This window comes from Propionispora vibrioides (assembly GCF_900110485.1).
GTDB lineage: Bacteria > Bacillota > Negativicutes > Propionisporales > Propionisporaceae > Propionispora > Propionispora vibrioides.
The window spans coordinates 57672-115342 of record NZ_FODY01000011.1 but is presented as its reverse complement, the minus strand read 5'-3'; the positions used below and the strand labels follow the sequence as shown (position 1 = coordinate 115342).

Below are 57671 nucleotides of genomic sequence, written 5' to 3'. Positions count from 1 at the left end.
TGCGGACGGCTGGGCTCCCGGCGGCGTGTGGAATTATGACGGAACGCCCGTTATAGTGCAGGATGCCAAGCTTGGCGAAGGGGCATTAAAGCTGAGTGTCGATTTTCACACGAAATTTAAGGATAGTTGGAGTGAAGTAAAGCTTCACAATAGCAGTGTGACCACCGGTTCGCCGCTTGTCTTGGACGGCTGCAACATGTTGACATTTGACTTTTATTTTAACCCTAAGAATATGACAAACGGTTCCTTTAAAACGAAAGTGTATATGAAATCTGACGCCAATGTGGAAGTGGTTAATGTCTGCCCGGATATTGAAACGGTGTCGGCCCGGCCGGTGGATGGAACGGATCTCAAAAAAGTGAAAGTCCGCGTTCCGTTTCAGGCAGTAACGGGAAATATCGTTTACTTTGATTTTAGTATTGTCGGCAGTTATACAAATTACAAAGGGGAAGTGTATGTAGATAATATTGCCTTGGAGAAAAGAGGCTGATTGCGGCGCAGCAAAGGAGGCGGCAGATAATATGAATGAGAAGATGCTTAGAAGAATGTTACCATTGACGTTATCGGCAAGTTTTTTGCTGAGTGGATTGCCAGAGAACTATTTGCCAGCGCCCCTGCAAGGTGTTTGTACTATGAGTCGTGCGACGGCAGCCGAAGCGCAAACCTGGGATTTTTCCGGCGGCCTTGGCCCGTGGCATTATGGCGGTGTTTGGGATTACAGCGGTACACCGGAGCTTACTTATGATGCTGCTGTTGGCGATGGCGCGGCAAAACTGACCGTGGATTTTACCAATAATGCCAAAAAGAGCTGGAGTGAAATCAAGCTGGAGAATGGTGCTTTGCCTTTGGCATTAGAGGGCTATAATGTAGTAACCTATGACTTTTACTTTAATCCGAAGTCAATGAGCAGCGGGACATTTAAGACCAAGTTGTATATGACATCGGATAAAAATCAGGAAGTAGTGAATACCTATCCGGATATTGATTTGGATTCTGCCGAACCGATTGCGGGGACCAGCCTTAAAAAGGTCAATGTACATATTCCTTTTGAGCCGGCCAATGCGAATGTAGCCTATTTTATGATCAGTATTGTTGGCAGCAATACTGACTATAAGGGTGAGCTTTATATCGATCAGATCACCCTGGGTCATGAAGTCGTAAAAGACATCTATGTGGATTATACGGCTACGTTGGCTAATAAGAGCAAAGTGGATATAAATATGTTGAAAATTCCGGCTGTAGTGAGTCCCGTGGATGCAAAAGCAGACAGTAATACGGTGAAGCTGTTGGCTTATTTAAAAGGTATAGCGGAATCGGGTAAAACTCTATATGGTCACCAGAATGATCTGCATAAGAAGGTTGGCCGTGGTGTAGGTCCTTCCGATACCTACGAACTGACCGGTGACTACCCGGCGGTAGTCGGCATGGATGGCTTGGCACTGACCGGCAGCGAGCTGGATTTGACGGATGCGGAAAGGGCTCAGGGGATGACTTTTGTTGATAAGGCGGCCAATGTTGGTATGGAAGCCAACCGGGTAGGCGCGATTGTAACCCTGTCCTGCCATATGCCTAATTTTGCCGAGGTAGCAGCGAAAGGCAAGAAAGATGGCAAATATGACTACTCCGGGTATACGCCGACCGTAACGAGTGGCGATGTGGTAGCCCGCATTTTGCCAGGAGGTGATTTGAATAGCGTGTATACCGGTTACCTTGACTTGGTGGCGGAATATGGACAAAAGCTGCAGGCTCAGGGGATTCCGGTATTGTTCCGTCCGTTCCATGAGAATAACGGGAGCTGGTTCTGGTGGGGCGCGGCTTTTTGTTCGCCGAGCCAATACAAGAATCTCTTCCGGTATACTGAAGAGTATTTACGCGACAAGAAGGGCTTGCACAATTTCTTGTATGCTTACTCTCCGGGAGGACCGTTTATCAGCGAGGAAGATTATTTAACCCGTTATCCAGGCGATGCCTTTGTTGATATTATCGGCTTTGATATGTATCACAAGGATCCGGCCGTGCAGGATACCTGGATGGATTCTTTTGGCTCGACGATGGAACTGGTTCAGCAATTTGCCCAGCAGCATAATAAGGTAGCTGCCGTTACCGAAACAGGGATTCTCGTTGGCAACAGCGCGATGGCGAAAGCGGGCAATAAGCGTCCCGATTGGTTTAAGGAGGCGTTGCAGGCGGTAGCGAAACACAAGATGGCCTATTTCATGACCTGGTCTAATTTTGATGAAACGAATTTTGATCAGCCCTATATGATTAGCGATAAGCGCGGTCATGAGATGATTAATCAATTTGTTGATTTTTATAATCAGCAGGATGTCGTCTTTGCCGGCCAAATGGCGGATTATAAGACATTAAATATAAAGCAACAGGCGGCCGCCGGCACGTATGGGTATCTTATCGCGCCCAATTCTAATGAGCGCATTTGCCAACCGGTCAGACTCAAGGCCAATGTAGCCGGCAAGGTTCAAAAGGTGCGCTTTATTGTTAAGAAGGCCGATGGCACAGCTGTTGCGGTTATGGATGCCAAAAAAAGTGGTGGAACCTATGCGGCCACTATGACCGAGGCGAGCTTGTCTGCTTTGGGTAAGACGGTGGGAACGGTGGACTTACAGTTGGATGGCAACACGGTGGATTCGGTAAAAGTCCTTTATAATATGCCACAGCCACCGCTTGATCCATCCTTGGTAGATGATTTTGAAAACTATTATGGGGATAACGGTATGCTGCAGTCGGCGTATTCGACCAATATCGGCGCAGGCTGTAATGTGACCGCCACGTTGACTGAAGACGTGGCAGAGCATAAAAGCGGTGATACGGGATTGAAGTTTCACTATAAAATTGGTAAGGGTGGTTATGCCGGGGTGATCAAGAGTTTAAAAGGGGTCGACTGGTCGGCATATAACGCTATTCAATTCTGGGTTAAGCCTGATGGGCAAGGGCAGCGGCTGATTATTCAGCTTAACAGCAACGGGGAGGATTTTGAGGTCGATCTTGCCGAAATGGCCAAAGAGAGCGGCCCGCGTCTGGTAACTATCCCGTTCAGTCAATTTAAAGGCAAGCAAAATGGCAAGTTCGATCAAGCACATGTACAGCATTTTGCGATCTATTGTAATACTATTGGAAATGAGATGGTTGATTCAAACCTGTATTTTGATGATATCAAAGCAGTTAAGCAATAGGAACAAAGCCACTAAGGCGAAGGAAAGCAGGGATATTATTGCCGTCTTAGGAAAAGGTGTGCAACAATGTCCCTGCTTTTTATTTATAATTTGAATTGTGTTAAAAGGAGTTGGGATACATGAAAAAAACAGTACTGAAGAAATTCATTCCCGTGATATTGTCAGCAGCTTTTTTGCTGTCCGGCTTTTTAACGGTTCCTGTAGCAGCGGCGACGGAACTGACAGTCTGGAATTTTGCTCAAGGTGCGGATGGCTGGGCTTCCGGCGGTGTATGGAATTATGATGGTGCGCCGACTATATCGTATGATGAAAAAATTGGTGATGGTTCGATAAAATTAGATGTTGATTTTCATAAGAAGGTAAAAGAGAGCTGGAGTGAGGTGAAGCTCCATAATAGTGCCATCGATAGTTCTCCACTGGCGTTGGATGGCTGTGATTTGTTAACTTTTGATTTCTATTTTAATCCTAGCAAGCTGACCAATGGCTCTTTTAAAGCTAAAATTTATATGAAATCAGATTCAAATGTCGAAGTAGTTAATGTATGCCCGGATATCAATGTTCTGGCAGCTAGTCCGGTTGAAGGAACAGAACTTAAAAAAGTGAAGGTCAGTGTGCCACTTCAAGCGGTAACAGCAAAGGTTGTTTACTTTGATTTTAGTGTTGTAGGTAGCTATACAAGCTATAAAGGTGAAATATATGTAGATAATATTGCGTTGGGAAAAAGAGGCTAATTATATCGCATTGAAATAGAGGAGACAAATCATAGGAATGAAAAGCTGCGGAATTGCAGGGTGTTTGTAGTATGAGCAGTCCGATGGCAGTTGGAACACACACCTGGGATTGAAAGGCGGGGAGGACCGCATGGAGGTAAGACATTGTTCAATATATTTCGAACGAGAAGGAGAACTATGTTATGAAAAGAAGAAGTTTTGTTTCTTTAATTATGTTGGCCTTATGTCTTTTTTCAATTATGACTTCAAAATCAGTTGCTTTAGCTAATGATAGTAATGAGCAAAATAGTAATTTTGTGACTCGCCAAGGCGATAAACTTATGTTAAATGGTAAAGAATTTAGATTTTCCGGTACAAATAATTATTACTTTCATTATCGTTCTAATGCAATGATTGATGATGTAATGGATAACGCCAGTAAAATGGGATTAAAGGTAATAAGATGCTGGGGTTTTATTGATGGGACAGGCGAAGCTAAAACAACAGTGCCCAAAATAGAAATGCAGCCTAGCATGGGGCAATATGGCGAAAGCGGTTTTGAGAGATTAGACTATGCTATCAAGAAAGCTAATGAAAAAGGTATAAAATTAGTTATAGTATTAGTAAATAACTGGGATGATTTTGGCGGTATGAACGCCTATGTCAATTGGGTAAAAGATCCGAAAAGACATGATGGCTTTTATACTAATGAAACAATAAAAAGTGCTTATAAAGCGTATGTCAAGCACATGTTGAACAGAGTGAACTCCTATACTGGTGTAAAGTATATGGATGATCCTACAATTATGACATGGGAATTAACTAACGAAGCTCGTTGTGAATCTGACCCATCCGGTAATACACTTTTTAACTGGACAAAAGAAATGAGTGAATACGTTAAGTCCATTGATAATAAGCATCTTGTAGCATTAGGTGAAGAAGGATTTATAAAAGATTCCAAAAGCACTATTTTAGAATATAATGGTTCAAAAGGTCTTGATTGGGGCAAAATGATTACATTACCAACGATTGACTATGGTACTGTACATTTATATCCTGATTATTGGGGTGATCCTTGGAAAGATGGTGTGAAATCGGGTTCTGCTTGGTTAAAAGCTCACGCTGATTTAGCGAAAGCTGCTAACAAACCTGTCGTTTTTGAAGAATATGGAGTATTAGATACAAGTGTTACCAATCGTGATTATGCATATCAGACTTGGAATGACTTAGCATATCAGCTTGGCTATAGTGGAAGTATGTTCTGGCTGTTAACAGGCATTGACGACTTAACTCCTGATGCTGAGGGACTTTATCCTAATAACGATAGTCTGAGAATTGTATATAATAAGAAAGAAAATGCATCTACCGTTAAAATTTTCGAAGAAAATGCAAAATTGATGAATGGTGAAACTGTAACAAGAACTCCCCATATTTATATAACTGCACCAAGTAAAAATGAAAGAACGAAAGATACTGCTTTTGTAGAAGTTAAGGTCATATCATATGGCAAAGAAATAAGTAAAGTAATGTTTTCAACACCTAAAAAGAAAAATATCATAATGAAAGAAGATGAAGGGTTATACACGTATGACCTAGATGTTTCCAAAGAAAAAAATGGTAAGATGCCTGTTTCGGCTACAGTTCAATTTAAAGATGGTACTTCAGCAACTACATCAGATATAATAAATGTTAAAAACAAAACAGGCAAATTGGTTACTGTCAAAACGTTTGACTTCAGCAATGGTTTAAATGGCTGGGATCAAAACGGCACATATCAATCAGATATTTATGCCGTAAAATATAATAAAGAAGTTGGTAATGGGTCCGTAGAACTAGATGTTAATTTCCCAGGTCGCTCTGATTGGGAAGAACTTAGGATAGCTAATAAATCTTTAGATTTAACTCCATATGAAGGCGTTAAATATGATATTTATATTCCTAAAGACGGATTAGCAGCTCATGTTCAATTAAGACCTTATGCGGTTGTTGCCCCAGGCTGGGTAAAATGTGGTGTAGATCAAAATAATGCATATATAGGTCAATTGCCTACTGTTACTTTCAATGGAAAAGAATATGTAAAGTTACAAGTTACTAATGTTTTTGAAGGACAATCTAAAAATAAGAGTGAACTTGATATTAATCTTGTTGCTAATATGTTCAAATATGAAGGTCCAATATACTTTGATAATATCGAATTGCTTCAAGAAGTAGAATAGTTATAGTAGTTAATAGCAAATAATTATTCCTTAATATGATGAAGCAAACTTGTATTTTGATGATATCAAAGCAGTGAAGCAATAAAGCGGGTAAGGTAAAAGGAACCAGGGACATGGTTGCCGCCTTGGCAAGAGGTGCAACCATGTCCCTGGTTTTTATTAATGTAGTATAAGTTTTGGAGAGTAGTCTGAATTATGACATGCATATTGGTGAAAGTTAGGATCGCAAAAGCTGCTTACTATGATATGCAGGTAGTGGGGCAGGATAAGTATAGAAGATAACGAAGATGAATATGGTGAAAGTAATTGGGATTAATGAAAATCCGGTATAGGTTATTAAAAGCAGTTTTATGATATAAAATGACTTTCTTACTTGAGAGAGGGGGCTTTTAGAATGAATGAGACAATTAAAACAATTTTAACCCGAAGAAGTACACGCTCTTACAAGGAGGATCAGCTTCCGGACTCGGACCTGGAACTGCTCATTAATGCGGCCATTCACGCTCCTACCGGTGGTAATTCGCAGAGCTGGAAGTTTACCGTTGTGCAAAGCAAGGAAAAGCTTTGGGAACTTAATCGTCTGGTAAGGGAATCGTTTGCCAATTTAATCGTCGATGAGAACACCTATCGCTCCAAACGAACCGGAAAAATCGCAGCGCAGCAAGAGGCATACAACTTTTATTATCATGCGCCTACACTAATCATTGTGTCTAATGATAGAGCATACTCGAATGCTATGGCCGATTGTTCGGTAGCCATGGAAAATATACTGTTGGCGGCGACATCGTTAGGGCTTGCTTCCTGCTGGATCAACCAGCTAACCTGGTTTTGCGATGACGTGAACATGAGGAAAGCGTTAACTGACTGTGGAATTCCTGAAAATTATATCGTCTGCGGTGCCGTTGCTCTGGGGTATAGTGCGTCCAACAATGACAGCCTGGTGCCCCGCAAGAAACCGGATGTGAATATCATACGGTGAGGCAATTGTGATAAAGTTCCCCCGGCGGTGCTTAGATAAGAGGTTGCTAAAAAAAGCGATATATCCCAGAGGGGGAGGAGCGGTATTGCTATGAAGATTGAACATATTGCTTTATATACCAGTCATTTGGAAGAACTGAAAGAGTTTTATATTACATATTTTAATGGCAAAGCAAACAATAAGTATGTAAATTCGCTAAAGGGCTTCGAGTCGTATTTTATTACCTTTGAATCAGGCGCCAGGCTGGAGCTTATGCGCCAACAGGGCATGGCGGAGCGCAGCGTCAATACGGCGATAGGATTGGTCCATCTTGCCTTTTCAGTGGGCAGCAAAGAGAAAGTCGATGAATTAACCCAAAGATTGGAACAAGACGGGTTCAAAAGAATCAGCGGTCCCCGTTTAACGGGAGATGGTTATTACGAAAGCTGTATTTTAGACCCTGATAGCAATCTGGTGGAAATAACAATATAGGAGAACGCTACTAAAAAGGAGGGTGTACGTGTTAGCTGATTACCATATTCATACACGATACTCCAATGATTCATTCTACCCCATGCAAGATATGATTGAACAGGCTATTCGTTTGGGCCTGAACGAGATTTGTATTACCGAGCATGCCGACTATCTTAGAAATGATCTTACCTACATAGTCAATTATGATGAATATCTGGCAGAATACCGTTGCCTTAAGGTAAAATATCAAGATAAAATCCGTATCCGGTTTGGCGTGGAATTCGGTGTGCAAGTGCATACGATCAAAGATTTTGAACGTGATTTTGCCGCTTATCCGTTCGACTTTGTTATTCTATCGAATCATCAGATTGATGATCAGGAATTTTGGACAGGTGAGTATCAACAGGGAAAAACACAGCGGGAATACAACCGGGGATACTATCAGGCCATATTAGACGTAATTTCCAATTTTAAAAGTTATAGTGTCTTAGGACACTTAGATATGATAAAACGTTATGACCGGGCAGGCATACTCGAGGACAAGATGAATGAAGAACTGATAAAAGACATTTTAAGATTGGCCATTGCCGACGGCAAGGGACTGGAGGTCAATACTTCCTGTTTTCGTTACGGACTGCCGGACCTTACCCCGTCGCGTACTATTTTAACCTGGTATTATGAACTGGGCGGTACCATCCTTACGATTGGCTCCGACTGTCATGAGGAAAGCCATTTGGGCAAGCAGCTTTTATATGCGAGAGAAGAATTGAGGAAAATAGGATTTAGGCAGTTTTGCACCTTCGATAGAATGAATCCTATATTCCATGATCTATAGAGAGGCTTTTAAAATAAGACTCTTGCTAAGATGTGTATTTGAACTGTTCCAAAACTAACGGACAATAATAACAAATCCAGTCGTAGTCTAGCTCCAAATTACGCAAACTGGCACCGTTTTTCGTACGGTGCCAGTTTTGCGTTTAACTGAATATGTTGATAATTATAAACATGGGTATACCTCAATGTGCTGCCTGGTTTCTGCTAAGTATGATGGATCAAGCAACGATATATGTCTTCATAAGGGTTGAAAATGAAAGTAAAAACTTATATAATGCAATAAAGTTGTTTGTTGGTTTTTTAATCATGCAGCTTTATAAAAAATTTAGAGCATCAGTAAGGGTCGGAAGCAGCCTGCTGTGTATCATATGGACTAGATGCATAAAGAGGGAGAGGACAATGATGCCGACGGAGCTACCAATTCCTGAGCATTTGTACCGGTTATTGCTGTACATTGCAAGCCATATATCTTTGTACAATCTGGCTATTGCCCTTGTTATATTTCTTGTTTTTTGGGGTTTTAAAAACTTATTTGCTAATTATATTTTTCATTTTTTCCTTAATCTTTTTTGCCGGGAGGGGGCCAAGCAGGATTCTTTTCTGCTTGTTTTACGAAATCCCGTTAAGAACGCCATTGTCCTTACCGGTGGATACTTGGCTTTGCAAAATTGTGTGCCGGGTACACTTGATTTTTGGTTGAATAATCTATTCAGGACAGGGAATATTATTTTGTTTTCTAATGCGGTATATGCCTTGATTGGTTATTATGCGGCAAATCATGAGGAAATTCAGAAGATTTTTAACCGGGAAGTGGATAAAATTTTAATACCTTTTCTGTCCAAGGTATTAAAATTCATTGTCTTGGCATTAGCTTTTGTTGCTATGGCCAGTACATGGGGATACGATGTAAATGGATTTATTGCAGGACTGGGACTGGGCGGATTGGCTTTTGCTTTGGCGGCAAAAGATCTTTTGGCTAATATTTTTTCCGGAATTGTTATTATAATAGATAAGCCGTTTAGTATTGGTGACTGGATAAAAACGAGCGAAATGGAAGGAACCATTGAAGATATAAATTTTAGGAGCACCAAAATACGGGCGTTTGATCAAGCTCTGGTTACAGTACCCAATGCTAATTTGGTAAATGCTCCTATTGTCAATTATACGAATCGGTCTATGCGCCGAATTACGTTTCAGATGAGAGTACGTTATGATACCCCCGGATACAAATTGAAAGTGTGTATTGATACAATTGAAAAATTTCTCCGGTCGCATCCGTATGTTGATCAGGATACAATATTTGTGAAGTTTGACTCCTTTGGAGATAGTGGTTTGGAGTTATTTCTATACTTTTTTACCACAACCACCGTGTGGGGGGAGTATCTTGCGATTAAGCAGGATATTAATTTTAAAATCATGGAAATTCTGGAGAAAGAGGGAGTTAGATTTGCCTTTCCCAGTACTAGTGTTTATGTCGAGAACCCTGGGTAAACGGTTATTAATTAAGTATAAAAAAATGGAGCATGTTAGCTCCATTTCTTTCTTATTTTTTAGATACCGCTTGGTGTTTGGCATATAGGTAAATCTGACTTTGACAAGCTATCTCAGCTGTCACGGGCAGTGGAAGTTAGCTTGTCTGTTCATTTTTTTACTTAATTATACAATAGGGTGTAGCGCAAGGCGCATCCAACAATGTTTTTAACTCTTCATCCAATTTTATCAATGTAATGGACATGCCCACCATGTCCATGGAAGTTGCATAGTTACCGACAAAGGATGCATGTACCGTTATTTCATGCTGGGCTAAAATTTGCGCAACCCGTCGATAGACAATATGTAGATCCATCAGAGGGAGCCCGCCCAAGCCATTTACCAGGACATTGACTTCATCCCCTTTCAGGAAGGGAAGGTCATTTACTATATAGGGCATAATTTTTTCAACGACCTTATCGGCCACTTCTAATTTACCACGCTCGACACCCGGTTCGCCATGGATACCCATACCGATCTCCATATCGCCATCTTCCATTTTGAAATTCGGGCCGCCGATTGCGGGCAAGGTGGCCGATGAAAGCGCTACCCCCATCGAACGGGTATGATTATTTGCATGGATTGCGGCAGCTTTTACTTCATCCAAGCTGGCCCCTGTATCAGCTTTTGCGGCAGCCGCCTTGAATACGAAAAAGTCACCGGCAACGCCCCGCCGGTTGGAAAATGTTTTGGATGAGAATACATCGTCTGTTACTAATACGGTTTCTACCCGGATACCATCGGCTGCTGCCATTTCCACGGCCATATCAAAATTCATAACATCACCGGCATAGTTTCCGTACAAGAACAGGCAGCCTTTTCCGGTATCAACAGCCTTAATAGAATTATAGCAAGGTTCCGGTGAGGGAGATGTATTGATGTTGCCAATGACTGCCGCATCAGCGAAGCCGGGGCCTACATAGCCTAAAAATAGGGGCTCATGACCGGAACCGCCGCCGATAATAACGCCGACTTTATCTTTTACGGGTGCCGTTTTACTGACCACAACCCGCCCGTCGTGATCCAGCAGTGTAACGTATTTGCTATGGGCTAAAACAAAACCTTCTAACATTTCTTCCACCACGTTGTAAGGATCATTTACCAATCTTCTCATAACAAAACCTCCATCAAACGTTATGTTTTAATGCCAGGAATAAGGTAAACCAGCCAAAGGGTTTGTTTCACCTCCCGCTACGTGAATTTACGTAAAACGTCAACTGGAAACAGTTGCGGCGTTTTATGCGAGCTTTTAACCGGAGACTTCACAAAGTGGTTGCTAATAGTGCCGATCAGACCGTTGATTATTGAAGAAGAGGTACGGAAATACGTAAGTGTTAACGATATGGTGGAATTTACCAATTATGCTTGTTATATTATATGGTAACTGATAATCCGGAAGAACCAGAATGAAAACTGCATAAAAAGACCTGGAAATCGAAACTTTTAAAAGGAAGAGAGAACCTCCGTGTAATGCTTGATAGCAAGTATTGCAGGGGGTTCTCCTTGAATAGTTGAAGGAAAGGCATAAAATCAAACAGATGCAAATTCCATTTATGAAAATATGTTGTTTAGAGACCTAGCTTGTACGTGGTATCGCTATTTGTGGCGGAGTACTTTTTCGATCTGTCCGAGATAAATCCTGTGAAAGGTTGTAGAATCTCTATAGTATTCTTTAAATAGCTGCTGTGAATCAAAATGATCCTTTTCTACATCAGTATGATACACTTTTTTGCAGACAAAAACTGTTTTTGCCTCTTCAAAAAGAACCGTGTTCTCGAATGGAATGGGATGCAGCCCCGATTCAGCCACTTTATCACATTCATTGCCATGCATTTTACCGCAAATCTGTAGGGCTGGATGCTGTGGAACATCGAAGAAAGATACCGTAAAGTAGTCATTGTTCGCTAAAAATTGATAGGAATACCTGTCGGGATGAACATATACCTGCATCATGGGCTTGAGAAAAAATTTCCCGCACATAACTCCGGTGATTGTCATCATGTTAAACCGTTCTTTTGTTCCGGCGGTTAAAAGCGCCCATTCCTCTACTTTCGTGAAAGGGTTAAAATCAAACTGTTTAAACGTTACTTCCTCGAAATTCATAAAATATCCTCCTTGTGATAAACATTTAGTCATAGTGGCTTGAAGTAAGCTGTGAACGACGAAAACAAAGGACAAGAGCATAGGCCATGAAGGTCTGATTGTTGTAATTCATTCCCAATGGTCAGCAATATAGAACGGTCAAGTATATATTTCAATGCATTGAATGTTTATATTATATAAGTATATACCTTCTGGAAAATCAATAGTATAATAGGTGCAAAATTTCAGTTCCTGTGTCATGCTTATACAGACTTTTGCTTTTTGCCGTCAGGCAGCATTTTCTATAAGGAGGCCCCTCATGTACCTACTGGCTGCAAACAGTAAAAAACCGCTCTATCATCAGCTTTACCAGCAAATGCGCGCCAAAATTTTAAACGGTGAACTCGACGCACAGGCCAAATTGCCCTCCAGCCGCCGCCTTGCGGCAGAGCTCCATATCAGCCGGAATACGGTGGATACTGCTTATCAGCAGCTCTTATCCGAAGGCTATATTGTGGGAAAAAGCCGTAGCGGCTATTATGTGGAAACACTTCGCAACACTAAATTGTCCGCCTTTGCGGAGGTGGCTCCGGACATGCTTTCCGGTCAGTCGCAGCCCGATGGAATCTTATACGATTTCCGGTATGGCAATTTAAGCCCGCAAGTCTTTCCTTTTGCCCAATGGCAGCGATTAACCAACCTCTGTCTGCGACAGGATAAAGATCAGTTTTTGAACTACAGTGACGTTAGGGGTGAACCCGGACTACGCCAGGAACTGGTAAAATATTTGCATGAATACCGGGATGTCCGTTGTACAGCCGATCAAATATGGATTACTTCCGGAACGATTCCCTGCCTGATGCTTATCGGTCAGCTCCTTCGAACGGAGGCAAGTGCCATTGCCATGGAAGATCCGGGCTTCGCCGCCGCCCATTCGGCCTTTACCAATTACGGCTTTCAGGTGCCGCTTATTCCGGTTAACAGCCACGGCCTCAATGTTAAAGCCCTGCGGACTGTAACCGCTCAGGCTGTGTATGTGACTCCTTCGCATCAATTTCCTACCGGCCGCATTATGTCCATCACCAGGCGGTTGCAGCTTATTGACTGGGCCTTTGACCAGGATGCGCTGATTATTGAAGATGACTATAACTGTCATTTGCGCTATGACGTAAAACCCGCCCCGGCGTTGCAGGGCTTAGCACCGGATAAGGTAATCTACATCGGCAGCTTTTCTAAAATCCTTTCGCCGTCCCTGCGGGTTGCATTTATGGTATTGCCGGAAAAGCTGTCGCTGCATCTACAGCAGAAAACCGAAAATTACGCCTGTTCAGTGCCATTGCTCATCCAAAAACCTTTGGAACGGTTCTTACAGGAAAATCTTTTTGAAGGTCATTTGCGGAAACTACTCCGTCAGTTTAAGAAACAGAGAGATAGTCTACTGCGGGCGCTGCAGGAGCATTTCGGGGACACCGTCACAGTATCCGGAGTAAATGCCGGCCTTCATATCCTGCTGCAGCTCAATCAGCCGGTGTCCTCACAGGAGCTGGTAGCCAGAGCGGCTAAGGCCGGTGTAGCTGTTAACGGCGATAATCTCTGGGTGGAATCCTCCCCGGGGCAAGCGGGCCGTATTCTTTTGGGTTTCGGTGCCATGGCAAACGAGGATATTGATCCGGCAGTCCGCTTGTTGCGTCAGGCCTGGCTTAACTGAGTCGGTCTAAGATCAGGCGTGACGCCGCATATTGGTACTACGGCAAGATGACAGGGTGGTTAACTTGGCCTATTAACAGTAAACAGGGCTATGGAATGTGTAATTTCCATAGCCCTGTTTATTTATGTTATTTCTTAAAACTATACCGGATGCTAGAAGGAGGATTCAATAGCCGCTACCGGGCACAGCTTGGCACACGGTCCGATACCGACACACCGTTCTGACTGAATCTCAAACTGTGTTTTGCCTTCGACAACCGCATGGAAAGGACAAAGCTTTGCGCACTTGCCGCATTTGATACATCTATCGGTAATTGTGCGATGGACAGGCAGTCCGGCCAGTTTTCTTTGCACGCTTTTCCAGGCGTCGCCGTATTCCAGTATTTCGCCGGCTTTAAAAAAGGCACTGCGTCCGGCTGTTTTATAGACGATGTGCATGGCGGCATCGTAGCCGGCTGTAACGCCGGCCGCCGTGATAATGCGGCCGGTGTCAACAAACCGGTCATTTTTTTTCAGCGTGATGGTGGGATCAATAGCTGATAAATCATCAAAAGTCAGATGATGTGTTGTCACTGACAGCCCGTTAAGGAGCCCTGCCTTAGCCAGTAATATAGCTCCGCTGCATACGGATAAGGTAATAGCTGCTTTATTGCTCTGCTTTTGCAGCCAGTTAATGACAGTGGTATTGGCTAACAGTTCTTCTGTGATCGTGCCGCCGGGAACAACTAAGATGTCGATCGCGGGGCAATCACTAAAGGTGTATTCTGCCTTAAAAAGCAGTTCTCCCGCCAGAGTCCGCAGATCTTTTTTAGTTTCACTGACAGTGAATACGTCATACATAGTATGTGAAGTTTGATATAGTGTAGTCCGCTTTTTAGACGAGGCAAAATCTACCGCGGAAAATACCTCATAGGGGCCAATAAAATCAGTTGCATCAGCACCATCGAACAAAAATATGCCTACTTTGAGTGGTAATTCATTATTATCCATTGCTCAGAACCTCCAACACTTATTCATCTGTGCACATGATAGCTATATTAAATCATGCAAACTGCCCCTGTAAAAGGGCCAGATTTTAAGAAGTGAAGGAGGCCAGTAGTTATGTGTACTTGGAGATTTAGGATTATTGGATTTAGATAAGTGAGAAGATTGACAGCGTGATATGGTGAAGAATATAATTAACGTGTTAATTATATTCTTCGTTCAAGAGGGTGAATATGATCGAATTTGATCTACTTGATATTCCAGCACGAAAAACCTTACAGGAACTTTCTCGAAAAAAACCGGAATTAGACGTACTTTCATTAGAAAGTATGCTTAAATTTTTACGAACAGCGTATGAAATGCATAATACAATATATGGGGTTTTAGAAAAGTACGGATTATCCAAAGGGAAATTTACCGCCTTGATTATTATGTATTCTGAGGGTCAAGCTGGAATGAATCCGTCCGAAATAGCTGAAAAGGCTGGTGTAAGCCGTGCTGCAATTACCGGATTACTAAGCAGGCTGGAACGGGATGGGCTGATTGAGCGACAAAACGATCTTCATGATGGAAGAATGACAACAGTCAGACTTAGTTCAAAAGGTGTAAAACTTATGGATAAAGTCTTACCTATACACTTTCTTCATTCGGCAGAAGTCATGAGCGAATTATCGGAACAAAACCATATACAGTTAGAAATTTTATTGCAGAAGATGAAAGAAGGTATTTTTCTTGCCAATGAAAAGGATTGGTAATCGGTTATGTCAGAAATAAATCATGCTATATAGTTAACGTATTAACTATTATAGACAATTCATTACAAAGGAGTATTCGTTTATGAAAACAATGGATTTACTACAGCTCGATATGAATAAAACAATTGGCAGGTTGCCTATTATGCTTTCGTTTCTTATCAGTGGTTTTATTGGAATGTTTAGTGAAACAGCATTAAATGTTGCGTTCAATGATCTAATGAATATTTTCAATATCACACCGGCAACAGCTCAATGGCTTACGACAGGCTACTTATTAACACTTGGCATTCTTGTTCCGATATCAGGTCTACTTATTAAATGGTTTACGACAAGGCAGCTTTTCATTACCTCGCTTAGTTTTTCCATTGTCGGGTTTCTTATTGCCGCCATTACGCCAAGTTTTACGCTTTTGTTAATCGCACGTATCTTCCAGGCCGTTGGAACCGGGTTATTATTGCCTTTAATGTTCAATACCGTCCTGCTCATATTTCCGCCAGAAAATAGAGGAACAACGATGGGGATTATCGGTTTGGTTATTATGTCTGCTCCCGCAGTTGGTCCTACTTTAGCGGGAATCCTTACCGAGAAAATTAACTGGCATTGGATATTTTGGTTTTCCCTGCCGTTCTTGATTATTTCTCTTTTAAGCGGAATCAAGTATATGCAAAATGTATCAACTATTACCAAGCCTAAAATAGATTTGTTGTCAATAGGATTGTCTACTATTGGCTTTGGAGGAATTGTATTTGGGTTTAGCAATGCAGGTGAACTTTCTGGGGGGGACGATCCGTCCGTACTCTTGTTCTTAGGCGTAGGTGTTATTGCACTAATTGTGTTTAGCCTTCGCCAGTTGTACTTGAAGCAGCCGGTTCTTAATTTGCGAGCATTTCAATATCCTATGTTTGCACTTGGAGTACTTTTAGTAATGTTTTGTACGATGATTATTCTGGCCTCGGTACTGATTTTACCAATTTATCTGCAAGGAGGTCTTGAAACATCCATGTTCTTTGCAGGACTTGTAATGCTTCCAGGTGGGCTAATTAATGGAATTATGTCTCAGATGACCGGTCGACTGTTTGATATAATTGGTCCAAGGAGGCTGGTTATTCCCGGATTTTTCATTACTATAATTGTGGCATGGATACTTTCTGGAATAACGAAAGTATCAACACCGGGATTAATTATGGCACTGCACACTTTTTTGATGTTGGGAACAGCGATGATCGTAACGCCTGTGCAAACGAATGCATTGAATCAACTTCCTCGTCATTTATATCCTGATGGAACAGCTATTATGACTGCCTTGCAGCAGGTGGCAGGTGCTATTGGGACAGCTCTTGCTATATGCTTCTTGTCTGTAGGCCGGGAAAAATATTTGGAATCTATAGTGAAGTCTGATGATTTGACTACTTCATTAGCTTTAATTGCAGGAGTTCAACATGCTTTTCTTTTTGTGTTAGCTGTTTCAGTTGTTGGTTTAGTATTTTCTTTGTTTGTTAGACGTGTTAAGGGAATCAGAACAGTATCTGATGACTGATAGGTATTTTTGCTAAACGAAGGGGAATAGGATGGGGTGATTTCATTCTCTGTATGGAGTGAAACGCATATCATATTCTGTTTCAATCTCAAGTCTTTTGGAAGGGGCTTAGTGTTTGAGTCTGTTGATTTTTTCAACTATATTTTTTTAAAATCAATATGCCCTTGCTCAATGTCCGTGTGTACCAGCTTTACTCTGACTCTATGTCCGACCGCCTCACCGATAAAGTGGTCAGCAAGCTTTCCTTCGACAGGTGGATGAAGCAGACGAACCCAGGTGCCTTTTTCGGATGAGCCGGTTACAAAGGCATCAAATTTTTCGCCGATTCGGGATTGCAGTAGTATGGCTGCGGCGGATTTGCCAACCTGCCGTTCCACTTTCTGTGCTACATTTTCGGCCTCGGTACAATGTCTGGCCAGCAACTTTAGTTCATCAAGCTGATACGGAACCGGGCTGTTCGCTAAGGCTGCTTTAAGTAAGCGTTGCGTAATTAAGTCCGGATACCTTCGATTGGGAGCTGTGGAATGGGCATAATCCTTGACTGCTAAGCCAAAGTGCCCGACAGATTTTTCACCAGGGACTTCGACAACATATTCACCGGCGCCTAACAATTTAATAATACTGAGGGAAAGATCAGGAAAACGAAGCGGATCAGCTTTTTGTTGTATTGCCAGGAATGCCTCTAACGCCTTTGAATCAGCTTGTTTAGGTAAATCAAAATTATGGTTTAAAGCAATTTCGACAATGCGTTCCCATTTTTTGGGTGTGCGCACGACACGCCGTAGTGACGGGAATTTCTTCGCTTCCAGGTATCGGGCCGTAACACCGTTAGCCGCAATCATAAAATCTTCAATCAGTTCTTTGGCACTATTTCGTTTTTCAACTTCTAAATCCTTGATTTCATCAATATCAAAAACAGGACGGGCTTCGATGGTTTCAAAATCCAGGGCACCGTGCATATGGCGGAGCGCTTTTAACTTTTGCGCCACTTGATGCTGGATACGGATATTCTCTGCTAGTCCGGGTATGGCAGCAATGGCCGGCGGCATGGATGCCACACCGTCTAACCAGGCGGCAACGCTGTTGTAAGCCAGCTTTGCATGGTTTCGGACCATGGCTCTGTAAATATCTGAGCTAAGTATAGTGCCATTCCCGCCGAGAACGATTTCCACAACGATTGCCAGCCTATCTGAATCAACATTAAGCGAGGTAAGATCATAGGAGAGTTTCTCAGGCAGCATGGGAAATATCTGGGCAGCTGTATAAATAGAAGTGGTATTATGCTGGGCATGCTCATCGATGGCTGAGGACTTCTTTACTAAAGCATCCACATCAGCGATTGCCACGAGAATTTTTACTGCTTTCCCGGGCTGCATGCTGGCAACGGTAAGCTGATCCAGGTCGTTGGAATCATCATTATCTATGGAACACCATAATAGATCTCTAAGATCGTGTATTGATGCTTCAAGTTTAGGAGTGTTTTCATCAAGTTTGTTTAGTTCATCAATAACCTGAGCAGAAAAGTCCGGGAAAAGACCTCTTTCGATCATCACCTGATGGGCAATTCGCTGTAAACGGGAACGATGGTGTTTGTCATTATTGCTACTCACTTTGTCCTCCTTATAACGCTGTTTATTCTCATTGATTGATTGCCGGATCAAACTAGTACCTTGTCGGTCTTAAAACAGTAGGAGAATGGCGAGACTATTTTTCGCAACGCGAGGCGAAGGAAGGAATCATACCGTTAGTATGCTGACTGACGATAACGAAGCGGTGCGGAAAATAGACCGTCAGTATTCACTGGATTAAGGCTGACAAGGTACTAATCTTGTAGCTGTTAATAGTCTGTCTGTTTACTGGATTAGTATTTCTGGTTCTGAAAAGGTTTTTCCTGCTGACGGCACGTCAATAACGATTATAATCAACTGCAGAATATTTACCTTCTCGACATGGACAGAACATTTCGTTACGTGTATCATAAAATTTGGGAAGACTTATATAGTTGAGATTTTTTTTACGACATAAAATCAATTTGACGAATAGGAAGAAGGTATAACATGATTACATTTGGTACAGACGGTTGGCGGGGAATCATCAGCGAGGATTTCACTTTTCATAATGTCCGCCTTGTTGCTCAGGCCATAGCTGATTATATAATAGACCGCAATGAACAGCGGCAGGGCATAGTGGTTGGCTATGATGCCCGTTTTCTTTCGCGGCAGTATGCGGAAAACTGCGCGGCGGTTCTGGCTGCCAACGGTGTCACGGTATGGTTGGCTGATGCGATACTTCCCACTCCGGCGCTTACCTGGCAGGTAAAAGACCGTCAGGCTGCTGGCGGCATTATGATTACCGCCAGCCACAACCCGCCTGAATACAACGGACTTAAATTTAAGGCGCCGTACGGCGGGTCGGCTTCGCCGGAAATCGTGGCTGCCATAGAGAAATACGTACATAAGCTGGAAGCGGCCAACAGTGAGCAGCCCCCAATAGCCGATTTCTCTGGTGTTCAGTATTTTTCTCCCCAAGCGGAATATCTTGCCCATGTTAAAGCCGTGTTGGATCTACAGACAATATATTCCTTTAAGGAGCCGATAGTATTTGACTGCATGCATGGCGCTGGCAGCGGCTATGCTGTGGCACTGGCCCGTGAGCTGGGCATCAATCTCAAAGAAGTGCGTTCAGAATACAACCCTTCTTTTGGGGGCGTCAATCCGGAACCCATTGAAAAGAATTTGCGGTTCCTTCAGGAAACGGTAACTCGTAACCATGCTTATAGCGGCCTGGCTGTGGATGGTGACAGTGACAGGATCGGCGCGGTAGACGAAAATGGGCGGTTCATCAATGCACACCAGATTATAGCTTTGTTGGCCAAGTACCTTATCGAGAAGCGTGGTTGGAGCGGCGGTTTGGTGGAATCGCTCAGCGCATCAGGATTGATTAAAAGTGTGGCTGAAAAATACGGGCGCAAGCTCTATGAGACTCCTGTCGGCTTCAAATTCATTACGGAAGTAATGCTTAAAGAGGATGTTCTTATTGGCGGAGAAGAGGGCGGCGGTCTCGGGATCAAGAATTATATTCCTGAACGCGATGGACTGCTGCTTGCTTTCTTGCTCATAGAAATGATGGCTGCCTATGGCAAACCGTTAGGGAAGCTGCTTGACGAGCTCTCCCTTGAACATGGTTGGTTCTATTATGGCCGGAGGGATTTGCATTTAGCCGACAGACAGAAAAAAGCTCTGATGGAGAGCTTAGCGCTAACGCCGCCTGCGTCGATTGGTACCAGCAAAGTACTGTCGGTGCAATGTACCGATGGCTGTAAGCTGGAACTTGAAACCGGCTGGTTGATTTTCCGGGCATCGGGGACCGAGCCCATTATCCGTATCTATGCAGAATTATCGACCAATGCTGAACTGGAAAATGTACTCGCCGGTGCTATAGAATTCGCTCAGTCCATGTAATGTTTTAGCAGCATTCGGTCATAAACCGTGACAAACGGCTTAATTTTGCCTGTCTCCACGTCTCAAGTAGGCGGTCTGGAGAAGTTTATCAGTCTTGAAACATTATAATTGCAAATTATAGAACGCATAATTGCGAGGTAATGATTATTAGTGAGTGCCATACTGTTACCTATAATAGCGAAAACCTGTTTCTTATAAAATGACAACTCAAGAAAATTATAAGCAATGGAGAAATAAAAAAAGTTTTGTTACACGCCTTTATATTTTCGCCTTAAAAATAATAAAGGAGAACATGAAAGGTGGTTAACAAAATCAATAGATCTGCTTATCTAATAATTGTAAATAAAAAAATTACACACCCACAGGAGTAAATGATCTACTGTTTATAAGTTTAGTACCCTGGGACTGCCGTGTTGGAGTATTTTTCGTACAAACTAATAGGCCAATATTTCCACTCCCGTTTTTGTAACCAATACAGTTTTTTCCCATTGGGCAGAGGGCTGTCCATCATCGGTAGTTACAGTCCATCCATCCCTTCGGTTGGTATGTACATTTGCCGACCCCATATTAATCATGGGTTCAATGGTAAATATGAGACCTGGAACCAAAAGCATTCCAGTGCCTGCAGACGCAACATGACTTACCCATGGCTCTTCATGAATGCTTAATCCAACACCATGGCCTCCAATATCCCGGACAACCGAATAGCCATAGGCGTGAGCATGATCCTTAATCACTTGACCAATATCCCCGAGAAATCCCCAGGGTCTGACTTGTTCAATTCCAAGGTCCAGGCATTCTTTTGCTATTTCCACTAATCTCTTTCGTTCATTGGATACCTTACCAACACAGAACATACGGGATGAGTCAGAATAATACCGATTATAAATGGTGGTCACATCAATGTTTACAATATCGCCATTTTTTAATCGAATTTGTTCCGAAGGAATTCCGTGACATACCACCTCATTAATGGAAATGCATACGCTCTTTGGATAACCCTCATAGCCTAAAGTGGCAGGGATGCCTCCTAGCTCTATGGTTTTTTGATAGATCCTTTGATCTAGCTCTTCCGTGGTTATTCCATCCACCACAAATTCGCTGATATAATCCAGCAATTCGATGTTGCGAAGGCCGCTCTCCCGAACCCCGTGGATGTCTTCAATTGTCTTTAACTGTGTACGGTTCGGAACCTCATATCCCTTCATACGATACAGCTTAATTTTTTCGTCAATTTCCATGTGGCAATTTTTATACTTCTGTCCACTGCCGCACCAACAAATATTGTTTCTTCCAAACTTCATTTATTTACTCCCCTTATATGTAATAAAGGCGGAAGCGCTTTATCAGTCAGTCATGTTAAGAGAATTACGAAAGTCCTTGCGATATTGCCTTGGCGGACAATGGAATTCCTGCGCAAATGCCCTAGTTAAGGCTTCAGAGGAACCATAACCATAACGAAAGGCTATTTCCGTAACAGAATCCTCTGTGATTTTCAAATCTTGTGCAGCAGCCATTAGCCTACACTTGGAAAGAAATTGTTTGTATGTAGTACCGATATGCTCTCGGAATTTGACCGAGCAATAATATGGGGAATATCCGACATGGGATGCCATGGCCGCTAGGGTCGGTTGCTCGGTAATGTTATTTTCGACCCATTTAGCCATTACTTCAATTGTTTGTGCTGACATGTGCCTCACCCCTTTATTAGTATAGTCACTTGCTTTGTAAATTACCTGATATAACTTGCATACTTCAAAATAAAGTAATTTGCACTACTTGTCAACGAAGTAACTTTCAATCGGATGGAAACTTGGATTTCGTAAATATAAAACTAGGGAATCAAAGCAAAGCCTCCTTAGACTTTGGTATGATGGAGATTTATCACTTCTTACTGTATAACTTTTTCGTTTTGGATGCAGCAGCCTAACAAAACAATTAAGGACAACCTTGGTCAATAGTCTGGCAAAGGTTGTCTTTTCATTACTTCTCCAGAGGTTGTTATTGATGTGCAACAGTACTCAACGAGATGCAAATATTCAAGAAAAGATAAATTCATTTGGTCATATACGGTAATGATAAGTTTAGCGTGTATTTTAATTTACTTGCTCCCTATCTGCGGCCATTTTTCTTCGTGAGTTTTCTGTAGTAGCTCATTTTGCCAAGCGTATATAAGGGATAGTAGCCATGAAAATAGATATTAATATGACATACAGCTGTCCTATTATATAGGTATAATTAGAGAAAAATGAAAGGAGAACAAACATGGAAAGACCGTCCGTTGGATTTAAAAACGCCGAACCATTTTTTAATATCATTATGGAAGGACTTAGAGGTGAAGTTGACGGGGAACATTTTTGGGATGCTGTTGCGGATGATGCAGTATTTGATTTTTTATACAACATTCCTGGATTTCCAAACAGAATGGAAGGCCGCTCGGAATATATGAGTTGGTTTAGTAATTATAGTATTAAACTGAATAATGCCGATAATCTTAAAGTCTATAAAGTGCAGGGAGAAAATATTATCGTTATGGAATATCAGGTTCACGGAATCGAACCACACACGGGTAGACCTTATGATAATAGATTTTGCTCAATAATTACTATTAAAAATCGAAAAATTATTTATTGGCGAGACTATATGGATTCACTTGCTGTTACGCTGACGAGCAGTAATTAGTAGGTCTTTGTGACTATAACGTAATAAAAAAGAACAGAAGCGCGACGGCTAGAGAAGCAATGCTTGCCCATTTAGGTGGTATAGAAAAGTATATGCAGTGAAATACATTCTAGATGCTTGAATACTGGTTCTATAAGCGCATTTCAAGGGGTGTCGGCCCTATAAGAAGACCATATAGCAAAGAGGAAAATTCTGCATTTTTTGATAAAAAGTTGCAGGATTTTTTGTTTTAAGAGCGGAATTTGTAAAATAGGTAAATAAAGGAATTGATAGTACATCGATGATGAGGAATGTAAGGGATTAGAAAATATGTGGTGCAATCATTAGAGAAAAATATGAGAAATGGCGAGCAAAAAATAATAGCTAAAGCTATTGAAAAATCGGCATAAATCCATAATTCTAAGGCTGCCAGTAATCCGGTAAAGTACCAAAATAGCAGAGGATGCATGAATGGTGAATAGCATATGAGCTAAGTGGTGTTAAAACCGTAGTGAGTTTTAGTTTATGCTTTTAAAGGTAAAAATGATTTTTAAAAGTGAGGAATGTTGTCATGGTACCGGAATTTTCAAGTAGACATATGGATGAGTTAATAAGGTTGCGACAGATATACAACTTATGTCCCGTTGCTATTCTTGAATTAGACACAGAAGGTATTCTCGTAGGCGCAAATAAAACATTTAGGGATATATTTTATCCCGAATATACCATAGAACAATTACGTGGTAAGGGGCCGGACTTTTTGAAAGAAACAACTGGCATAGATTGGGTTGGATCGCCTTCCTATTTAGCTTCTCAAGGCACGGAAATTTCTAATTTGCCTTATGAGTTCCGAGGCCGTACATTGCTTTTAAATGCAGTGCCTTTATGGGATGGCACGGGGGAAATTATTGGTTCGCTTACTATAAATCAAGATATAACAAAATATGAACAGGAACGAATGGAACATGAAAAGGCACTGGCAATGTTAGACCGTATTAACCTGATTAGTGAATTGGTCATGGGAGTGGCCCATGAAATTAGAAATCCTCTGACAGTCATTAAAGGCTATCTGCAAATTATGGAAAAGAGAAGTACATCTGTTATGGGGGATCAGCTTAAGGTGGTTTTATCCGAACTGGAAAGAGTGGAGCAGCTTATTTCTAACTTTTTGTCTTTGTCTAATAATAAGGCGACAAAGCAGGCACCTACGCAGATTAACAGCATTATTAAACATATTGTCCCGATGATATTGTCAGAAGCAAATATGCATTGTATTGAGATTGAAACTAGGCTGGATGAAAACTTGCCTTTAATTCTCTTAGACGAAAAGGAGATTACACAGTTAATTTTGAACTTGCTGAAAAACGGTATAGAGGCTATAGAACAGCAAGGTGTCATTATTGTAGAAACTAGCCGTAATGAAGATTCTGTTTGTTTAGTCGTCAGCGATTCTGGCTGTGGAATTAATAAAGAGTATCTGGATAAAATCTTTGACCCGTTCTTTACAACCAAGGATAATGGCACAGGATTAGGACTTTCTGTCTGTATGGGAATAGTCAGACGCCATGAGGGAACTCTTGAAGTGCTATCCCAAAAGAATCAAGAGACTAAATTTATTATTACTATTCCGATTAAGGGAAAATGTAGCGCATAATTTTTAACTCCTAGAGATTTTTTGATGTATTGCTTAGGGAGGAAAATGATTTGAAAAAAGTTGTAACCTTACTAGTGGAGAACTTGTTGAAACTTGGCGTGACACATGCTTTTGGCATTCCAGGAAGACCGGTGGCAGCAATTAACGCAGAAATTGGAAAGCAAGGATTGAGATATGTACTGTGCCGTCATGAATCTGGAGCGGGATTTGCTGCTGCAGGATATGCTCTAATGAACGATAGTCTAGGGGTTGTTGTTGGTACAGGTGGACCGGGTGGGACAAACCTGCTGACTGCAGCCGGGCAGGCAAAAGCTTACAATCTGCCAGTGCTTTTTATTACCGGCCATCCCTCTATGCAGGAGACAGGAAAATCTCTTGGCCATGATGCCAGTTTCCTGGGGACGGATCTGGTTAAAATGTTTGAACCTGTGACATTATTCAGTGCACAGGTCGGGCGTGCCGAAACTTTTCCCCTTTACTTAAAGCATGCTCTAGAAAAAGCTTGCTCAGGAATGGTTAAAGGTCCGGTGCACTTAAATATTCCGGCAGACGTATTGTTGGAAGAAATCAAAGCTTTTGATGTGGACATCTTGCCGTCTCCTATACTTACATCCAATGCCATTGAACAAATCATTCCTCTGCTGAATGAGGCCAGGTCACCGGTATTATTCTTGGGTAAAGGGGTTCATTTATCCCAGGCATATGAGGAAGTGCAACGTGTTGCTTCCTACTGGAATATCCCGGTTATGACAACTCCGGGAGGCAAAGGATGTTTTAGGACGGATGATGCACTTTCACTAGGTGGTTCGGGCCTGGGGGGCTCCCCTCAGGCTGATCTTTGGGTGAAGCGAGGCATAGATCTGATGATTGTTATTGGAAGTAGATTGTCTGATCTGGCTATGTCCGGGATTACCCCTGATTTTTATCCTAAGAAAGTAATTCAGTTTGATTGTGATCCCACCTTTATCGGAAAAGCCATTCCTGTACCTACCATAGCTGTGATTGGTGATGCAAAGCATAACCTCTGTCAGTTGTTAAAATATGCACAGGGCAAGCAGTCACCAGTGCCGGTCGGCAGGGATGTTTTGCAAGAAGCACAAAAAGAAATTGCTGCAACCGTGAACTTCGTTAAGCAGGAACCCAACCATGAGCCGTCGATACTTTCTGCTGCTGCAACAATGCGGGTACTGCGGCGAAATGTACCTAGGGATACTATTTTTTTCGGTGACAATGGCAGTCATACTTTCTATGCAATTCAACATCTTGATATTTATGAGCCGGGAACTTTCTATTTCGATGAATACTTTGCTACCATGGGACATGCCATTGGCTACAGCATAGGGGCTAAGCTTGCCAGGCCTGAACGGCCTATTGTCTGTATCACTGGCGATGGCTGCATGATGATGCATGGCACTGAAGTTTCCACTGCTGTTTGCAACAATATTCCGGTGATTTTTGTTGTTCTCAATAATGGACGACTGGCAATGGTGGATGTGGGAATGAAAAAAATGTTTAATTTTACGGTAGGGTCAGTATTTGAAACTCCCATGAATGCAACCGCTTTTGCGCAGTCTTTAGGGGCGGCCGCTTTTCGCTGCTCTGACGAAAATGATGTCGCACGTGCCTTGCAATTTGCAATAAATCACCAGGGACCTACTGTTGTGGAAGTTCTGGTTGATCCGGAAGAAATTCCCCCGATATTGAAAAGGTGAGTGATGGAAAATGACAAATTACCAACAGGGTATAGAAGTATTGATGAAATTGGCCGGAGACAAGGGGAAACAAGCGGTAGCGGATTTACACGCTTTTTCGCCTGATTTGGCGCGCCTTATTATTGAATTTGGGTTTGGTGAAATTTATTCAAGACCGGTGTTTGATTTGAAACAACGTGAACTAATCACCTTGTCTTCCCTGATAACCCAAGGAGCTGGGGAGGTCACTCTGGGCTTCCACTTTAATTCCGCTTTGAATATTGGAATAACCATGGAAGAATTAATTGAGATAATTTTTCATTGTGCAGGGTATGCAGGTGTTCCGTGTGCAGTGAGTGCTATGCACATTTTAAAGAAGGTGGCAGAGCAGCGGGAGTGTATATAATAAGTCGATTTGTAAAAGGTGCTATATGCAAAATGTAGCAGCAGTAAAAGCCGATTCCTACGACCAACAAGTCGTAGAGCAGGCTATGCAGAACTTGCGTGCTCATTTAGTAAGACAGCACCACCGCCCCCGTGTCCGTTCGATAGCAATAATCGTAGAAATGATGCGGAACGGAATTGGGGATTACCGGACTAAACCTTAGTCAAATAATTGACTAAGGTTTAGTCTGAGTGTTCAATAACCTAGCGTGGCATTATAGATAGCGCAAAGCCAGATAAATTGGCTTTTAAAGATATGATAATAGACACGTTATGGAATAATTTAATGGCATGTACTAGAACAAGAAAATACCTATGAAGTCAGTAAAATCAGGGGGGGACTTTTGATATAACAATGGTGCCATGTTCGTGAAAGTATCATTTTGTCTACTATTCTTTAGTGGAAAACTGATAACCCTTTATAAAACGCAAATGCACATTGACATATCTAGAAAAATAGATATAATGAAAATATGGAAGCTTTACTAATATTTAAAGTTTTGTCAAATGAAACTCGTCGCCAAATTTTAGAATGGTTGAAAAACCCGGATGAAAATTTTGGTCCGCAAACCTGTCTGCCTGCTGATGCCGATTTTAAGGGAGGAATTTGCGTAGGAAGCATTCAAGCCAAAGCCGGACTGACGCAATCTGTTATTTCGAGCTATTTATTGATGATGCAAAAGGCTGGGCTTTTGGAATCTAGGCGGTATGGGCAGTGGACTTATTATCGTCGGAATGAAAAGTGCATTCAAGAGTTCTCAGCCTACGTCAGAAATGAATTATAAGAAAGTCCTCAAATTTACAAGTTCGTTACTTTTTTGCAAATATATATCTATATTTTTAGATATTTGTATTTAGGGATATAGCTTGTATTATGGCCAATAATCAATTAAGTAGAGGAGACTTGATAATGGCATTTCTAGATTATTGGCTTACAAGAACCAGTAGGGTCTGCGCTGGTCTCATTACAAAAAATTTAAACTGACCACTGATTTGTTATATGTGAACATTAATTTGGAGGTATGTTAAGATGAACGTCAGTGAAATTTTACAAACCCGTCGTTCCTGCAGGGCATTCAAGCCGGATTCGGTTGACCAGGATACGCTGTTTGCTGTACTGAACGATGCGCTGTGCACTCCGTCCTGGGGAAATACACAGCCCTGGGAGATATTTGTTGCCGGCGGTGAAGTGCTCAAGGAGATCAATCAGGCTTATTTGGCGAATACTAAAAACCATATTCCTATGAGCCCTGATATCCCCCATCCGAAAAGCTATCCGGCAGCCGCCAAAGAGCACATTAAAGAGTTTATGGCTGGCGTTTCTTTGGTCGCGGAAGATGCTGTTAAGCTGTTCGGCGAGCTGAATCAAAAGTTTTTTTATGCGCCGGCGGTTATTTACCTTTGCATGGATAAAAGTCTGGCCACATGGTCGATGTTCGATCTTGGAGCGCTTTCCCAGAGTATCATGCTGGCGGCAGCCGAGAGCGGCCTTGCGACAATACCTGCGGTGACACTAGTTCATTACCCGGAGATTTTACGCAACAAACTTGGCATTCCAGACAATTTTTCTATCGTTATTGGAATAGCAATCGGTTATGAGGATAAGCAGCATCCAATCAACAAATTCAAAAGCGCCAGAAGGCCAGTTGCAGACGTAGCAACAATCAAGGGGATTGAGTAGGAACGGAATATAGCAATTTGAAAATGACGGTGCAATGCTTATGTATATGCCTTTCTCTGGGATATGTAATTTTTGGCAAACATAAACGGAAAAAGGGAGTTAAAAGACTCTTACCACAGGATCAATGGGTGAACACAAGACACAGGGATGGTGGATGTGTCTTGAGGAAAGGATTTATAGAAAACTATAGTAAGGCAGCACCACCGTCCCCGTGTCCATAGAATTGCTGGATTTGGCTGGACCTTATGAAGTTTTTTCAGTTGGGTGAATTTATTTAATTGGGAAATCATACCTCTGGCTCAAATGACTTTAGCAATCAATTGAACAAGGTTAAAATATTTTCCGTTCTCAGCCTCCATCATTTTTATGTCCTCAGCGACAATAGGATGATAACCGGTCTGCCATTCTTTCCACGCCTGTCTGCAAGAGTCCATTTCGCGGCTGTCCACCATTTCAATGCCCTCGGCCCTTTTCCACAAATCTTTCCACCAATCAACAGAGTGCAGGGTTCTTTTCATCTCGCTATTCCAAAACGGCTGCATATCAGTGGGAACATTTTCCCCGAATTCGTATTTTAAGCCGGGAATCGCCACGGCGATATAGCCTCCCTTTTTTACAAAAGGAATGAGCGAAGGAAGCATTTCCGCCGTATCACCGAAATAATGGTAAGCGTCCACAGTAAATAACAGGTCAAAATATCCGCTTGCGAAGGGCAATCCTTTGGTCGCGTCTACTGAAATCGGAACGGCTTTATCATCAATCCCGATAGATTTGAAACGCTCATAGTTCTCAGTCGGTGAAATCCACAAGTCGGCGGCGAAAACTTTTGCTCCGTATTTTTGTGTCAGCAAGAGCGTAGAAAGACCACATCCACAACCGAGGTCAAGTATACGCATATTCTCATTGACGTTTAGGTATGATGCTAATTCTTCTGCTACTCGCATGGCATTAGGCCCCATCATGGCAGCTTTTAGAAACTCCATGTTATTCTGACTGGAAATAAATTGATTTGTAAATGTGTACATAATACTCTTCCTCCGTTGATGTTTTGTCTTGTTGCTATAAATAAAGTATAGTAGTTATATTATTACAATGCACCCTACATGATAACTCAGAAATAAAAAAGCGAAACGGCAATTACCGTGTCGCTTTCACTTTAGCATTGACTTTTCCTATTAGCCAATATTTTGTAGATTGTTTTGGGTGATAAGTAATTACAGCTTGCAATATCCTCAACTGAAATACCGTCTCGATACTGGGAAAAAATGATCTCGTTGCGTTCCTGAATATATTGCCTGCTGTTTTTTACTTCCCCCCATCGTTTTTTATTCGCTGCCTTTCGTGGAATATAAATATATTCACCATCAATATACTGTTGTATTGCTTCTAACAAATCGGCGGGAAATACACTAACAGCGTTCTTGTAGCCCATAATGCTCCTCCTAAAATTCTAGTTTTAGGATTGAGCAAAAGCTATCTCACAGCAGGTTTGTTATGCGACAGCCTTTGCTACGCATAACACCGACTCCAAATGACTATATTTAAACATAAACCTGCATCTCCTTTAACATAAATTTTATGTTTGATCAGCAGTTTACCACAAAAACTCTGTAAAGAAAAGTGTGCGGGTACTCCGGCTTTCCGCCATACTTTGTATAAATATGGAAGGAGTTTTGCGTTTTGTATGCAAATTACAATAACTAGAGAATTGGGAAGGGATGCAATGGTAGTGTGGATAGCATTAGATGGTAATGCTAAAGATACGTGTAAGAAAATTATAAAGAGATTTTTCTAGGTGAAGCGATACTAAGCTAGTGCAATCAAAGGGACAGAGTCCGAATTTTGGAAGCACTGCAAACCATCCCTGTGATTTTCTACAAGGATTTGGCAAGAGGTATTTACAGTTAGAACAAGGTAATAATGCAATTAGAAGAAAGGGTGGTAGACTTATGAAAAGTGTTACTGTACTTATAACAGATTGGTGCCCACATTGTAAAAGAGCAATTGATTGGATTGATGAAGTAAAGCAAGAGAATCCGAAATATAAAGATATTAAAGTGGAAATCATTGATGAAGAGAAGTATCCTGCAATTGCAAAGCAATACGATTATTATTACGTTCCTACTTATTATGTAGAAAAGCGTAAAATTTTTGAAGGTGGCACTACTAAAGATATTGTACGTAAAGTATTTGAAGAAGCCATAAAAACTGATATTTAGCTTTATTGGATCTTCATCATCATGGCATTCGGGATGATAAACTATTGAAAAAGATTCATAGGAATTACGAATGAATAGAATGTCGAAAGACGCGGGGACGGTGGATATGTCTTGAGGAAAGGATTTATTGAAAAAGATATAGCAAGACAGCACCACCGTCCTTATGTCCTGTTTAATGGCGCTGGGTTAACGGAGATTACTGACTGGTTGACCGACCATCTACCTAGGCAACGGAAAAATACAATGGGATACGGCATGATAAGCGAAGCTGCGTATTAAATGATGATTTCTTTGATGGATTGTATCAGCGGGTAGTATGGATTGCTGAAAATTTGTAATGGCAGTTACAAGAACATGATAAAGAGTTACTGCGGTATCAACAGACAGTAGCTGTTAAGGAAAAGGAACTGAAAAAGCACCGGCAAGCTATAGAACGACTGTATGAGATGCGGGAAGAAGATAGTATTGATAAAATGACGTTTCTCGAACAAGAAGCTTACAGGAAAGCAGATTCAGGCTTTGAGACGGGAGATTGAGGACTTACAACTGATTATCCAGGAGCAGTTTGCCTTCGTTGGACAAGCTCAAGCAAAAGATTAGGGTATTTAAAGAAAATTGGCGGCATTTGGAGAGCGTACAGGAGAGTAATCGGCTGTTGAAGCGGGTTGTAGGGGAGATAACGTATAACCGGGAAGCGAATAATGTGTATCTGGGAATTCAGTATAGCTGAATTTCAATAATAGATTAAATGTGTGGTTAACATCAAAAGGGTACTTGATTAACTAAAATTCCTGCTATGTTTTGTATAAATATGGCAGGAGTTTTATATTTTATAAGCAAATTAACTATAAAGCGTACAAGTGCTACACGCTGAATTGAATGCTGATCAATATTCGCGAAGTATTGGGACAAAAAGCTGACGAAAAGGAATTCCCCAACTGTCTATTCGATTCGACTATGTGTTGACAATCCACATGTACTATAAATCCATTGAAGTAAATTGTTGTTGGTGAAATATTAAGAATGCCGCAAAATAATAAAAAACAGGTGAGTAAGGTGAGTAAAGATGTTAAAGCATTAGATAGTTATTTTTCTGGCAATATTGGTGAATTATCTGCTAACTTGATATATCAAAAAAACAATATTGTCTGCACTCCTTTAGGAACTTCTGATTTTGGTGAGGATCTATTATGTGATATTTTCTCTCTGTCTAAGGATAATAAAGCAAACATACGGACACAGTTTTCATTCAGAACTCAAGTAAAGACAACAAAAGATATAAAAAGTGAGGGATATATCCGTCAAACAACCAAAGGACTTTCAATATCTTTATCGACTGGACTCCTAAAGATATGGCAACAGAGCTATTATCCTGTAGTTTTAGTTATATGGGAATGTTCGAGTGACACCGGATATTGGTGTTTCCCAACAGAGCAAATTGAAACCTCTAGTTTAGAAAAGGACACTTTAAGCATATCGATAGAATTAAATAACTTCTTTGATGCCAAAGGAGTACAAAGAATTAGAGAACAAGTGGAATCCTATTATAGTAATATATATAAAATTGATAAGGCTAAATATAAATGTATTATTTATCCTATTTGGATGCCTAAATATCGACTCTTCACGTCAATGGAAACTTTTGATTTAGTTCCAGATAATAATGATAAAGTAAAAGTAATATGTAACTTATCTGATATGCTCCCGGCTTTTTTATCATCATATAATAATTGTAACCATGGAGGGTTACTTTCTGGAATTGAATATTCCGATAAATCTAAGTCTCTTAACCGTTTCCTGGAAGATATTAATAGTTTTATTAAAAAAATAAGGCGAAATTTGTTTGATAATGAGTGGATAAGCTTTGTCATTAGCCCTGTAGAAATAATCTCAGAAATAGACGATAGAATAATTTCGAATCTAACAGATTGGTCATGCTTTTCGATAATTGGAAATAATATTGTTTCAGATTTTGCATATACCTATGATATAGGCACAGATTATATCTATAGTGAAAAAATGCGTGCGGCATCTGATGATCAAGAATTTTTTGTCCATAGTAGCGGTGATTTTGCGATAGAAACTTTTTCTACCGGCTTTTCATTTTTTACGCGAAAATCAGATTTTCAATTAATGACCACTTTATACAGTAAATCTTTTTGTATAATAGATATTTCCAAATGTAGTTCAATAGAAGTAGAGGAGATTGCGGCTTGGTGTAATGAAAATAATTACCGCTTTATAGAGCTTGCTGATGATGAAGATAAACTTGCAATTTCACACATGTTTTTTGAACCAGGTAGTTTTGGAATGTTCTTACCGGGAACCCCTACATGGAAAGAATGGGATGTCCTTAATTTCGATTCTGAAGAGTTTTTAAGTAAGCTACCATATGGCACTTCGGTAGACTTAATAGAAAAGCAAAGAATCTTTAACAAGTATTTTCAGCATAATGAACAAATTTCTGATCTATGTTTATTGCGCCATTCTCAAGCATTGCATTCAGAAGCACTGTGTCATAATGACAGACTTATTCGATTTGTTACATATATCGAACTTATAAATATAGCTGAATATAATGAAAGATTTATAGTAGCTAGACAAAGTCTAAAAGAGGTATGCAAACATTTTAAGCTGTATTATGATTCATATGAAGATATTGTAGATGTAATTTTAGAAGTACAACCTTTATTAACCGAATCCACACAGGAGACAGTAACTAAAGTGGGAAATATTTATCATAATCTTATAATGACCAACGAAAAAACATGGCATATTATGTTAAATATCGATTAGACCGATGGTTGCCTGAAAGCTTAGTATGCAAAAATTAACATAACAAAAGGGGAAAGAGACGTCGTATCTGTTTACGTGTCGCTGCCAAGGGAATATTAACTTCAAACGGCATTATTTTTTGTAGCATCAAAGCAGGTAGAGTATGTATAATCTAGATGTGAATAATGTTTACTTGGGCATTCAATATAAATAATTTTAAAAATATTAGAAACTCCTGCCGCAATATGTATATTTTAGCAGGAGTTTTATCTTTTTATAGCTGTTAATAACATTCTAACATTTTAATTGAATTGTTGGCAAAAAGTGAGGAAAAATATAAGGATTTATTATTTTACATGTATTATCTAATTCAGTGTTGAAAGAAGACGTAATTCAATTAGAAAGCCGAGTGAAGGAAAAACTAGGATCTAAGGCGTTCGGCCTGAATGAAATCCTTGGCAACGAATTGGACAGATGTTCTATTTGCTATATGTGGATAAGATACCGTATAATCGAGAGCAAATTAGATTTGATGAACCTGAAGAAACGCTGGAATAGCATTTAATTATAGGCGGGACAAGCAACCTGTCCCTGTGTCCCTTCAGAGCAGTTTTAAGGACTGCTTTATTTTGTTTTGTATTTCCTGTCAGTATTCGGTATGATTTAAAAGAGGTGATAAACTTGGATACTGTTTCAATCTTTATGGCATTTTATTCGTGGGTTAAAGATCCTGTTTTTGTGTTTGATATAGGAAAAACAATTGTTGAAGGCGCAACTTACGATATTTTTAAAAAATTAGGAGCGTCATTTGTTTCTCGAATTCGCCCTTTCTTTAGTAGTGAGGATGAGGCACAGAAATATTTTGAACAAATTTGTGTATCAACCTCTATAAATGCCAAAAATCCTAATCAAGATATAATAAATTTATTTGATAAATTCACCGCTAATAAATTAGATGAAAGAGTAAAGCAACAATTTGGTAGAGAATTAAGGCAATGGTTTTCTGATCATAGCGATGAAATAACTAAAATTCTAAAAGAAACAAAGCCAATTAATGAGATTGATTTGATAGTTTATAATTTTATTGATGTTTATAGACTTCATGGAATACCAAAAAGTAATATTATAAATATGATACCTTCTGAGTTTGGATTGAAAATAAAAGATTTTCGAGATAATGAATCGATAATGAATATTATTACTCCTGAATTACTTGAATGGACAAGCTCTTTTTTTAATATACATATAGCTTGGCTATATGGTACTTCTGAAAAGCTTTACCGATGTAAAAGTTATCTTGGCCTTCAAGAATTATTTAATCTAGTATTAGAAATAAAATACATAAAAGAAAAGAATGTAAAAGCTCATTTTCTTAAAGCAGCAGAACTCGACTATAATTCAGATATATATCAACGGATGGCTTTATTTCTGCGGTACCAAATTGCTACAGTTAACGATAAACCGATTTATAAGTACATTCCCATTGGACGTGAGTGGAATTGGGGATGGGAAAATTCAAGGTATGAAATTAAGCATATTATTTATTTTTTTGAGAAAATAGGAGTTGATAATATAGGGCATAATGTAAATTCTAATATTATTTCCAATTTGATTTTTGGTGCCATTTTCCCAGAGGGAATTGCAGATAACAAGGAAAATAGAACTTGGAATCCAGAAGACTATGTTGACTTACCAAGCGAAAGTAGATATGCAAAAGAGATTCAGGAAACTCAAAAGTGCAGAGCAGATTTTTATCAAAGAGGATATAAGAAGAATATCAGTCTTGAGATAGATAGAATAATATCTGATGAAGGCTATAGAAAATATAAAGAATCTCTTCTTTTTAATTTTAAATAGGGCTAGGGAGGTGCTTTTATGACTAAAGTAGCAGCCGTCAAAGCTGATTCCTACGATCCCCAAATAGTCGGACAAGCCATTACAGATCTGCTCGCCCATTTAGGCGGCATGTCGCAGTTTATACAGCCTGGTGATAGAGTATTAGTGAAGCCAAACATGCTAGAAGCGGTGGAAAAAGGTCTTTGTGTAACTACTCATCCGGAGGTTGTCAGGGCGGTTATTCGGAGTGTAAAAGAGGCAGGGGCTATACCGGTAGTTGGGGATTCACCCGGAGTGGGTAATCTTCGGAAAGTGGCGGAGAAGTGCGGAATTTGGCAGGTCTGTCAGGAAGAGGGAGTGCTATTGATTCCCTTTGAGGAAACTGCCGAAGTGACTTTGCCCGAGGGTATTTTGCTCAAAAAGCTGAAAGTGGCTAGTGTCATTACAGAAGTAGATAAGGTCATTTCACTGGCTAAAATGAAGACCCATTCTTTCATGGGAGTCACTGGGGCCGTTAAAAATTTGTTTGGTCTTTTTGTAGGCACCGATAAGGCGCAATTTCATTTGCGCATGAAACACAGAGCTGATTTTGCCCGGATGCTGGTTGACTTGTACAGGGCCATTAAGCCGGTATTGTCTATTGTTGATGGCATTACCGGCATGGAGGGCGCCGGTCCGCGTAATGGGCAGGCTATTCGGAGCGGGGTGCTGCTGGCTGGCAGTTGCGGGTTTTCTGTCGATTTGATTATGGCCGACATCATGGGGTTTGACGCTGAGCAGATGCCGGTTTCCCAGGCTGCCTTAGCGGCCGGCTTGTCGCCGGCTTTGGCGGCGATTGACCGGGTTGGCAGTGGCAAGGGTGTACGCCTTCACTTTAAGGAACCACGCAACTTTGACAGTCTGGAGCGAAAGCTGCCGGGCTGGCTTGTTGACTTTAGTCAAAATCAGTTTACGGCCAAACCGCTTATTGACCGAGCCTGTATTGGCTGTGGGCGTTGTGCTGAGCACTGTCCGCCCGGGGCCATTCGGATTACCCAGGGGAAAGCCGTCATCGATTACCGGGCCTGTATTCGCTGCTATTGCTGTCAGGAATTGTGTCCGGCTGATGCGGTGAGTTTGAGCGATGGCCGTTTATTGCGTCTTGTCAAATGGCTGCGGAAAAGATAAAGGAGTGATAATGCCGCTAGGGGGCTATCACTCCTTTTTCATTTAAGCATAAACTTATCCCTGTTGATCTGGCAGGGAGTTTCTGTTTTTGGGGGTAGCAGTTAACTTCTGCAGAAACATGTATCTGTGGGCAGGCGTTTAATTGTTTGTGCAGAAATATTTAACTAAATCTGGAAGGATTCTCGTTTCCTCATGAGAATAGAGGAAAGGGAATATGGAGGATATATGAAGCCAACTGTTTTAGTCGATAACAATACTATAATTGATAAATATTTTCGGCGGTAGCCTATTTTATAGAATGTGAAGGCAAGCAATATTTATTTGACACAGGATATCCAGAGCTGATTTTAAAGACGCGAACAAATGAGAATAGATCTTTTGAAATGGAAGGGCGGAAAAAGTGTCTGTATTACTGTTTGAAAAGTAAAGAATAAGCCGGCAAGTACCTTCTGCGGTTGTAATTTATGGCAGGATTTTGACGAAGTTTGAGGTATTTATTTAGTACAAATATAAAGCACAGCAAAGGTGGCTCTCACTTTATGAAGTCGGCTAAAGCGAGGAAGAGTATTGCGTGTTTGATTATTTTTATCATAGGCAGTATGCTGTTTGCCGGCAGTCTGTCCTGGGCGAAGGGGCGCCAGGAAACCCGAAATATTCTTGTTTTAAATTCCTATCATAAAGGTTATCGCTGGACAGATGATATCATAGAGGGAATCTCCTCCGTATTGGGGCCGGAGGGGCAGCAGCTTCACTTGACGGTGGAGGACATGGACACCAAACGGGTGGCCGCCGACCAGGAATACTTTAACAAGCTGTATGAAGTATATCGTTATAAGTTTAAGGACCGGAATTTTGATCTGGTGATCTGCTCGGATGATGCGGCTTTTCGTTTCCTGGAGCAGTTTCACCAGCAGCTCTTTCCCGATACGCCGGTTGTTTTTTGCGGCGTTAATTATTTTGAGGACGGGATGCTTAAGGATCAACCGCTGTTTACCGGTGTGGTAGAAATGTACGATATCCGCGGGACGATCCAGGCGGCGCTGCGCCTCCATCCGGCTACCAAGAATATATATGTCATTAATGACAAGACCATAACCGGGCAGGGAGTCCGGCGTACTTTGCTGGAGGTGACCAAGGAGTTTCCGGACGTGAATTTTATTTCCCTGGAGGACTTGCCCATGGCGGAAATCCAGGACAAGGTGCGGCAGCTTCCGTCCGACAGTCTGGTTTTGTTTCTGGTCTTTTTCCAGGACACAGCCGGCGATCATTTTAATTATGACGAAAGTATCTCGCTAATTGCCGCCGGCAGCCGGGTACCGATCTATGGCGTATGGGATTTTTACCTGGGCCATGGAATTGTTGGCGGTGTGCTGACCAGCGGTTATTCCCAGGGGGCTATGGCCGCCCAACTGGCGCTGCGGGTTCTGGCCGGGGAGCAGCCGTCCCATATCCCACCCGTAAAGGACAATGTGAATCGCGCGATGTTTGACGAACGGCAAATGAAACGGTACGGGATTGACCGGGCCCAATTGCCGGAGGGCAGCACGATTATCAATGAGTCGTATACGGCTAAGAAGCAGGTGCTGGTCCTGCAGTCCTACCATTCGGATATGCCCTGGGTACATAGTGTGGATACCGGCGTCCGGGCCGTGCTGGGAGCTGAGCCGGATGTGGAATGCTATTTCGACTATATGGATACCAAACGCAATCCCAACCCGGAATACCTTCAGCAATTGTATGATCTGTATAAGTATAAATACGGGAATAAGAAGTTCGACGCCATTATTACGGTCGATGACAATGCCTACAACTTTGTCCTGACCCATCACCAGGAGATTTTCCCGGGCACGCCCATGGCGTTTTGCGGGGTCAATGATTTTAACGAGCAGGTCTTTAACGCAAATCACAACTGGGTGAGCGGTGTAGTGGAAAATGTGAATATTCCCGGTACGCTGGATGTGGCGCTGCGGCTGCATCCCCGTGTCCGCAATATTGTGGTGATCAACGATCATTCGGGGGTGGGACAAACCAACCTGCGCATGCTGCAGGACAGTATGCCGCCCTATCAGGAGCGGGGCATTCACTTTGACTTGCTGGACGATATGACGATGGCCGAGGTGCGGGACTATGTAGCCCGGCTGGGTGACGACAGCCTGATTCTACTGCTCACTTTTAATCAGGATAAGGCCAATCATGTATTTTCCTATGAAGAAAGCATGGATCTTATTGCGGAAAAGGCGAAGGTCCCTATTTACGGTCTGTGGGACTTTTATCTGGGCCATGGCCTGGTGGGCGGCTTTTTGACCGACGGCTACTCGCAGGGAGAATTGGCCGCTACGCTGGCACTGCGTATGCTGAGGGGCGAAGCGCCCGGACAAATACCGGTCGTGCGGCAAAGCCCCAACAATTATATGTTTGATTACCGTCAATTAGTCAGGTTCGGCGTGGATCCTCAAAAATTACCGCCAGGCAGCATGATTTTGAACCAGCCTGCATCTTTTTACGGACAATATCGTACGCTGGTGTGGGGTGTAGGCCTGTTTATTTTTCTCCTGGTGATTGCTATTTGTTTCCTTTATGTTAATATAATAGGGCGGAAAAAAGTGGAGCAAGAGCTGAAAGTACATGCCACAACCGATACTATGACCGGCGTGATCAACCGCCGTACGGGCCTGCTATTCCTGGAAGAGCAGCTGGTAAGGGCCGATGAGGCCGGCAAGCCTTGTACGATTTGCTTTATCGATATTAATGATTTAAAAAGAGTGAATGATCAATGGGGACATCATCAGGGCGACAGGCTGATCGAAACGGTCTGCCAACTGATCAAGGAAGCTTTGCGGCCGGCGGATATCCTGGCCCGCCTGGGGGGCGACGAATTTCTGATTATTTTTCCGTCCTGTACCATTCCTCTGGCCGCGCTGATCTGGGAGAGCATTGCCACGCAGACGGTGGAGTATAATAAAACGGAGTCTTACTTTCAGGTGAGCCTCAGTCATGGCTTTGCCCAGTACAATCCTGGGTCGGCCGTGTCCTCGAATGAGCTGATTAAAGAAGCCGATTTCTGTATGTATCAGGACAAGATGAAACAAAAGGGAATTATTAAGTAGGGGGAATCCAGCTTACTATGGCGGCAAAAAAGTATTACGCAGTAAAGGCGGGTAGGGCGCCGGGGATTTATGAAACCTGGGCGGAGTGCCAGAAGCAGGTGATTGGCTATAAGGGGGCGCTGTTTAAGAGTTTTCCGACCAAACAGGAGGCAGACACCTATCTGAGTGGTGAGGCGGCTGTTGCGGCACCGGTCGTTGCGGCTACAGCCGACAGTCGGGCGGAGTTCCGGAGTGGCAGCCATTATGATATATATGTGGACGGCAGCTACGATCACCGGAAGCGGCAGTATAGCTGGGGCTTTGCCGCCTACCGGGACGATGAGCTGATTCATACGGCCAGCGGCGTGGGCCGCGATGAAAGCGCCGTTGCCGCCCGCAACGTGGCCGGCGAGCTGGAGGCGACGATGGAGGCCGTCACCTGGGCGCAGACACAGGACGTGGCGGTGATTACCATTCATCACGACTACAGCGGTATTTCGGAGTGGGCCACAGGGTCCTGGAAAACCAACAATGCCCTGACCCAAGGCTACGCTGCCTTTATCGGCAGTCATTTATCCTGGGTGCGGTTTCATAAAGTGGCCGGCCATACCGGCGTGGCCGGTAATGAACTGGCTGACCGTCTGGCGGGAGAGGCGCTTAAAAACTACAACCCGGCCGGCGGGTCGGACAATCCGGAGCAGGAGGGGTAGCCGTGTACATATCGTTTATGGAGTTGGGACAGACCGTGCTGTTCATGCTGGCGGTGATTGCCTGTGGCTATCTCATCGCCGTGTTGCGCCGGCTGCTGCGGGTGCTGGGACAGGTGCAGGATGTAGTGGAGGCCAACCGGGAGCCGGTGGGCCGGACGTTATCTGTTTTGCCGGACACCTTAACCTCGGTACAGGAGTTGGCGGCCAGCGTGAGGGCGACGGTCGAGCAGACCAGCAGTACGATGGAATCCTGGCAGGGCCAGGTGAGCAGCAAGGTAAAGGACTGGCATCACAATATAGAGTCTTATGCTTTTTATCTTAATATTCTTATGGAAGTACTCAGAACTGTGTTTCCCAAGAAGCGCTAAGTGGTTGATCCCTTTCGTAGCCGGTAGGCCGCGCGGGGGATTTTTTTCTTCCCGCAGAGCGGATCCTCCGGGGTACAAGCGGGTAAGGACCGGACACTCAGGAGCCGGCAAAGGCCTTGCTGACAAAGTCCTTAAACTTTCGGGCGGCCGGTGACATGTAGCGGTTTTTTATCCAGGCCATTTCAATGGAGCGGTGGCAGTCGGTATCGGCAATATGCAGGAAGGTAATTTTTGCTTTTTCCACCCCGTTGGTGTACGGAATGAGCGCCAAACCGAACTTGGCTTCGACCAGGCCGGCAACAGTCAGTATTTCCTGACCTTCAAAGGTGATGACCGGCGTCAGGCCGGCGGCGGAGAATAGCTGGTCCATGATGATTCGGAGGCCGTAATCCTTTTTGAAGGTGATCATCGGTTCGCCGGCTATCTCTGCCAGATTGACCTCGTGGCGGCAGGCGAGGGGATGATCGATGGGGACGGCGAGCAACAATTCCTCCTGAAACAGGGTCTGGCAACCGATCCGGTCATTGGGAATGACCGGTGAACACAGGCACAGGTCGATTTCGCCGGCTTCCAACTGATCAATGAGCAGGGCCGTGTAATTTTGGTACAGCTTGAACTGAATGTCCGGATATTGTTCGTGAAACTCGCCGAGCAGGCTGGGTACCACATTGGTCCCCAGGGAATGCAAAAAAGCCAGCGATACTGTGCCGCGTTCGGGATGCAGCATATCGTCCAGCACTTTTTGGCCTGTAGCGATTTCCTGCAAAGCTCTATCCACATGCTGCAAAAATATTTTACCGTAGCGGTTTAACACGATGTGCTTGCCGTTGCGCTCGAACAGCGGGCAGCCCAGCTCCTGTTCGAGTTTGGCAATCGAACGGCTCAGCGCCGGCTGTGACACGGACAGGTCGCGGGCGGAATCGGTCATATGCTGCGTTCTGGCCACGGCCCGGAAGTTCTCCAGTTGGTACCATTCCATACAAAACCACTCCTATATAATCATTATGCATTAATTATATAATAAGAATGCATTGGAATTATAATTTAATTAGCAGTACTATATAAAAAGAATTTGTTTTTTCTGGTGGATCATCTGTGGTAAAAACAGTTGATAGTTTTTAGTGTAGCTGAGCTCCCAGGGAAGGGATGGTTTAACAATGTCAAACTATATCGAGCAGTCGGACCAGCGTTACTGGAAAACGATTGCCGCCATGTTTCTGGGCAGCTTTGTAACCTTTGCCCTGCTTTATTGCCTGCAGCCGCTCATTCCGGTGTTTTCCGGCGAATTTCAGATACCGCCGTCTACGGCCGGGTTGTCCGTATCTTTTGCTACCGGCGGACTGGCTGTTTCGATGATATTCATGTCCTGGCTGTCTGATGTCAAGGGGCGCAAGTATGTAATGACTCTGGCGCTGGTCGGTTCGGCCGTGCTGGCGATTACTAGCGCCTTTGTCCAGAACTTCACCCTGCTGTTGGTGCTACGGGCCCTGCAGGGCGTTTTACTGGCCGGGTTTCCCGCTATTTCCATGGCCTATATCAATGAGGAATTCAGCCCGGCGATTACCGGACTGGTGATCGGGATATACGTCAGCGGCAATTCGGTGGGCGGTTTGATAGGCCGTCTCTTAATCAGCACGCTGACCGATTTTTTCTCCTGGCGTTTCGCGGTAGGCGCGCTGGGCGCTGTTTGTGTGCTGATGAGCCTGTGGTTCTGGCTTCGCCTGCCGGAATCGAGGAATTTTCGACCTAAGCGGCTGGCGCCGCAAGCAGTGCTCAAGGGACTGGGGCAGGCGCTGCAGGATACCGAGCTTCGCTGCCTGTATTGCATTGGCTTTTTGATTATGGGCAGCTTCGTGACCTTGTACAATTATATTGCCTATCCGCTCATGGCGGCGCCGTATAATTTAAGCCAGACGGTGGTCGGCTGCATCTTTTTTGTGTATCTGGTCGGTACTTTTAGTTCGACCTTTATGGGCAAGCTGGCCGATGAACGGGGCAGTAACAAGGTGCTTTGCCTGTCGTTGAGCTGCATGCTGGCCGGTGTTGTGTTGACCCTGGCGCCCAGTCTATCTATTAAAATCATCGGTGTTGCCGTGTTCACCTTCGGCTTTTTTGGCAGCCATTCGGTAGCCAGCAGTTCAGTCGGCAAGAACCCTAAGGTTGGCAAGGCCCAGTCATCGTCCCTCTATTTGCTGCTCTACTATATCGGCTCCAGCGTGTTGGGCGCGCTGGGCGGGAACTTCCTGGTATGGAACGGCTGGAGCGGTGTCGTTCTGCTGATCGGTACCGCGCTGGTTCTGGCGCTGGCCATAGCCGTAACGCTACTATTGCGGGAGGAACGCTACAAGGTGTTCGAGGTGCAGCATAGTTAGGCTATAGTCTCAATTAACGGCAGTACCCTGGCGGGTCATTCTTGGCCCGGCCAGGGTAAAATTTTGTCAGTCATAAGAAACTTTATTTCAAAAAGATGAACGAGCATGAAGCAAAAAAGCGCTGTCAGAGACGTTTGGGATAGGTTGACAACACAATTTGGGATACCGAGTAATATTTTACAATAGAATAAAAAAGCTTGACCGTTTATGTAACTTTTTGTATACTGTTAGAGAGAAAGCCCCCTTGCATTGGGGGCTTATTTATTGCATAAACATAACAGATGCCCGGTGCAGTTATGGTGTGACAGGTAGTTTTGTATAGTAATACGATAGAGATACTAGGGAGCAAAGGAGGGTTGCGTCATGGCACGTTTGGAGGAGCGCCTTTCCCAGCAGCGTGGCAAGAAGAAGCATTCCGTATGGCTGTTTCTGGCTGCCGTATTCAGCATGGTTGTGGTAGCGATGGCTACCTATTACTGGTTTGTCAGCGGCGGTGATTTTGAAAAAGCGACAAAACGGGCAGGCAGCACCCTGATTGGGACGGGAAAAGTAAATATATTGGTTCTTGGGGTAGATGAGCGTAGCGATGATGTGGGTCGTTCCGATACGATGTTTGTCATTACCGTGGACAAGGATACCAAATCGGTGTCCATGCTGTCCGTACCGCGGGATACCCGCGTGAAAATTCCCGGCCATGGCTGGGATAAGATCAATCACGCCTATGCGGAAGGCGGTCATGAACTGTCGATCAAGGCCGTCGAAGGACTTCTGGATATGCCGATCGACTATTATGCCCTGATTAATTTTTCCGGCTTTAAGAAAATCATTGATGCCGTTGGCGGTATTGATGTTAATGTGGAAAAACGGATGTACTATGAAGATCCTTATGATGGCGACGGATTCGTGATCAATCTGAAACCGGGCTTGCAGCATATGGACGGCAAAACAGCCATTCAATATGTCCGTTACCGTGATGAAGAGGGCGACATCGGCCGGGTGGCCCGGCAGCAGAAGTTTGTCAAAGCCTTAATGGATGAGGTGGCCAGTCCGGCCGTCATTCCAAAACTGCCGTCGTTGATTAAGGAACTCAGCTCGGCCGTTAAGACCGACATGTCGGCCAGTGAAATGCTCAATCTGGCCAAAATATTGAACGATGCGTCCAAACAGGGCCTGCATGCCGATATGGTACCGGGCAAACCGGCCTATATTGACGATATCAGCTACTGGATACCCGATTTGGTTGCCCTGCGTCAGCATATGGCCAATATTATGGATCTGAAAACAGACCTTAAATACCAGGCTAACGCGAAACAGGAGGCTTCCGAATACGAAAGATCCATTCCGAAAGAGATGAAGGTCCTTGATCCGCCACCGGTTAAGACGGCGGACAAGACGGACGATAAGGAAAGCGATAAGGACAAAGCAACTGCCAAGGCGGACAAGGATAAGGATAAAGATAAAACCGGTGGAACCAAGCAAACCGATAAAGCCATGCTGCCGCCGCCGGCCCGGTTGTCGGTGGAAGTGCTCAATGCCAGCGGTGTGGCCGGGGCGGGCGATAAAATGGCTGCCCTGCTCCGGAATCAGGGCCTCCAGGTAACCAGCGTGTCGTCGATTACCAATACGTATAAGACCACCACGGTGATTGCCAATACGGCGAACAGCGCCGTGATCAACCGTTTAAGCGGTTTGCCTTTTGACTATTCCTTGCAGGTTTCCAGAGATGACAGCAAGGACACCCAAGCTACGGTCATCATTGGCAAGGATTTCGCAGGGAAATAGCCCTGCTTGATAGCCCGGCAGGGCTATTTTTTTTGCCCTTTTTTGTCATACTATAGTTAGCCAACCTTGAAAACAGGAATTGCTGACGGTTAGCCTGTTGCCTCGCCACCATCTTCCTGTTTCAAAGCTGGCGGAGTACTAGCTGGCAAAGAAGGAGCATTTCGGCTATGTGGGATAAACAGGAACTGGAAAAGCGGGAAAAACTGCGGGTACTGATCGTCATCATTATTGGCGTAGCGGTATTGTTGATTGGACGGCTGGCCTGGATGCAGCTGATCCAGGGGCCCCAGTATAAAAAGACGGCCGAAAGCAACCGGATTCGCAATATTACACAGACGGCGCCGCGGGGAACGATCTATGACCGCAACGGGAATATTCTGGTTGCCAACCGGCCCAGCTTTGCCGTTTCGATCATTCCCGCCGAATATAATAATGCCGCCGAGGCAACGCCGCTGCTGGCCGCCATCACCGGTCTGACTGAGGATGAGATTAATGCGAGGCTGGCCAAAGGGCAGAGTAAAGCCTATGATCCGGTTCGTTTAAAGCGGGATGCCGATGCGGCCATGCTGGCCAAAATACAGGAACGCAAACAATATCTGCCCGGGGTGATCATTGAGGCTATGCCGGTGCGCCAGTATGTGTATCAGTCGCTGGGAGCCCATGTGCTGGGTTATCTGGGCAGCATTAGTGATGACGAGTATGAGCGGCTCAAGGCCCAGGGCTATAGCCCGAACGATGTGGTAGGTCAGAGCGGTCTGGAGGAACGGTGGGAACCCAATCTGCGCGGTGTGGACGGCGCAGTGCAAATTGAAGTGAATGTGCAGGGCGAAGAGGTGGCCAGGCTGGGTGAAAAGGCGGCTATTCCCGGCAGCAATCTCATAACCACCCTGGATGTTAATATACAAAAGGCTGCTGAGGACGCGCTGGCGGCGCAGGTAAATCGCAGCCGTGGCAGCGGAGAGCCGGCCCAGGGCGGTTGCGCCGTCGTGCTGGATGTGGCCACCGGCGGGGTGTTGGCGCTGGCCAGTACGCCTGCTTTCGATCCCAATGCCTTTGCCGCCGGTATTAGCAACCAGGCGTGGCAGAAGCTGGTGACGGACAGCCATAATCCGCTGACCAACCGGGCTATTCAGAGTGAATATCCGCCAGGCTCGGTGTTTAAGATTGTCACGGCGAGCGCTGCGCTGGATACAGGTCAGACTAATGCCGACGAGGTTTTCTGGGATAAAGGTGTATATGTCTATCAGGGTTGGAGTTTTTATGGTTGGGATACCAACGGCCTGGGCAAACTGACCCTGGTCGATGCTCTGGCCTGGTCCAGTGATCCGGTGTTTTATGAACTGGGCCGGCGGGTTGGCGTGGATAGGCTGGCCGACTATGCCCGGACCTTTGGCTTTGGTGAGCTCAGCGGCATCGCTTTGTCGGGCGAAGTGGCGGGCATTGTCCCGACGATAGCCTGGAAGCAGGCTACTTACGGAGAAGAGTGGTATGCCGGAGAAACGCTGATTGACGCCATTGGCCAGGGCTATTATCTGGCGACGCCCCTGCAGCAGGCGCTGCTGCTTATGGCGGTAGCCAATCGCGGCCCGGTATACCGGCCTCGCCTGGTCGACCAGGTGGTCGGTCCCGATGGGCAGGTGAAGCAGGCGTATTCGCCGGAACTGCTGCGGACGGTCTATTTGGCACCGCAGCACTGGGCGGTGCTGCAGCAGGGGCTGCGACAGGTGGTGGCGGCCGGCACGGGGGCAGGGGTATTTAAGGATTTTAAGCCCGCCATAGCCGGTAAGAGCGGTTCGGCCGAAACCGGCCGTGGCACCACCCATTCCTGGTTCGCCTGTTATGCGCCGGCGGAGCAGCCAAGGATTGCTGTGGCCGTGCTGATCGATGAGGGCGGCGAGGGTTCGGCGGCGGCCGCGCCGGTAGTCCGGGCCATTCTGGAGCGTTATTTTAGCCTGTATGGCAGCTGACCGCCGGCGGCGCATCGCAAGAGACGGGCCGCCTGTGGCCTGGGCAGGCCCGGTGGGCGCTGGCTATAAATTTAAGAGTGGATTTTATAGGTTAAAGAGGAGTATAATTTGAAATAGCGAATATCTAACAGGATGAAGACGAGGTGGTTTCTCGTGACCTATCCGGTGAATTTGCACCTGGAGGGACGGCACTGCGCCGTGATCGGCGGTGGCGGTGTGGCAGAGCGGAAAGTGCGGGCCTTGCTGGAAGCAAAGGCCCGGGTGACGGTCATCAGCCCGGTGCTGACTTCCTGGCTGCAGGACAGGCTGGCGGCGGGGCACCTTGTGCAATGGGCCGTCCCGTACAGTGGACAGCCTTTAACCGGTTACTTTCTGGTGTTTTGCACTACCAACCGGCGGGAGGTCAACCGTTTGGCAGCCGCGGCGGCGCGGCAAGCCGGCGCGCTGGTCAATCTGGCCGATGACGGGGAAGGCAGTGATTTTACCATCCCGTCTCAGGTGCGGCGCGGGGATTTGCTGCTCACTGTATCGACGGGCGGCAAAAGTCCGGCACTATCCCGACGGCTCAGGGAAGAACTGGCCGAACGCTACGGCAGTGAATACGGCCTGTATCTGGAACGGCTGGCTGCGCTGCGCGAGGAGATCAAAACCGTCCTGGCGGACTCGAAAGACCGGGAGGCTTTTTGGCGTCAGGCCCTGGACGAAGAAATACTTAAGCTGCTGAAACAAGGCAGGATTGAGGAAGCGGAGGAAAAGATACAACATGCAGTTAGTTGTTGTGGGATTAAACCATAAAACGGCATCGGTGGACATCCGGGAGTGTTTTTCTTTTTCCGAAGAGCAGGTCAAGGCGGCTCTCCGGCATATGGACACCCGGGAGGAAATTGACGAATGCGTGATTTTGTCGACCTGCAACCGCACTGAAATGTATGCGGTGGTGGATGATCTGGAGGATGGGCTTGAAGTGATGCAGGCTCTGCTGCGGCGCATGTCGGAGGTCCAGGAGTCGGTGGAACCTCATTTATATATTTATACGGAAGAGCGCTGTATGGAGCACCTGTTCCGGGTGTCGTCCAGTCTGGACTCGCTGGTTATCGGCGAGGGGCAAATCCTCAGCCAGGTAAAAAAAGCCTACAGCATCGCCCGCGAGGTAGGGATGACCAGTACGGTGCTTAACACCCTGTTTAACCGGGCTATTGCGGTGGGCAAGAAGGTTCGCACCCAAACCAGGATTGCCTATAATGCCGTGTCGGTCAGCTATGCCGCCGTGGAATTGGCCAAGCATGCCATCGGCGACCTGTCGACGGTCAATGTGCTGCTCTTAGGGGCCGGCGAAATGAGCGAACTGACGGCGCGCCATCTGGTGGAAAACGGCGTAAATACCGTGTTTGTATCCAACCGGCGGTTTGAACGGGCGGCTTTGCTGGCCGACAAGTTCAAGGGAGTGGCCGTCCCGTTTGAGGACTTTATGAAAAGCGCGGTGAAGGCCGATATCGTGATTACCTCCACCGGGGCACCGCACTATATTATCCGGACGCTGGATGTGGCTCACCTGATGCCGAAGCGCCAAGGCCGGCCGATTATCTTTATCGACATTGCCGTGCCTCGCGATGTGGAGCCGGAAGTGGCGGCAATTGCCGGGGTAAATTTATATAATATTGACGACCTGGAAGCAGTCGTCGAATGCAATATTCATGAACGGGAACAGGAGGCCCGCCTGGCGGAAGAAATCATCGCCGAGGAACTGTCCGGACTGGTGGCTAAATTCCGTTATCTGTCCTATCAGCCGACCATGGCTTTGCTGGCGGATAAAGCGGAAACCATCCGGCAGCGGGAAGTGAAACGGGCGCTGGCCAAGCTGCCTGACTGCAGCCCGGAGGAACGCAAGGTACTGGAAAATATGTCCCGCATGCTGGTGCGAAAGCTGTTGCGTGATCCCATGGTGCGGATGAATGAAGCGGCGATGACGGGCAACGAGGCGCCGTATCTGGAAGCGGTGCGGACCTTGTTTAAACTAGACGCAATAGGAGAGGGCGGACACAGTGAAGAACGAACTTGTTATCGGTACGCGCGGAAGTAAGCTGGCGCTGTGGCAGGCTGAGCATGTAGCCAGGCTGATTGCCGGGAAATATCCGGGAGTCAAGGTGACATTAAAGCATATTGTTACAACAGGCGATAAGATTCTGGACGTACCTTTGGCCAAAATCGGCGGCAAAGGGCTGTTTACCAAGGAATTGGAGCATGCCATGCTGGCCGGGGAGATTGACCTGGCGGTTCACAGTCTAAAGGACATGCCGACGGCGCTGCCCGAAGGACTGGAACTGGCGGCCATTACCGAACGGGTCGATCCGGGCGACGCGCTGATCAGTCCGCTCTATGGCGAACTGGACAAGCTGCCGCTGGGGGCCCGGGTGGGTACATCCAGCCTGCGACGCAAGGCTCAATTGCTTAATTATCGTCCGGACCTGAGAATTTGTGATTTGCGGGGCAACTTGGATACCCGCCTGAATAAACTGGACAACGGCGATCTGGATGCCATTGTGCTGGCGGTGGCCGGCCTGGTGCGGCTGGGCTGGCAGCAGCGGATCAGCCAGATTCTGCCGAAGCATATTTGTTTGCCTGCCGTCGGGCAGGGGGCACTGGCTATCGAGACGCGCAGTGCCGACCGGGATGTACTGGCGGCAGTGCGGTTTTTGAACCACCCGGCCACGGAGGCTGCGGCTACGGCGGAGCGGGCTTATCTCAAGGAAGTGGAAGGCGGTTGCCAGATTCCGCTGGGTGTGTACGGTACGCTGGAAGCTGGCGAACTCATGTTACAGGCCGTCATTTTATCGCCTGACGGGACAACCGTCATTCGTGATTCGGTAACCGGACCGGCGTCAGCGGCGGATGAGCTGGGCGTCACGTTGGCCAGACGGATGCTGGCGGCCGGCGGCCGTGAAATACTGGCGGCGTTATAGGAGGAGTAAGGCATGAAACAAGGTATGGTATATTTGGTGGGGGCAGGCCCCGGTGATTATAAATTAATTAGTGTCAAAGCTCTGGAGTGCATCGAAGCGGCCGACGTGCTGGTTTACGACCGGTTGGCCGACGAGCGGCTGCTGGATCATGCCCGGCCGGAAGCCGAGCTGATTTATGTGGGTAAGGCTTCCAGCGCCCATACGATGAAACAGGAAGACATCAACCAGGTACTGGTGGAGAAGGCGCTGGCCGGCAAAATAGTGGTCCGTCTAAAAGGCGGCGATCCCTTTGTGTTCGGCCGGGGCGGCGAAGAGGCTTTAGAACTGATAGCCAGCGGCCTGCCGTTTGAGGTAGTGCCCGGCATTACCTCGGCTATTTCGGTGCCGGCCTATGCCGGTATCCCGGTTACCCATCGCGGGGTGGCTACGTCGTTTGCTGTTGTTACCGGCCATGAGGACCCGACCAAGGCTGAATCGACCATTCACTGGGATAAACTGGCGACCGGTGTGGACACGCTGGTGTTTTTGATGGGCGTGGAAAATTTGTCTTACATAACAACTAAGCTGCAGGAATACGGCCGGCCGGCCACTACGCCTGCCGCCGTTATCCGCTGGGGGACCAAGCCCGAGCAGCGGGTGCTGGTTACCACGGTAGGTGAGGCAGCCCGGCAGGTGGCCGAGCAGCAAATCAAGCCGCCGGCGATTTTTATCGTAGGTGAGGTCGTGTCTTTACGGGAGAAGCTGGCTTGGTTTGACAAGCGGCCGCTCTTTGGGCAAGAGGTGCTGGTAACCCGCTCGCGGGAACAGGCCAGCGTACTGAGTGCCCGGCTGGAGAGCCTGGGGGCCGAGTGTCTTGAAGCGCCGGCGATTAAGATTATACCGCCGGACAGTTATGCCAAACTGGACCAGGCTATTGGCGAATTGTCCCAGTATCACTGGGTTATTTTTACCAGTGTCAATGGGGTGGAATACTTTTTCCGGCGGCTGGCCGAGTTCGATCTGGATGCCCGAGCCTTGTGCGGCCTAAAGGTTGCCGCCATCGGTACGCCGACCGCCAACCGGTTGAAGGAACACGGTATCCGGGCTGATCTGGTGCCTGTCGAATTCCGGGCGGAAGGTGTGATCGAAGCCCTGCAGGGCCGGGTTGAGGCCGGCATGCGGGTCTTGATTCCCCGCGCCGCCGTGGCCCGCGATGTGTTGCCGGAACAGCTGCGGGAAATGGGCGTGAGTGTTAATGTAGCGCCGGCTTACCAGACGGTAAGCGGTGATGTGGAGGGGGCTGCTTTGGCCAGCCGGCTGGCAGCGGACGAGATTGATCTGGTGACCTTTACCAGTTCATCGACAGTAACCAATTTGTTGCAACTGCTGGGACCCGAAGGAGCCTCGCTGCTGCAAAAGACCAAAGTGGCCTGCATTGGTCCGATTACTGCGACCACCTGCGCCGAGCAGGGCATCAAACCCGATGTGGTTGCCAGGGAATACAGCATTGACGGCCTGGTAGCCGCTATATTAGAACAATATGGTCAATAATAATTAACAGTCACATGGTTCGGAGCAGTGGCTTTTGCCGGTTCTTCGACCTAGGGCGTGTGGACACGGGTGTTCATTGTCCATCTTCCGGCGTATTTTCCGCCGTACTGCGTTAAATTTCCTTGAAATACGTCCGGTATTCCTGCGGAAATTTGCCTTGTCCGGCGAAAAATCGGCTCGAAATCTGAGCAATTCAACGCGTTCCCACACGCCCTGACTGTCACCATATGACAGACAGTGAAGGAGGAGCACGAATGACTATGCCGTTTATTCGTCCCCGGCGCCTCAGAGTTTCGGCGGGGATCAGAAAACTGGTCAGGGAAACCGAGCTGCAAGCAGGCGATTTTGTCTATCCCCTGTTTGTGGTGCCGGGAGATAATCTGGAAGAAGAAATTGGTTCCATGCCGGGAGTATGCCATTACTCTCCGGATAAAGCAGTGGTTGTGGCCCGGGAAGCCTATGAACTGGGGATTCCGGCCGTGCTGGTGTTCGGTTTGCCTGCCTATAAAGACGAGCAGGGCTCCAGCGCCTGGGATGACGCCAGTCCCGTACAGGAGGCGGTGCGCCGGATCAAAGCGGCCTTGCCGGAGCTTACGGTAATTACCGACGTCTGTTTGTGCCAATATACCAGTCACGGTCATTGCGGTCATTTGGTAGGGCAGACGGTAGACAACGATAGCACGCTGGAGCTGCTGGCCAAAACCGCTGTCAGTCACGCGCGGGCCGGCGCCGATATGGTCGCCCCGTCGGATATGATGGACGGCCGGGTGCTGGCCATCCGTCAGGCACTCGATCAGCAAGGGTATACCGATGTGTCCATCATGTCCTATGCCGTCAAATACGCCTCGGCTTTTTACGGCCCCTTCCGCGATGCCGCTGATTCGGCGCCGCAGACCGGTGACCGCAAAAGCTACCAGATGGATCCCGCCAATGCCCGCGAGGCGCTGCGCGAAGCGGCGCTGGATGTGGAGGAAGGCGCCGATATTCTGATGGTTAAGCCGGCGCTTGTCTATTTGGATATTGTCCGGCAGGTGAAGGATAATTTTGATCTGCCTGTGGCCGCATATAATGTGAGCGGCGAGTACGCGATGGTCAAGGCGGCCACTGCCAACGGCTGGGTCGATGAACGGCGGATTGTGCTGGAAACGCTGCTTAGCATGAAACGGAGCGGTGCCGATATCATTATTACCTACCATGCGCTGGATGCGGCCCGGTGGCTGCGCGAAGAAGCTTAGTTGGGAGGAAAAAGCAATGGGATATCAGTTTGTGAAATCAGCGGCTGCCTTTGCTGAAGCGAAAGAATATATTCCGGGCGGTGTCAACAGTCCGGTGCGGTCCTTTCGCGGTGTGGGCGGCACGCCGCCGTTCATCGCCCGGGCGGCCGGCAGCCGTCTCTATGATATAGACGGCAATGAATATATTGATTATGTCGGTTCCTGGGGACCGATGATTCTCGGCCATGCCCATCCGGCTGTGACCGCGGCGCTGCAGAAGGCTGTCCTGCAGGGGACCAGCTATGGGGCGCCGACCCTGCTGGAGACAGAGCTGGCTCAGTTGATTCGCCTTGCCTTTCCGTCGATGGAGCTGGTGCGGATGGTAAATTCGGGCACCGAGGCGACCATGAGTGTTTTGCGCCTGGCCCGGGCCTATACCAAGCGGAGCCGGATCGTGAAATTTGTCGGCTGCTACCATGGACACCATGACAGCCTGCTGGTCAAGGCCGGTTCCGGTGCCGCCACACTGGGCGTTCCCGACAGCCCCGGCGTGCCGGCCAGCGTGGCCGGCGGCACCATCAGTGTGCCCTATAACGATGCCGATGCGCTGGCTCAGGTGTTTGCTCAATACGGAGACGATATCGCTGCCGTGATTATTGAACCGGTGGCCGGTAATATGGGACTGGTGCCGCCCCGTGAAGGCTACCTGCAGCAGGTCCGGGATATTACCGGTTCCTATGGTTCCTTGCTGATCTTCGACGAAGTCATGTGCGGTTTCCGCGTCGCTTACGGCGGTGCGCAGGCTTTGTTCGGCATTAAACCCGACCTGACCTGCCTGGGCAAAGTAATCGGCGGTGGCTTACCGGTAGGTGCTTATGGCGGCCGCCGGGATATTATGGAGCATATTGCGCCGGCCGGTCCGGTATACCAGGCGGGGACGCTGAGCGGCAATCCGCTGGCTATGTCGGCGGGGATTGCCACCTTGCGGACGCTGACCGCCGATCCGGACATGTACCGCAAGCTGACTGGAAAGACGGCCGCCTTGGCAGTCGGACTGCGCAATCAGGCGGAACGGTACGGCCTTTCCCTGCAGTTTCATCAGCTTGGTTCTATGTTCGGCCTGTTCTTTACCGACCAACCGGTATATGATTATGACAGCGCCACTACGGCTGATACGGAAGCCTTTGCTATCTATTTTCACACCATGCTGGAAAATGGCATCTACCTGGCTCCCTCCCAGTTTGAGGCAGGATTCATGTCGGCTGCCCACAGCGAGGCGGACATTGCCGCCACGATTGCCGCCAGTGCCAAAGCGTTTGCCAAGGTGGCCGAACGCAACCGAACCAAATAACAAAAGACAGCCGGGCGGAGCCGGCTGTCTTTTGTTATTTTTGCCGCAACAGGAATTATAAAAAAGACGGAGAATAAAGAAAACCATTCACTGCCCGCCAGGGCTGTCTGCAAACTGACCGAAGGGTCCTAAGACTGTGGTGAAATCGTAAGGGGATAACGCGCAAGGAGAGATAGGATGAGAATAGAAAAGCTTGCCACCTTAAAAAACGCCTGGAAGCTGGCCAAGGGCTACTGGGTGTCGGAGGAACGCTGGCGGGCCAGAGGGCTGCTGGCCGCGATTGTGGCGCTCAATCTGGGGATTGTTTATATCAATGTTTTAATCAACGCATGGCGCAACACATTTTACAATGTATTAAACGAGCGCAACAGGGATGGTTTTATCAGTGCCCTGGGTGATTTCAGCCTGCTGGCCGGCATCTTTATTGTTATTGCCGGTTATCAGCTCTATTTGCGGATGATGCTGACCATTCGCTGGCGCAAATGGCTGACTGAGCAGTACCTGGGTGACTGGCTGTCCAATCAAACCTTCTACCGGATGAAGCTGGTGGACCGCGAGAACACCGATAACCCTGACCAGCGGATCAGTGAAGATATCAATCTTTTTGTTTCCCATGCGCTGACGTTGTCACTGGGACTGCTGCGGGAAGGGGTAACGCTGATTTCCTTCATTGTCATTCTGTGGCACATGTCGGGAACGCTGGAAATTCCGCTGGGACAGACGGTATTTGTGGTCGGCGGTTATCTGGTATGGGCCGCTATTGCCTACGCCGGTCTGGGAACCTGGCTTACCGTAAAGCTGGGCAAGCCGCTGGTCAGCCTTAATTTCATTCAACAGCGCTATGAGGCCGATTTTCGTTTCAGTCTGATGCGACTGCGGGAAAATAGCGAAAGCGTGGCTCTCTATAAGGGGCAGAAAGAAGAGGAAAAGAACTTTTTGGCTCGATTCCAACGGGTGTTCGGGAATTACTGGCAGTTGATGAACCTCAATAAGCGTCTAACCTGGTTTACCTCCGGTTATGGACAGCTTTCGATCATCTTTGGCATTTTAGTGGCCGCGCCGCGCTATTTTGCCAATAAAATCAGCCTGGGTGAAATGTTTCAGATTGCCGATGCCTATGGTACGGTGCAGTCGTCGCTTTCCTTCTTTATCGACAGCTTTACCCAGCTTGCCGAATGGAAAGCGGTTATCGACCGGTTGGGGCAGTTTTCGACCAATATGGAGAAGGTGCAAGCCCTGCGCAGCGAGGTGACCGAACCGGAAATCCGCCGCCAGGCGCAGCCGGAACTGGCTGTGGAAGAACTGGACGTATTGCGGCCTGACGGGCATCGTCTGTTGACCGACTTTAGCCTTCGTTTATTGCCGGGAGACTCGCTGTTGGTGAGCGGCCCTTCGGGCTGCGGCAAGAGCACGCTGCTGCGCGCCCTGGCCGGTATTTGGCCGTTTGGGCGGGGAACGATCAACTTTCCGGCCGATAAACAGGCCCTCTTTTTACCGCAGAAGTCTTATATTCCGATTGCCACACTGCGGCAGGCGATCGGCTATCCGGGACTGACCCGTCCGGTGGAGGATGACCAGCTCCGGCTGGTTCTGGAAGAGTGCCGCCTGTCATTTCTGGCGGGGCGCCTGGACGACATGGAAGACTGGGCCCAGGTGCTGTCGCTGGGCGAACAGCAGCGACTGGCTTTTGCCAGGGTGCTGCTGCAGCAGCCGGACATTCTCATCCTGGATGAGGCAACTACCGCGCTGGATGAACCGACCGAGCAGCAACTGTACCGCCTGATCAAGGAGCAGTTGCCGCAGGCCATATTAATCAGCGTCGGGCATCGCAGCACCTTGCTCCAATATCATCAAGCCAAGCTGGAACTGGATGGCCGGGGTGGCTGGACGATGCTGTCGGCCGGGGCATAGTACCAGTACCTTGACTGGATCAAAGCTTTGGTTTTCTTACGAATCTTTTTCTGCCCGGCTTCGTTATGTCACTTTACATAGGTCCGGTAGGTGCGGCTCCTCCGCCGTGCAGGATAAAAAAATCCTTGCAGCCTAACCTTAATTCTCGCCCCAGGCAAGGGTTCGGACGCCATCTAATTTTCATAACACCTTTACAATGTTTACCTAAAGTAAAGTTTTGGAGAAGATATTGTTAAAAATGCACCATATAAATTTACAATTGTACATTTATAGTGTATAATAGAGGCAAACTTAAGAGAAAGGCCGTGACGCACATGGCGATTTGGCGAGTCGAGTTGGAGAGTAGGGATTACGATTACTACCGAAAATGGCTGCACAATCGAGGATTCATTGCGGCAGGTTATTTTTCTTCTAATGGTTTTGATGTGAAAAAGATGCGCAAATTAGCCGAAGCAGGTAAAGTGGATGCCATGCGCTGTGTTTTTGGTAAATCGGTTCGCTGGTATTATTCAGAAACACAGGCGGAATTGGCTCGCCTTAGAGGAGAACTTGGTTAGGGTGCCGAAATGAATACAAGATGATTTGATGATGCCTGCCGGTATAACGGCAGGCATTAATTCTAGTGTTGTTCCGCCAACGCTGAAACTGCAATTTCAAAGTTGGCGGAGCACTCAGGTCGCGGCAGGATTTGCCGGTGGTCTGTCGTATTAAAGTTCCCTAGGTGAATCATATTACATCAAGAGGTGATAAGTATGAAAGCGGCGCTCATCGTGATTGATATTCAAAAAGCGTTTTTCAAAAGAAGTCCCGAAACGGCCAGATCGCTCGAGGAGGCCATTATGGTCACCAATGAAGCGATTGCCCTGTTCCGGTCCCGGCAGTTGCCGGTCATTTGCGTGCAGCACCACAATGAAGCCAGCGGGGTGGTGCCCGGTACCGATGGATTTCTTCTGCCGGAGCATCTGAACATCCGGCCCGATGATCTCCATATTGTCAAGACCTATGGCAATGCCTTTACCAAGACCGGTTTGGCCGGCGAGATTGCCGCCCTGGGGGTAGACACGGTGATCCTGACCGGTTATTGTGCCGAGTTTTGCGTGTTGTCCACCTATCGCGGTGCCTTGGATCTTGATCTGACGCCTATTTTGCTGCGTGGGGCGATTGCCAGCCGGAATCCGCAGAATATTCCCTTTGTGGAAAACGTCAACGAGCTTATTTCGTTAGGTGCCTTGAAAAGGCTGCTGTGACGGTAATGCCGGGGCACACGGAATATAGACAGCATTTACCGGATAGAGTGGGTAAGGTGCTATCCTGATTGCGGCGCTAGCCGGCAAAACAGGTAAGGGGCTGTCGCGGGAGAGCTTTTTTTCGCAGCATGTAAGTCTGCGGTAAAAAGGCATTTCCTGCGGCAGCCCCTGTTTCACGAGAGGGTGTTGGTCGAGGGAAGCGGGGTATTCTTAAAATTCAAATCCAGTGCGTTCTGCTCCGGCAGTGGACGGCTGACCAAATAGCCCTGGATATGGTCACAGTTCAAGTTGATCAGGGCATAAAGCTGCTCCGGTGTTTCCACTCCTTCAGCGACTACGGCGATGTTCATCTGGTGGGCCAGGTGAATGATGGTGCTGATAATGGCCGCCGAAGCCAGGCTGTTGGAGGCCTGATGAAGGAAGGACTTGTCTATCTTCAGTGTGTCGATCGGCAATTGGCTGAGATAGGTCAGCGAGGAGTAGCCTGTGCCGAAATCGTCCAGAGCAATGCGCAGCCCCAACTGGCGCAGCCGTTTTAATTGTTGCACGCAGAAATCGAAAGACTCAATTAATACGGATTCGGTGATTTCCAGCTCCAGGTTGTCG

48 protein-coding genes (2 of these 48 cut by a window edge) are annotated in these 57671 nt (G+C 45.9%); 38 read left to right on the top strand and 10 right to left on the bottom strand.

Features of this window, described 5'->3' with window-relative positions:
- The 8 genes from BMW43_RS10705 to BMW43_RS10670 all read left to right on the top strand — a co-directional run.
- On the top strand, positions 1-490 hold the 3' portion of the coding sequence (locus BMW43_RS10705) for a hypothetical protein (protein WP_091746912.1). Its footprint begins 125 nt before the window's first position; 490 of the gene's 615 nt are visible here — the last part of the coding sequence; its start codon lies beyond the left edge, outside the window; it ends in the stop codon at positions 488-490.
- A 142-nt stretch (positions 491-632) separates the two neighbouring features.
- Positions 633-3191 carry a glycosyl hydrolase gene (locus BMW43_RS10700; protein ID WP_177173552.1) on the top strand — a complete coding sequence of 853 codons (2559 nt, stop codon included), beginning with the start codon at positions 633-635 and terminating at the stop codon, positions 3189-3191.
- Positions 3192-3310: 119 nt separating this feature from the next.
- Positions 3311-3922 carry a hypothetical protein gene (locus BMW43_RS10695; RefSeq protein ID WP_091746906.1) on the top strand — a complete coding sequence of 204 codons (612 nt, stop codon included), beginning with the start codon at positions 3311-3313 and terminating at the stop codon, positions 3920-3922.
- Between the two features lie 182 nt (positions 3923-4104).
- Positions 4105-6117, top strand: coding sequence for a cellulase family glycosylhydrolase (locus BMW43_RS10690; RefSeq protein WP_091746904.1), 2013 nt, complete (start codon positions 4105-4107; stop codon positions 6115-6117).
- 394 nt (positions 6118-6511) lie between these two features.
- Positions 6512-7096 carry a nitroreductase family protein gene (locus tag BMW43_RS10685; protein ID WP_091746901.1) on the top strand — a complete coding sequence of 195 codons (585 nt, stop codon included), beginning with the start codon at positions 6512-6514 and terminating at the stop codon, positions 7094-7096.
- A 90-nt stretch (positions 7097-7186) separates the two neighbouring features.
- On the top strand, positions 7187-7567 hold the full coding sequence (locus BMW43_RS10680; protein WP_091746898.1) for a VOC family protein: 381 nt from the start codon (positions 7187-7189) through the stop codon (positions 7565-7567).
- 28 nt (positions 7568-7595) lie between these two features.
- Positions 7596-8384, top strand: a complete 789-nt coding sequence (locus BMW43_RS10675) for a histidinol-phosphatase HisJ family protein (protein ID WP_091746895.1) — start codon at positions 7596-7598, stop codon at positions 8382-8384.
- Between the two features lie 398 nt (positions 8385-8782).
- A complete protein-coding gene (locus tag BMW43_RS10670) occupies positions 8783-9874 on the top strand; it encodes a mechanosensitive ion channel family protein (RefSeq protein ID WP_218140649.1) in 1092 nt (363 codons plus the stop codon).
- Between the two features lie 157 nt (positions 9875-10031).
- On the opposite strand, the gene BMW43_RS10665 is transcribed toward BMW43_RS10670, so the two are convergent.
- Both BMW43_RS10665 and BMW43_RS10660 read right to left on the bottom strand, forming a co-directional pair.
- Positions 10032-11027 carry a dihydroxyacetone kinase subunit DhaK gene (locus tag BMW43_RS10665; RefSeq protein ID WP_091746892.1) on the bottom strand — a complete coding sequence of 332 codons (996 nt, stop codon included), beginning with the start codon at positions 11025-11027 and terminating at the stop codon, positions 10032-10034.
- A gap of 482 nt (positions 11028-11509) precedes the next feature.
- Positions 11510-12016 carry a flavin reductase gene (locus BMW43_RS10660; protein WP_177173551.1) on the bottom strand — a complete coding sequence of 169 codons (507 nt, stop codon included), beginning with the start codon at positions 12014-12016 and terminating at the stop codon, positions 11510-11512.
- 298 nt (positions 12017-12314) lie between these two features.
- Between BMW43_RS10660 and pdxR the strand changes: the two genes are divergently transcribed.
- The gene (gene pdxR, locus BMW43_RS10655) at positions 12315-13703 is read left to right on the top strand and encodes a MocR-like pyridoxine biosynthesis transcription factor PdxR (RefSeq protein WP_091746886.1); all 1389 of its coding nucleotides are present in this window, start codon (positions 12315-12317) and stop codon (positions 13701-13703) included.
- 152 nt (positions 13704-13855) lie between these two features.
- Here the strand turns inward: pdxR and BMW43_RS10650 are convergent, their stop codons facing one another.
- Positions 13856-14692 carry a DJ-1/PfpI family protein gene (locus tag BMW43_RS10650; protein ID WP_091746883.1) on the bottom strand — a complete coding sequence of 279 codons (837 nt, stop codon included), beginning with the start codon at positions 14690-14692 and terminating at the stop codon, positions 13856-13858.
- Positions 14693-14919: 227 nt separating this feature from the next.
- Between BMW43_RS10650 and BMW43_RS10645 the strand changes: the two genes are divergently transcribed.
- On the top strand, positions 14920-15441 hold the full coding sequence (locus tag BMW43_RS10645; RefSeq protein WP_091746880.1) for a MarR family winged helix-turn-helix transcriptional regulator: 522 nt from the start codon (positions 14920-14922) through the stop codon (positions 15439-15441).
- A 91-nt stretch (positions 15442-15532) separates the two neighbouring features.
- Entirely contained in the window at positions 15533-16978 is a 1446-nt protein-coding gene (locus tag BMW43_RS10640) for a DHA2 family efflux MFS transporter permease subunit (RefSeq protein WP_143050607.1), read from the top strand.
- A gap of 137 nt (positions 16979-17115) precedes the next feature.
- Here BMW43_RS10640 and BMW43_RS10635 read toward each other — a convergent pair whose 3' ends face one another.
- Positions 17116-18588, bottom strand: a complete 1473-nt coding sequence (locus BMW43_RS10635) for an RNB domain-containing ribonuclease (protein WP_091746877.1) — start codon at positions 18586-18588, stop codon at positions 17116-17118.
- A gap of 447 nt (positions 18589-19035) precedes the next feature.
- Between BMW43_RS10635 and BMW43_RS10630 the strand changes: the two genes are divergently transcribed.
- Positions 19036-20439, top strand: a complete 1404-nt coding sequence (locus BMW43_RS10630; protein ID WP_091746874.1) for a phosphoglucomutase/phosphomannomutase family protein — start codon at positions 19036-19038, stop codon at positions 20437-20439.
- Between the two features lie 434 nt (positions 20440-20873).
- On the opposite strand, the gene BMW43_RS10625 is transcribed toward BMW43_RS10630, so the two are convergent.
- Both BMW43_RS10625 and BMW43_RS10620 read right to left on the bottom strand, forming a co-directional pair.
- The gene (locus BMW43_RS10625; protein WP_091746871.1) at positions 20874-21743 is read right to left on the bottom strand and encodes a methionyl aminopeptidase; all 870 of its coding nucleotides are present in this window, start codon (positions 21741-21743) and stop codon (positions 20874-20876) included.
- A gap of 42 nt (positions 21744-21785) precedes the next feature.
- Positions 21786-22130 (bottom strand): helix-turn-helix transcriptional regulator, encoded by a 345-nt coding sequence (locus BMW43_RS10620; protein ID WP_091746869.1) that lies wholly within the window; start codon positions 22128-22130, stop codon positions 21786-21788.
- A gap of 574 nt (positions 22131-22704) precedes the next feature.
- On the opposite strand from BMW43_RS10620, the gene BMW43_RS10615 reads away from it, so the two are divergent.
- From BMW43_RS10615 to BMW43_RS10590, 7 genes are all read left to right on the top strand, one after another.
- A complete protein-coding gene (locus BMW43_RS10615; protein ID WP_091746866.1) occupies positions 22705-23121 on the top strand; it encodes a nuclear transport factor 2 family protein in 417 nt (138 codons plus the stop codon).
- A 550-nt stretch (positions 23122-23671) separates the two neighbouring features.
- Entirely contained in the window at positions 23672-24754 is a 1083-nt protein-coding gene (locus tag BMW43_RS10610) for a two-component system sensor histidine kinase NtrB (protein ID WP_091746863.1), read from the top strand.
- Positions 24755-24804: 50 nt separating this feature from the next.
- Complete coding sequence (locus BMW43_RS10605; RefSeq protein WP_091746860.1) at positions 24805-26466, top strand: thiamine pyrophosphate-binding protein; 1662 nt, start codon at positions 24805-24807, stop codon at positions 26464-26466.
- 10 nt (positions 26467-26476) lie between these two features.
- A complete protein-coding gene (locus tag BMW43_RS10600) occupies positions 26477-26851 on the top strand; it encodes a carboxymuconolactone decarboxylase family protein (RefSeq protein WP_091746857.1) in 375 nt (124 codons plus the stop codon).
- A gap of 25 nt (positions 26852-26876) precedes the next feature.
- Entirely contained in the window at positions 26877-27053 is a 177-nt protein-coding gene (locus BMW43_RS21145; RefSeq protein WP_177173545.1) for a hypothetical protein, read from the top strand.
- Between the two features lie 309 nt (positions 27054-27362).
- Positions 27363-27674 carry an ArsR/SmtB family transcription factor gene (locus BMW43_RS10595; protein WP_091746855.1) on the top strand — a complete coding sequence of 104 codons (312 nt, stop codon included), beginning with the start codon at positions 27363-27365 and terminating at the stop codon, positions 27672-27674.
- A gap of 245 nt (positions 27675-27919) precedes the next feature.
- Positions 27920-28570, top strand: a complete 651-nt coding sequence (locus BMW43_RS10590) for a nitroreductase (RefSeq protein WP_091746852.1) — start codon at positions 27920-27922, stop codon at positions 28568-28570.
- 299 nt (positions 28571-28869) lie between these two features.
- On the opposite strand, the gene BMW43_RS10585 is transcribed toward BMW43_RS10590, so the two are convergent.
- Positions 28870-29595, bottom strand: coding sequence for an SAM-dependent methyltransferase (locus BMW43_RS10585; RefSeq protein ID WP_091746850.1), 726 nt, complete (start codon positions 29593-29595; stop codon positions 28870-28872).
- A 131-nt stretch (positions 29596-29726) separates the two neighbouring features.
- Entirely contained in the window at positions 29727-30002 is a 276-nt protein-coding gene (locus BMW43_RS10580) for a CD3324 family protein (RefSeq protein WP_091746847.1), read from the bottom strand.
- A gap of 517 nt (positions 30003-30519) precedes the next feature.
- On the opposite strand from BMW43_RS10580, the gene BMW43_RS10575 reads away from it, so the two are divergent.
- The 7 genes from BMW43_RS10575 (at position 30520) to BMW43_RS10545 (ending at position 40731) form a co-directional block, all read left to right on the top strand.
- Entirely contained in the window at positions 30520-30789 is a 270-nt protein-coding gene (locus BMW43_RS10575; protein ID WP_091746844.1) for a thioredoxin domain-containing protein, read from the top strand.
- A gap of 1056 nt (positions 30790-31845) precedes the next feature.
- Positions 31846-33585, top strand: a complete 1740-nt coding sequence (locus BMW43_RS10570) for a DUF4365 domain-containing protein (protein WP_177173549.1) — start codon at positions 31846-31848, stop codon at positions 33583-33585.
- Between the two features lie 660 nt (positions 33586-34245).
- A complete protein-coding gene (locus BMW43_RS10565) occupies positions 34246-35421 on the top strand; it encodes a hypothetical protein (protein ID WP_091746838.1) in 1176 nt (391 codons plus the stop codon).
- A gap of 18 nt (positions 35422-35439) precedes the next feature.
- Complete coding sequence (locus tag BMW43_RS10560) at positions 35440-36567, top strand: DUF362 domain-containing protein (RefSeq protein WP_091746835.1); 1128 nt, start codon at positions 35440-35442, stop codon at positions 36565-36567.
- Positions 36568-37106: 539 nt separating this feature from the next.
- A complete protein-coding gene (locus BMW43_RS10555; protein WP_091746832.1) occupies positions 37107-39674 on the top strand; it encodes an ABC transporter substrate binding protein in 2568 nt (855 codons plus the stop codon).
- 17 nt (positions 39675-39691) lie between these two features.
- On the top strand, positions 39692-40363 hold the full coding sequence (locus BMW43_RS10550) for a ribonuclease H1 domain-containing protein (RefSeq protein ID WP_091746829.1): 672 nt from the start codon (positions 39692-39694) through the stop codon (positions 40361-40363).
- 2 nt (positions 40364-40365) lie between these two features.
- Complete coding sequence (locus BMW43_RS10545) at positions 40366-40731, top strand: hypothetical protein (RefSeq protein ID WP_091746826.1); 366 nt, start codon at positions 40366-40368, stop codon at positions 40729-40731.
- A gap of 97 nt (positions 40732-40828) precedes the next feature.
- On the opposite strand, the gene BMW43_RS10540 is transcribed toward BMW43_RS10545, so the two are convergent.
- Positions 40829-41710 carry a LysR family transcriptional regulator gene (locus BMW43_RS10540; RefSeq protein WP_091746823.1) on the bottom strand — a complete coding sequence of 294 codons (882 nt, stop codon included), beginning with the start codon at positions 41708-41710 and terminating at the stop codon, positions 40829-40831.
- A 178-nt stretch (positions 41711-41888) separates the two neighbouring features.
- Between BMW43_RS10540 and BMW43_RS10535 the strand changes: the two genes are divergently transcribed.
- From BMW43_RS10535 to BMW43_RS10480, 12 genes are all read left to right on the top strand, one after another.
- A complete protein-coding gene (locus BMW43_RS10535) occupies positions 41889-43103 on the top strand; it encodes an MFS transporter (RefSeq protein ID WP_091746820.1) in 1215 nt (404 codons plus the stop codon).
- Between the two features lie 363 nt (positions 43104-43466).
- Positions 43467-44885, top strand: coding sequence for an LCP family protein (locus BMW43_RS10530; protein WP_091746817.1), 1419 nt, complete (start codon positions 43467-43469; stop codon positions 44883-44885).
- Between the two features lie 167 nt (positions 44886-45052).
- Positions 45053-46852: a penicillin-binding protein 2 gene (gene mrdA / locus BMW43_RS10525; RefSeq protein ID WP_091746814.1), complete on the top strand. Its 1800-nt coding sequence runs from the start codon at positions 45053-45055 to the stop codon at positions 46850-46852.
- A 153-nt stretch (positions 46853-47005) separates the two neighbouring features.
- Positions 47006-47647: a precorrin-2 dehydrogenase/sirohydrochlorin ferrochelatase family protein gene (locus BMW43_RS10520; protein ID WP_245732346.1), complete on the top strand. Its 642-nt coding sequence runs from the start codon at positions 47006-47008 to the stop codon at positions 47645-47647.
- Complete coding sequence (gene hemA, locus BMW43_RS10515) at positions 47616-48932, top strand: glutamyl-tRNA reductase (RefSeq protein ID WP_091746807.1); 1317 nt, start codon at positions 47616-47618, stop codon at positions 48930-48932. The genes BMW43_RS10520 and hemA overlap by 32 nt, the downstream gene beginning before the upstream one ends.
- Positions 48895-49812 (top strand): hydroxymethylbilane synthase, encoded by a 918-nt coding sequence (hemC, locus tag BMW43_RS10510; protein ID WP_091746803.1) that lies wholly within the window; start codon positions 48895-48897, stop codon positions 49810-49812. The genes hemA and hemC overlap by 38 nt, the downstream gene beginning before the upstream one ends.
- 12 nt (positions 49813-49824) lie before the next feature.
- Complete coding sequence (gene cobA, locus BMW43_RS10505; RefSeq protein WP_091746800.1) at positions 49825-51342, top strand: uroporphyrinogen-III C-methyltransferase; 1518 nt, start codon at positions 49825-49827, stop codon at positions 51340-51342.
- Positions 51343-51596: 254 nt separating this feature from the next.
- Positions 51597-52577: a porphobilinogen synthase gene (gene hemB, locus BMW43_RS10500; RefSeq protein WP_091746797.1), complete on the top strand. Its 981-nt coding sequence runs from the start codon at positions 51597-51599 to the stop codon at positions 52575-52577.
- Positions 52578-52593: 16 nt separating this feature from the next.
- Positions 52594-53907, top strand: a complete 1314-nt coding sequence (hemL, locus tag BMW43_RS10495) for a glutamate-1-semialdehyde 2,1-aminomutase (protein ID WP_091746794.1) — start codon at positions 52594-52596, stop codon at positions 53905-53907.
- A gap of 177 nt (positions 53908-54084) precedes the next feature.
- On the top strand, positions 54085-55818 hold the full coding sequence (locus BMW43_RS10490; RefSeq protein WP_091746792.1) for an ABC transporter ATP-binding protein/permease: 1734 nt from the start codon (positions 54085-54087) through the stop codon (positions 55816-55818).
- 314 nt (positions 55819-56132) lie between these two features.
- Positions 56133-56375, top strand: a complete 243-nt coding sequence (locus BMW43_RS10485) for a hypothetical protein (protein ID WP_091746977.1) — start codon at positions 56133-56135, stop codon at positions 56373-56375.
- 195 nt (positions 56376-56570) lie between these two features.
- Positions 56571-57065, top strand: a complete 495-nt coding sequence (locus BMW43_RS10480) for a cysteine hydrolase family protein (RefSeq protein ID WP_091746789.1) — start codon at positions 56571-56573, stop codon at positions 57063-57065.
- Positions 57066-57238: 173 nt separating this feature from the next.
- On the opposite strand, the gene BMW43_RS10475 is transcribed toward BMW43_RS10480, so the two are convergent.
- Positions 57239-57671, bottom strand: the 3' end of a protein-coding gene (locus tag BMW43_RS10475) for a putative bifunctional diguanylate cyclase/phosphodiesterase (protein ID WP_091746786.1). The gene runs 1529 nt beyond the window's last position; the window shows 433 of its 1962 coding nt (coding positions 1530-1962); the start codon falls outside the window, past its right edge; its stop codon occupies positions 57239-57241.

Coding starts and splice junctions, on each gene's coding strand:
- hemA (WP_091746807.1), top strand. CDS start 47,616: ATGCAGTTAGTTGTTGTGGGATTAAACCATAAAACGGCATCGGTGGAC.
- BMW43_RS10595 (WP_091746855.1), top strand. CDS start 27,363: ATGGAAGCTTTACTAATATTTAAAGTTTTGTCAAATGAAACTCGTCGC.
- BMW43_RS10690 (WP_091746904.1), top strand. CDS start 4,105: ATGAAAAGAAGAAGTTTTGTTTCTTTAATTATGTTGGCCTTATGTCTT.
- BMW43_RS10535 (WP_091746820.1), top strand. CDS start 41,889: ATGTCAAACTATATCGAGCAGTCGGACCAGCGTTACTGGAAAACGATT.
- BMW43_RS10625 (WP_091746871.1), bottom strand. CDS start 21,743: ATGAAGTTTGGAAGAAACAATATTTGTTGGTGCGGCAGTGGACAGAAG.
- BMW43_RS10480 (WP_091746789.1), top strand. CDS start 56,571: ATGAAAGCGGCGCTCATCGTGATTGATATTCAAAAAGCGTTTTTCAAA.
- BMW43_RS21145 (WP_177173545.1), top strand. CDS start 26,877: ATGCAAAATGTAGCAGCAGTAAAAGCCGATTCCTACGACCAACAAGTC.
- BMW43_RS10575 (WP_091746844.1), top strand. CDS start 30,520: ATGAAAAGTGTTACTGTACTTATAACAGATTGGTGCCCACATTGTAAA.
- BMW43_RS10700 (WP_177173552.1), top strand. CDS start 633: ATGAGTCGTGCGACGGCAGCCGAAGCGCAAACCTGGGATTTTTCCGGC.
- BMW43_RS10610 (WP_091746863.1), top strand. CDS start 23,672: ATGGTACCGGAATTTTCAAGTAGACATATGGATGAGTTAATAAGGTTG.
- BMW43_RS10685 (WP_091746901.1), top strand. CDS start 6,512: ATGAATGAGACAATTAAAACAATTTTAACCCGAAGAAGTACACGCTCT.
- BMW43_RS10660 (WP_177173551.1), bottom strand. CDS start 12,016: ATGAATTTCGAGGAAGTAACGTTTAAACAGTTTGATTTTAACCCTTTC.
- hemB (WP_091746797.1), top strand. CDS start 51,597: ATGACTATGCCGTTTATTCGTCCCCGGCGCCTCAGAGTTTCGGCGGGG.
- pdxR (WP_091746886.1), top strand. CDS start 12,315: ATGTACCTACTGGCTGCAAACAGTAAAAAACCGCTCTATCATCAGCTT.
- BMW43_RS10540 (WP_091746823.1), bottom strand. CDS start 41,710: ATGGAATGGTACCAACTGGAGAACTTCCGGGCCGTGGCCAGAACGCAG.
- BMW43_RS10530 (WP_091746817.1), top strand. CDS start 43,467: ATGGCACGTTTGGAGGAGCGCCTTTCCCAGCAGCGTGGCAAGAAGAAG.
- BMW43_RS10550 (WP_091746829.1), top strand. CDS start 39,692: ATGGCGGCAAAAAAGTATTACGCAGTAAAGGCGGGTAGGGCGCCGGGG.
- cobA (WP_091746800.1), top strand. CDS start 49,825: ATGAAACAAGGTATGGTATATTTGGTGGGGGCAGGCCCCGGTGATTAT.
- BMW43_RS10630 (WP_091746874.1), top strand. CDS start 19,036: ATGATTACATTTGGTACAGACGGTTGGCGGGGAATCATCAGCGAGGAT.
- BMW43_RS10670 (WP_218140649.1), top strand. CDS start 8,783: ATGATGCCGACGGAGCTACCAATTCCTGAGCATTTGTACCGGTTATTG.
- BMW43_RS10590 (WP_091746852.1), top strand. CDS start 27,920: ATGAACGTCAGTGAAATTTTACAAACCCGTCGTTCCTGCAGGGCATTC.
- BMW43_RS10555 (WP_091746832.1), top strand. CDS start 37,107: ATGAAGTCGGCTAAAGCGAGGAAGAGTATTGCGTGTTTGATTATTTTT.
- BMW43_RS10485 (WP_091746977.1), top strand. CDS start 56,133: ATGGCGATTTGGCGAGTCGAGTTGGAGAGTAGGGATTACGATTACTAC.
- BMW43_RS10640 (WP_143050607.1), top strand. CDS start 15,533: ATGGATTTACTACAGCTCGATATGAATAAAACAATTGGCAGGTTGCCT.
- BMW43_RS10615 (WP_091746866.1), top strand. CDS start 22,705: ATGGAAAGACCGTCCGTTGGATTTAAAAACGCCGAACCATTTTTTAAT.
- BMW43_RS10600 (WP_091746857.1), top strand. CDS start 26,477: ATGACAAATTACCAACAGGGTATAGAAGTATTGATGAAATTGGCCGGA.
- BMW43_RS10585 (WP_091746850.1), bottom strand. CDS start 29,595: ATGTACACATTTACAAATCAATTTATTTCCAGTCAGAATAACATGGAG.
- BMW43_RS10580 (WP_091746847.1), bottom strand. CDS start 30,002: ATGGGCTACAAGAACGCTGTTAGTGTATTTCCCGCCGATTTGTTAGAA.
- BMW43_RS10560 (WP_091746835.1), top strand. CDS start 35,440: ATGACTAAAGTAGCAGCCGTCAAAGCTGATTCCTACGATCCCCAAATA.
- BMW43_RS10695 (WP_091746906.1), top strand. CDS start 3,311: ATGAAAAAAACAGTACTGAAGAAATTCATTCCCGTGATATTGTCAGCA.
- BMW43_RS10665 (WP_091746892.1), bottom strand. CDS start 11,027: ATGAGAAGATTGGTAAATGATCCTTACAACGTGGTGGAAGAAATGTTA.
- BMW43_RS10650 (WP_091746883.1), bottom strand. CDS start 14,692: ATGGATAATAATGAATTACCACTCAAAGTAGGCATATTTTTGTTCGAT.
- BMW43_RS10490 (WP_091746792.1), top strand. CDS start 54,085: ATGAGAATAGAAAAGCTTGCCACCTTAAAAAACGCCTGGAAGCTGGCC.
- BMW43_RS10680 (WP_091746898.1), top strand. CDS start 7,187: ATGAAGATTGAACATATTGCTTTATATACCAGTCATTTGGAAGAACTG.
- BMW43_RS10645 (WP_091746880.1), top strand. CDS start 14,920: ATGATCGAATTTGATCTACTTGATATTCCAGCACGAAAAACCTTACAG.
- BMW43_RS10620 (WP_091746869.1), bottom strand. CDS start 22,130: ATGTCAGCACAAACAATTGAAGTAATGGCTAAATGGGTCGAAAATAAC.
- mrdA (WP_091746814.1), top strand. CDS start 45,053: ATGTGGGATAAACAGGAACTGGAAAAGCGGGAAAAACTGCGGGTACTG.
- hemL (WP_091746794.1), top strand. CDS start 52,594: ATGGGATATCAGTTTGTGAAATCAGCGGCTGCCTTTGCTGAAGCGAAA.